This is a genomic window from Metabacillus hrfriensis, from assembly GCF_030127205.1.
Taxonomy (GTDB): Bacteria; Bacillota; Bacilli; order Bacillales; family Bacillaceae; genus Bacillus_P; species Bacillus_P dongyingensis.
Genome location: NZ_CP126116.1, coordinates 330,001 through 387,671 on the forward strand (window position 1 = coordinate 330,001; position 57,671 = coordinate 387,671).

At 43.6% G+C, this 57,671-nt stretch carries 48 protein-coding genes and 1 riboswitch (2 of these 49 only partly in view); of the genes, 40 read left to right on the forward strand and 8 right to left on the reverse strand.

From position 1 onward, the window contains the following. The 13 genes from QLQ22_RS01785 to purD form a co-directional block, all read left to right on the forward strand. Window positions 1-28, forward strand: the 3' portion of a protein-coding gene (locus QLQ22_RS01785; RefSeq protein WP_223439066.1) for an NETI motif-containing protein. 176 nt of this gene lie to the left of the window's left edge; only the last 28 of its 204 coding nucleotides appear in the window; the start codon falls outside the window, past its left edge; its stop codon occupies window positions 26-28. An 87-nt stretch (window positions 29-115) separates the two neighbouring features. Further along, window positions 116-217: riboswitch (purine riboswitch) on the forward strand. Between the two features lie 117 nt (window positions 218-334). Further along, complete coding sequence (purE, locus tag QLQ22_RS01790; RefSeq protein ID WP_223439067.1) at window positions 335-823, forward strand: 5-(carboxyamino)imidazole ribonucleotide mutase; 489 nt, start codon at window positions 335-337, stop codon at window positions 821-823. Then, on the forward strand, window positions 810-1,940 hold the full coding sequence (gene purK, locus QLQ22_RS01795; protein ID WP_240549808.1) for a 5-(carboxyamino)imidazole ribonucleotide synthase: 1,131 nt from the start codon (window positions 810-812) through the stop codon (window positions 1,938-1,940). The genes purE and purK overlap by 14 nt, the downstream gene beginning before the upstream one ends. Before the next feature lie 16 nt (window positions 1,941-1,956). Further along, window positions 1,957-3,249: an adenylosuccinate lyase gene (purB, locus tag QLQ22_RS01800; RefSeq protein WP_284015890.1), complete on the forward strand. Its 1,293-nt coding sequence runs from the start codon at window positions 1,957-1,959 to the stop codon at window positions 3,247-3,249. Window positions 3,250-3,493: 244 nt separating this feature from the next. Beyond that, window positions 3,494-4,219: a phosphoribosylaminoimidazolesuccinocarboxamide synthase gene (purC, locus tag QLQ22_RS01805; protein ID WP_284016728.1), complete on the forward strand. Its 726-nt coding sequence runs from the start codon at window positions 3,494-3,496 to the stop codon at window positions 4,217-4,219. Further along, the gene (purS, locus tag QLQ22_RS01810; protein WP_284015891.1) at window positions 4,207-4,461 is read left to right on the forward strand and encodes a phosphoribosylformylglycinamidine synthase subunit PurS; all 255 of its coding nucleotides are present in this window, start codon (window positions 4,207-4,209) and stop codon (window positions 4,459-4,461) included. The genes purC and purS overlap by 13 nt, the downstream gene beginning before the upstream one ends. Next, window positions 4,458-5,141 (forward strand): phosphoribosylformylglycinamidine synthase subunit PurQ, encoded by a 684-nt coding sequence (purQ, locus tag QLQ22_RS01815; RefSeq protein ID WP_223439070.1) that lies wholly within the window; start codon window positions 4,458-4,460, stop codon window positions 5,139-5,141. Before purS ends, purQ begins: the two co-directional genes overlap by 4 nt. After that, window positions 5,125-7,353 carry a phosphoribosylformylglycinamidine synthase subunit PurL gene (purL, locus tag QLQ22_RS01820; protein WP_223439071.1) on the forward strand — a complete coding sequence of 743 codons (2,229 nt, stop codon included), beginning with the start codon at window positions 5,125-5,127 and terminating at the stop codon, window positions 7,351-7,353. Before purQ ends, purL begins: the two co-directional genes overlap by 17 nt. Next, window positions 7,329-8,756, forward strand: a complete 1,428-nt coding sequence (gene purF / locus QLQ22_RS01825) for an amidophosphoribosyltransferase (RefSeq protein ID WP_223439072.1) — start codon at window positions 7,329-7,331, stop codon at window positions 8,754-8,756. Before purL ends, purF begins: the two co-directional genes overlap by 25 nt. An 18-nt stretch (window positions 8,757-8,774) precedes the next feature. Further along, on the forward strand, window positions 8,775-9,815 hold the full coding sequence (purM, locus tag QLQ22_RS01830) for a phosphoribosylformylglycinamidine cyclo-ligase (RefSeq protein ID WP_223439073.1): 1,041 nt from the start codon (window positions 8,775-8,777) through the stop codon (window positions 9,813-9,815). After that, the gene (gene purN / locus QLQ22_RS01835) at window positions 9,812-10,393 is read left to right on the forward strand and encodes a phosphoribosylglycinamide formyltransferase (protein WP_223439074.1); all 582 of its coding nucleotides are present in this window, start codon (window positions 9,812-9,814) and stop codon (window positions 10,391-10,393) included. The genes purM and purN overlap by 4 nt, the downstream gene beginning before the upstream one ends. 3 nt (window positions 10,394-10,396) lie before the next feature. Then, window positions 10,397-11,935, forward strand: coding sequence for a bifunctional phosphoribosylaminoimidazolecarboxamide formyltransferase/IMP cyclohydrolase (purH, locus tag QLQ22_RS01840; protein WP_252207922.1), 1,539 nt, complete (start codon window positions 10,397-10,399; stop codon window positions 11,933-11,935). A gap of 21 nt (window positions 11,936-11,956) precedes the next feature. Continuing rightward, entirely contained in the window at window positions 11,957-13,225 is a 1,269-nt protein-coding gene (purD, locus tag QLQ22_RS01845; protein ID WP_223439076.1) for a phosphoribosylamine--glycine ligase, read from the forward strand. On the opposite strand, the gene QLQ22_RS25000 is transcribed toward purD, so the two are convergent. Both QLQ22_RS25000 and QLQ22_RS01850 read right to left on the reverse strand, forming a co-directional pair. Further along, a complete protein-coding gene (locus tag QLQ22_RS25000; protein WP_338037007.1) occupies window positions 13,206-13,307 on the reverse strand; it encodes an EYxxD motif small membrane protein in 102 nt (33 codons plus the stop codon). The two genes, purD and QLQ22_RS25000, sit on opposite strands and share 20 nt — an antisense overlap. A gap of 415 nt (window positions 13,308-13,722) precedes the next feature. After that, entirely contained in the window at window positions 13,723-13,965 is a 243-nt protein-coding gene (locus QLQ22_RS01850) for a YgaP family membrane protein (protein WP_223439077.1), read from the reverse strand. Window positions 13,966-14,066: 101 nt separating this feature from the next. On the opposite strand from QLQ22_RS01850, the gene QLQ22_RS01855 reads away from it, so the two are divergent. From QLQ22_RS01855 to QLQ22_RS01865, 3 genes are read left to right on the forward strand one after another with little or no spacing between them, the layout of a single operon-like run. After that, entirely contained in the window at window positions 14,067-15,806 is a 1,740-nt protein-coding gene (locus QLQ22_RS01855) for an adenine deaminase C-terminal domain-containing protein (protein ID WP_223439078.1), read from the forward strand. Window positions 15,807-15,835: 29 nt separating this feature from the next. Next, window positions 15,836-16,870 carry a DUF3048 domain-containing protein gene (locus QLQ22_RS01860; protein ID WP_223439079.1) on the forward strand — a complete coding sequence of 345 codons (1,035 nt, stop codon included), beginning with the start codon at window positions 15,836-15,838 and terminating at the stop codon, window positions 16,868-16,870. A 23-nt stretch (window positions 16,871-16,893) separates the two neighbouring features. Continuing rightward, window positions 16,894-17,202, forward strand: a complete 309-nt coding sequence (locus QLQ22_RS01865) for a YerC/YecD family TrpR-related protein (RefSeq protein WP_070879478.1) — start codon at window positions 16,894-16,896, stop codon at window positions 17,200-17,202. Between the two features lie 371 nt (window positions 17,203-17,573). Here the strand turns inward: QLQ22_RS01865 and QLQ22_RS01870 are convergent, their stop codons facing one another. Then, a complete protein-coding gene (locus tag QLQ22_RS01870; protein ID WP_223439080.1) occupies window positions 17,574-18,563 on the reverse strand; it encodes a DUF3231 family protein in 990 nt (329 codons plus the stop codon). Window positions 18,564-18,745: 182 nt separating this feature from the next. On the opposite strand from QLQ22_RS01870, the gene pcrB reads away from it, so the two are divergent. The 5 genes from pcrB to pruA all read left to right on the forward strand — a co-directional run bounded on the left by pcrB (window position 18,746) and on the right by pruA (window position 28,216). After that, on the forward strand, window positions 18,746-19,432 hold the full coding sequence (gene pcrB / locus QLQ22_RS01875; protein ID WP_252207926.1) for a heptaprenylglyceryl phosphate synthase: 687 nt from the start codon (window positions 18,746-18,748) through the stop codon (window positions 19,430-19,432). A 256-nt stretch (window positions 19,433-19,688) separates the two neighbouring features. Further along, a complete protein-coding gene (pcrA, locus tag QLQ22_RS01880) occupies window positions 19,689-21,857 on the forward strand; it encodes a DNA helicase PcrA (protein WP_423246250.1) in 2,169 nt (722 codons plus the stop codon). 27 nt (window positions 21,858-21,884) lie between these two features. After that, the gene (gene ligA / locus QLQ22_RS01885) at window positions 21,885-23,894 is read left to right on the forward strand and encodes an NAD-dependent DNA ligase LigA (protein ID WP_284015894.1); all 2,010 of its coding nucleotides are present in this window, start codon (window positions 21,885-21,887) and stop codon (window positions 23,892-23,894) included. A 15-nt stretch (window positions 23,895-23,909) separates the two neighbouring features. Then, window positions 23,910-25,100 carry a CamS family sex pheromone protein gene (locus QLQ22_RS01890; protein WP_423246221.1) on the forward strand — a complete coding sequence of 397 codons (1,191 nt, stop codon included), beginning with the start codon at window positions 23,910-23,912 and terminating at the stop codon, window positions 25,098-25,100. Between the two features lie 1,568 nt (window positions 25,101-26,668). Continuing rightward, on the forward strand, window positions 26,669-28,216 hold the full coding sequence (gene pruA, locus QLQ22_RS01895; RefSeq protein WP_284016730.1) for an L-glutamate gamma-semialdehyde dehydrogenase: 1,548 nt from the start codon (window positions 26,669-26,671) through the stop codon (window positions 28,214-28,216). Window positions 28,217-28,455: 239 nt separating this feature from the next. Here pruA and putP read toward each other — a convergent pair whose 3' ends face one another. Continuing rightward, window positions 28,456-29,937 carry a sodium/proline symporter PutP gene (putP, locus tag QLQ22_RS01900; RefSeq protein WP_223439084.1) on the reverse strand — a complete coding sequence of 494 codons (1,482 nt, stop codon included), beginning with the start codon at window positions 29,935-29,937 and terminating at the stop codon, window positions 28,456-28,458. Window positions 29,938-30,289: 352 nt separating this feature from the next. On the opposite strand from putP, the gene QLQ22_RS01905 reads away from it, so the two are divergent. The 18 genes from QLQ22_RS01905 (at window position 30,290) to rlmD (ending at window position 52,869) form a co-directional block, all read left to right on the forward strand. Then, the gene (locus QLQ22_RS01905; protein WP_284015895.1) at window positions 30,290-30,673 is read left to right on the forward strand and encodes an Hsp20/alpha crystallin family protein; all 384 of its coding nucleotides are present in this window, start codon (window positions 30,290-30,292) and stop codon (window positions 30,671-30,673) included. Window positions 30,674-30,965: 292 nt separating this feature from the next. Next, window positions 30,966-32,237 (forward strand): ABC transporter substrate-binding protein, encoded by a 1,272-nt coding sequence (locus QLQ22_RS01910; RefSeq protein ID WP_223439086.1) that lies wholly within the window; start codon window positions 30,966-30,968, stop codon window positions 32,235-32,237. 67 nt (window positions 32,238-32,304) lie between these two features. Continuing rightward, on the forward strand, window positions 32,305-33,156 hold the full coding sequence (locus QLQ22_RS01915) for a carbohydrate ABC transporter permease (RefSeq protein WP_223439087.1): 852 nt from the start codon (window positions 32,305-32,307) through the stop codon (window positions 33,154-33,156). Between the two features lie 89 nt (window positions 33,157-33,245). Continuing rightward, complete coding sequence (locus QLQ22_RS01920; protein WP_223443076.1) at window positions 33,246-34,037, forward strand: carbohydrate ABC transporter permease; 792 nt, start codon at window positions 33,246-33,248, stop codon at window positions 34,035-34,037. An 11-nt stretch (window positions 34,038-34,048) separates the two neighbouring features. Next, window positions 34,049-35,770 (forward strand): glycoside hydrolase family 35 protein, encoded by a 1,722-nt coding sequence (locus QLQ22_RS01925; protein ID WP_284015897.1) that lies wholly within the window; start codon window positions 34,049-34,051, stop codon window positions 35,768-35,770. Between the two features lie 14 nt (window positions 35,771-35,784). Continuing rightward, entirely contained in the window at window positions 35,785-38,016 is a 2,232-nt protein-coding gene (locus QLQ22_RS01930) for an alpha-galactosidase (RefSeq protein ID WP_252207931.1), read from the forward strand. Between the two features lie 3 nt (window positions 38,017-38,019). Continuing rightward, a complete protein-coding gene (locus QLQ22_RS01935) occupies window positions 38,020-39,966 on the forward strand; it encodes a beta-galactosidase (RefSeq protein ID WP_284015898.1) in 1,947 nt (648 codons plus the stop codon). Beyond that, window positions 39,963-41,144: a galactokinase gene (locus QLQ22_RS01940; protein WP_223439091.1), complete on the forward strand. Its 1,182-nt coding sequence runs from the start codon at window positions 39,963-39,965 to the stop codon at window positions 41,142-41,144. Before QLQ22_RS01935 ends, QLQ22_RS01940 begins: the two co-directional genes overlap by 4 nt. Then, window positions 41,141-42,139, forward strand: a complete 999-nt coding sequence (galE, locus tag QLQ22_RS01945; RefSeq protein WP_223439092.1) for a UDP-glucose 4-epimerase GalE — start codon at window positions 41,141-41,143, stop codon at window positions 42,137-42,139. Before QLQ22_RS01940 ends, galE begins: the two co-directional genes overlap by 4 nt. Then, the gene (gene galT, locus QLQ22_RS01950) at window positions 42,136-43,689 is read left to right on the forward strand and encodes a UDP-glucose--hexose-1-phosphate uridylyltransferase (protein ID WP_223439093.1); all 1,554 of its coding nucleotides are present in this window, start codon (window positions 42,136-42,138) and stop codon (window positions 43,687-43,689) included. Before galE ends, galT begins: the two co-directional genes overlap by 4 nt. Then, window positions 43,634-44,677, forward strand: a complete 1,044-nt coding sequence (locus QLQ22_RS01955; RefSeq protein ID WP_284015899.1) for an aldose epimerase family protein — start codon at window positions 43,634-43,636, stop codon at window positions 44,675-44,677. The genes galT and QLQ22_RS01955 overlap by 56 nt, the downstream gene beginning before the upstream one ends. 117 nt (window positions 44,678-44,794) lie before the next feature. Then, window positions 44,795-45,787, forward strand: coding sequence for a LacI family DNA-binding transcriptional regulator (locus QLQ22_RS01960; RefSeq protein WP_284015900.1), 993 nt, complete (start codon window positions 44,795-44,797; stop codon window positions 45,785-45,787). A gap of 304 nt (window positions 45,788-46,091) precedes the next feature. Further along, window positions 46,092-47,027: a glycerophosphodiester phosphodiesterase family protein gene (locus QLQ22_RS01965; protein WP_284015901.1), complete on the forward strand. Its 936-nt coding sequence runs from the start codon at window positions 46,092-46,094 to the stop codon at window positions 47,025-47,027. Between the two features lie 83 nt (window positions 47,028-47,110). After that, entirely contained in the window at window positions 47,111-47,401 is a 291-nt protein-coding gene (gene gatC / locus QLQ22_RS01970) for an Asp-tRNA(Asn)/Glu-tRNA(Gln) amidotransferase subunit GatC (RefSeq protein ID WP_029285534.1), read from the forward strand. A 16-nt stretch (window positions 47,402-47,417) separates the two neighbouring features. Next, window positions 47,418-48,875, forward strand: a complete 1,458-nt coding sequence (gene gatA, locus QLQ22_RS01975) for an Asp-tRNA(Asn)/Glu-tRNA(Gln) amidotransferase subunit GatA (RefSeq protein ID WP_284015903.1) — start codon at window positions 47,418-47,420, stop codon at window positions 48,873-48,875. Between the two features lie 11 nt (window positions 48,876-48,886). Further along, window positions 48,887-50,317: an Asp-tRNA(Asn)/Glu-tRNA(Gln) amidotransferase subunit GatB gene (gene gatB / locus QLQ22_RS01980; protein ID WP_284015904.1), complete on the forward strand. Its 1,431-nt coding sequence runs from the start codon at window positions 48,887-48,889 to the stop codon at window positions 50,315-50,317. Window positions 50,318-50,489: 172 nt separating this feature from the next. Then, window positions 50,490-51,401: a diacylglycerol kinase gene (locus tag QLQ22_RS01985; protein WP_223439106.1), complete on the forward strand. Its 912-nt coding sequence runs from the start codon at window positions 50,490-50,492 to the stop codon at window positions 51,399-51,401. An 82-nt stretch (window positions 51,402-51,483) separates the two neighbouring features. Then, a complete protein-coding gene (gene rlmD / locus QLQ22_RS01990; protein ID WP_252207937.1) occupies window positions 51,484-52,869 on the forward strand; it encodes a 23S rRNA (uracil(1939)-C(5))-methyltransferase RlmD in 1,386 nt (461 codons plus the stop codon). Window positions 52,870-53,612: 743 nt separating this feature from the next. On the opposite strand, the gene QLQ22_RS01995 is transcribed toward rlmD, so the two are convergent. The 3 genes from QLQ22_RS01995 to QLQ22_RS02005 form a co-directional block, all read right to left on the reverse strand. Continuing rightward, a complete protein-coding gene (locus tag QLQ22_RS01995; RefSeq protein ID WP_223439110.1) occupies window positions 53,613-54,503 on the reverse strand; it encodes a manganese catalase family protein in 891 nt (296 codons plus the stop codon). 24 nt (window positions 54,504-54,527) lie between these two features. Beyond that, window positions 54,528-54,737, reverse strand: a complete 210-nt coding sequence (locus QLQ22_RS02000) for a YuzF family protein (protein ID WP_144927813.1) — start codon at window positions 54,735-54,737, stop codon at window positions 54,528-54,530. 996 nt (window positions 54,738-55,733) lie between these two features. Next, the gene (locus QLQ22_RS02005) at window positions 55,734-56,537 is read right to left on the reverse strand and encodes a cupin domain-containing protein (protein ID WP_252207938.1); all 804 of its coding nucleotides are present in this window, start codon (window positions 56,535-56,537) and stop codon (window positions 55,734-55,736) included. Between the two features lie 309 nt (window positions 56,538-56,846). Here QLQ22_RS02005 and QLQ22_RS02010 point away from each other — a divergent pair, with 309 nt between their 5' ends. After that, entirely contained in the window at window positions 56,847-57,344 is a 498-nt protein-coding gene (locus QLQ22_RS02010; RefSeq protein ID WP_423246222.1) for a hypothetical protein, read from the forward strand. A 314-nt stretch (window positions 57,345-57,658) separates the two neighbouring features. On the opposite strand, the gene QLQ22_RS02015 is transcribed toward QLQ22_RS02010, so the two are convergent. After that, window positions 57,659-57,671, reverse strand: the end of a protein-coding gene (locus tag QLQ22_RS02015; protein ID WP_284015905.1) for a DUF5661 family protein. The gene runs 410 nt beyond the window's last position; the window shows 13 of its 423 coding nt (coding positions 411-423); the start codon falls outside the window, past its right edge; its stop codon occupies window positions 57,659-57,661.

Genomic DNA, 57,671 nt, shown 5'->3' on the forward strand with positions numbered 1-57,671 from the left:
GATTGTTTTTGAAGGGAAATTGATCTAAATACGAACATTTTTATCGTGATAGGGATTATTGTTCGATTTTGCGTTGACAACTTCTCAAGTGTGCTGTTATGATAAACATGGATATAAAAACGAATGTATTTTACCTCATATAAAGTCGGGAATATGGCCCGAAAGTTTCTACCCGATAACCGTAAATTATTGGACTATGAGGGAAAGTAATTTTCAGCCTGTCATGGAACGGCTTGATTTTAACATGTTCTGATGCCCGGTTTGTATTGCTTTCTCTTATAGAGAAGCGATGCATGCTGGGCTTTTTTTATGGATAAAAAAGGTGGGATATAGAATGGAAGCAGCGGTTGGGATTATAATGGGAAGCACGTCTGATTGGGAAACAATGAAGCATGCGTGCGGTATTTTAGATGAGCTGCAGGTGTCTTACGAGAAAAAAGTCGTCTCGGCGCATCGTACACCTGATTATATGTTTGAATACGCAGAAGATGCTAGAAATAGAGGGTTAAAGGTCATTATTGCAGGAGCCGGCGGTGCCGCGCATTTGCCTGGCATGGTAGCAGCGAAGACAACGCTCCCTGTTATCGGAGTGCCTGTTCAGTCAAAAGCGCTGAATGGCATGGACTCCCTGCTTTCGATTGTTCAAATGCCTGGAGGCGTTCCGGTTGCAACAGTTGCGATCGGAAAAGCTGGTGCGGTAAACGCGGGGCTGCTTGCTGCACAAATTTTATCGATTACAAACCAAGAGATCGCAGAAGCACTGGAAACAAGACGCGAACAAACGAGAAAAAACGTTCTGGAAAGCAGTGATGAGCTTGTCTAACAAAACAATATTGCCAGGATCCACGATTGGGATTATCGGCGGCGGACAGCTTGGCAGAATGATGACGGTGGCTGCGAAAAGCATGGGATATGATGTGGCAGTTTTAGATCCTGCACCGAACTCACCATGCGGACAGCTTGCAGACTATGAAATTACCGCTTCTTATAATGATTTATCAGCGATAAAGAAGCTTGCTGAACTTAGTGATGTGATAACCTACGAGTTTGAAAACATAGATTACGAGGCTTTGAAGTGGATTGAAGAGAATGCCTTCCTTCCTCAAGGTTCTGTGCTTCTCTCTTTAACTCAAGATCGTGAGACAGAGAAAAAGGCGATTACAGACGCGGGCTGCAAAGTTGCAGACTACAGGATTGTTAAAACGGAAGAAGAGCTTTCCTCTGCTGTAAGCGAACTTCAGTATCCATGTGTTTTGAAAACATGCAGAGGTGGCTACGATGGTAAAGGGCAGGCTGTGGTCAGGCAGGAAAGCGATATACCTGCTGCCCGAGACCTATTAAAAAACGGTACATGTATTCTGGAAAAATGGGTGTCTTTTGAAAAAGAGATCTCGGTGATTGCTGCCAGAAACTCTGATGGAGAGATCAGCTTCTTCCCTATTGCAGAAAATATTCACGTAAACAATATTCTTCATCAAAGCATTGTGCCTGCAAGGATACAGGAAGAGGTTGCCGAAGAAGCAAGAAGACAGGCAGATAAGCTTGCAAAAGCGTTTAGCCTGGTCGGTACCCTGGCCGTTGAAATGTTTGTGACGATAGATGGAGAAGTATTTATAAATGAGCTTGCTCCAAGGCCGCACAATTCCGGTCATTACACAATTGATCTTTGCGAGACGGATCAGTTTGAGCAGCACGTCAGAGCCGTATGCAATCTGCCGCTCGGGAAACCAGCGCTGCTGCATCCTGGACTGATGGTCAACGTTTTAGGCGAACATATGCCGCTTGTTTTAAATAATCTTTCGTTATTCCGCGAAGGTAAGATATACTTGTACGGTAAAAAAGAGGCGAAGCACAAACGGAAAATGGGGCACGTCACTTTTTTAACAGAAGCAATCGAACAGACAGTAACACAGATCAACAAACTATGGGGTCAACAATAGAACGGAGGATTTAACGATGATTGAACGCTACACAAGACCTGAAATGGGTGCTATTTGGACAGAAGAAAACCGTTTTAAAGCTTGGCTTGAGGTTGAAATTCTTGCATGTGAGGCATGGGCTGAGCTAGGGCATATCCCAAAGGAAGACGTAAAGCTGCTTCGCCAAAACGCATCATTTGATATTAACCGCATCAAGGAAATTGAAGAAGAAACACGCCACGACGTTGTTGCTTTTACTAGAGCTGTTTCTGAAACGCTTGGAGAAGAAAGAAAATGGGTGCATTACGGCTTAACTTCAACGGATGTAGTTGACACAGCCCTTTCTTATCTTTTGAAGCAGGCTAACGATATTCTTTTAAAAGACATCGAAAACTTTGTTGAAATCTTAAAAAACAAGGCGATGGAACACAAATACACCGTTATGATGGGCCGTACACATGGTGTACATGCTGAGCCTACGACGTTTGGACTTAAGCTTGGATTATGGTACGAAGAAATGAAACGCAACTTAGAGCGCTTCAAGCGTTCAGCAGAAGGCATTGAATTTGGAAAAATGTCCGGCGCAGTGGGTACTTATGCAAACATCGATCCTTTTGTTGAAGCATATGTGTGTGAAAAGTTAGGCTTGCAGGCAGCTCCAATCTCTACACAGACATTGCAGCGTGACCGTCACGCAGATTATATGAGCACACTTGCATTAATCGCAACTTCAATTGAAAAATTCGCAACAGAGGTTCGCGGTCTTCAAAAGAGTGAAACACGCGAGGTTGAGGAATTCTTCGCAAAAGGTCAAAAAGGATCTTCTGCTATGCCTCACAAACGCAACCCGATCGGTTCTGAAAACATGACAGGTCTTGCAAGAGTCATCCGCGGCTATATGATGACAGCTTACGAAAATGTGCCGCTGTGGCATGAGCGCGACATCTCACACTCATCTGCAGAAAGGATTATTCTGCCGGATGCAACTATTGCTTTGAACTACATGCTGAACCGCTTCAGCAACATCGTGAAGAACTTGACGGTTTTCCCTGAAAACATGAAGCGCAACATGGACCGCACTCTTGGACTTATCTACTCACAGCGCGTTCTTCTTGCACTGATTGATTCAGGTATGACACGCGAGCAGGCTTACGATATCGTGCAGCCAAAAGCAATGGAAGCATGGGAAAAACAAGTGCCATTCCGCAGCCTTGTAGAAGCGGATGGAACGATCACAGACCGTCTATCAAGTGAACTCATTGATGACTGCTTTGATTACAACTACCACTTAAAAGGTGTAGATACAATATTTGAACGCTTAGGTCTTTAAGCGGAATCTTAAAAAACAAAGAGGTAAATATATTATTTGCCTCTTTTTTAAGAAGCGAAGCAGGGTCTTGCACTTCGGTGTCCGGCTCCATCGCCCAGCTCCTCGGCCAGAATGGCTTCGCCAGTAAAGGCAAAAAAAGCGCCTTTTCTGTCGGATCCTTATCTGTCATGCATGAGCTAACCGGGCGATTCCGCACTTCTAAAGTTCCCAATATTCTGTCGTTACTAGGAGGATTTTCATGACTATTCAAAAGTTGAACCTGCTTTATGAAGGCAAGGCGAAGCAAATTTACCGCACGAATGAAGATGCTGTTTTGCTGGTTTCATATAAAAACTCTGCAACAGCGTTTAATGGTGAGAAGAAAGCCGAAATCGAAGGAAAAGGCCGTTTAAATAATGAAATCTCGACGCTGCTGTTTGAAAAACTCGCCGAGAACGGCATTGAGAGTCATTTCATTAAAAGACTTTCCCAAACGGAGCAGCTTGTAAAAGAGGTTTCGATTGTGCCGCTTGAGGTCGTTGTCCGGAACATCATGGCAGGAAGTCTTTCAAAGCGACTTGGAATAGAGGAAGGAACACCGCTTAAAACTCCAATTGTAGAATTCTATTATAAAAATGATGATTTAGGTGATCCTCTGATTACAGAAGATCACATTGAACTCCTTGAAGCTGCAACGAAAGAGCAGGTGCAGCAGCTGAAGGAAGCGGCTTTAAAAGTGAATCAAGTCTTGATCAGCCACTTTAAAAACTGCGGCATCCGTTTGGTCGACTTCAAATTGGAATTTGGTTTAACAAAGAATGGCACACTGCTTTTAGCGGATGAGATTTCGCCTGATACGTGCCGGTTATGGGATGAAAAAACGAATGAGAAGTTTGATAAAGATGTTTTCCGCCGTGATATCGGCAGCTTAACAGATGCATACTCAGAAATTTTAAATCGTTTAGGAGGAGAAACAGCATGTACAAAGTAAAGGTATTCGTTACACTCAGAGAAAGCGTTCTTGATCCACAGGGAAGCGCGGTACAGCACGCATTGCACAGCATGAACTACAAAGAGGTTAACGATGTTCGAATCGGAAAGTACATGGAGCTTACGATTGCAAAGACTGAGCGTGACCTGGACACGACGGTTCGTGAAATGTGCGAAAAGCTGCTTGCAAACACGGTCATTGAAGATTACCGCTATGAGGTGGAGGAGGTTGTCGCACAGTGAAATTCGCCGTCATCGTTTTTCCGGGATCAAACTGTGATATCGATATGTTCCACGCTATCAAGGATGAGCTTGGGGAAGAAGCAGAGTACGTTTGGCATGATGAAACAGATCTAAGCCGTTTTGACGGCATTCTTCTTCCGGGAGGATTTTCATACGGGGACTATCTTCGCTCTGGCGCCATCGCGCGTTTTGCAAATGTTATGAAGGAAGTTGTCAAAGCTGCTGAAGAAGGCAAGCCGGTTCTTGGTGTATGCAACGGGTTTCAAATTTTACTTGAAGCAGGCTTATTGCCGGGTGCAATGAAGCGCAATGAAAACTTGAAATTCATGTGCCGTCCGACAAATCTTATTGTTCAAAATGAGAAAACAATGTTCACTTCTGCCTATGAAAAAGAGCAGGTCATCTCTGTTCCGATCGCGCATGGTGAAGGAAACTACTATTGTGATGAGCTGACTTTAGAAAGATTAAGAGAAAACAATCAAATCGTCTTCACATATGAAAACAATCCAAATGGAAGTTTGGAAGATATCGCAGGAATCGTAAATGAGCGCGGAAATGTTCTTGGAATGATGCCTCATCCTGAACGTGCAGTTGATGCACTGCTTGGAAGCGCGGATGGACTGAACCTATTTAAATCGATCGTGAAAAACTGGAGGGAATCTCATGTCACTACTGCTTGAACCAACACAGCAAATGATTAAAGAAGAGAAAATCTACCGTCAAATGGGCGTTAGTGATGATGAGTTTTCAATGATTGAAAAGATTATGGGACGCTTGCCGAATTATACAGAGCTAGGTATTTTCTCTGTCATGTGGTCGGAGCATTGCAGCTATAAAAATTCCAAGCCTGTTTTAAAGAAGTTCCCGACTACCGGCGAGCATGTTCTTCAAGGACCTGGTGAAGGTGCTGGGATCGTTGATATTGGAGACGAGCAGGCAGTTGTGTTTAAAATCGAAAGCCACAATCACCCTTCTGCGATAGAACCTTATCAAGGTGCAGCAACAGGCGTAGGCGGAATCATCCGTGATGTCTTTTCAATGGGAGCGCGTCCTATCGCTCTATTAAACTCTTTGCGCTTCGGGGAATTAACATCTCCACGCGTCCGTTATTTGTTTGAAGAAGTTGTTGCAGGTATTGCCGGCTACGGAAACTGCATCGGTATTCCAACTGTTGGAGGAGAGATCCAGTTTGATCCTTCTTATGATGGAAATCCGCTTGTAAATGCGATGTGTGTCGGGTTAATCAACCATGAAGATATTAAAAAAGGTGTGGCAAAAGGAATTGGCAATACCGTGATGTATGTTGGCGCTAAAACAGGCCGCGACGGCATTCACGGCGCTACATTTGCATCAGAGGAACTGACAGATGCATCAGATGAAAAACGCCCTGCTGTACAAGTAGGAGATCCGTTTATGGAAAAGCTTTTGCTTGAAGCTTGTCTAGAGGTTATAAAATGCGATGCTCTTGTTGGCATTCAGGACATGGGAGCAGCAGGACTTACAAGCTCGACTGCTGAAATGGCGAGCAAAGCGGGTTCAGGCATCGAGATGAATTTAGATTTAGTACCTCAGCGAGAAGCAGGAATGACACCTTATGAAATGATGCTCTCTGAATCACAGGAGCGTATGGTATTAGTCGTTGAACGAGGCCGTGAAAAAGAAATCACCGACATTTTTGACAAATATGAGCTTGAAGCAAAAGCAATCGGGGTTGTAACAGATGATAAAATGCTCCGACTTCTCCATAATGGCGAGGTAGTTGTAGAAATTCCGGTAGATGCACTTGCTGAAGAAGCACCGGTCTACCATAAGCCTTCTGCAGAGCCGGCTTATTATAAAGAGTTTCAGGAGATGGAAGCGAGCACGCCTGAAGCAAGTGACTTGAAGGAAACTCTAGTAAACCTTTTAAAACAGCCTACAATTGCCAGCAAAGAATGGGTTTATGATCAATATGACTACATGGTCCGCACAAATACGGTTGTAGCACCTGGCTCAGACGCAGCTGTTCTCCGTATTCGCGATACAAATAAAGCACTTGCGATGACAACAGACTGCAACTCAAGATATCTTTACCTCGATCCTGAGGTTGGCGGAATGATTGCCGTTGCAGAGGCAGCACGCAATATCGTCTGTTCAGGCGGAAGACCGCTGGCTGTGACAGACTGCCTGAACTTTGGAAATCCTGAGAAGCCAGAGATTTTCTGGCAAATCGAAAAAGCAGCCGATGGAATGAGTGAAGCGTGCCGTGTGCTGAATTCACCGGTTATTGGCGGAAACGTATCGCTTTATAATGAAACAAACGGTACAGCTGTTTATCCGACACCTGTAATTGGGATGGTTGGTTTAATTGAAGATACAAAATACATCACAACACAATCCTTCAAAGCTGCAGGCGACCTGATCTACTTGATCGGCGAAACGAAAAATGAATTTGGCGGCAGTGAGCTGCAAAAAATGGTTCACGGCAAGATATTCGGCAAAGCACCTGAAATGGATCTTGGAGTTGAAGCAGAGCGTCAGGCACAATTATCTGCAGCCATCCGCGCAGGATTAGTATCCTCTGCACATGACGTAGCTGAAGGCGGCTTGGCAGTAGCAGCTGCAGAAAGCACATTCGGTACAAACGGACTTGGCGCAAGTATCACAGTAAATGGCGAAGCAGTTGCTGCGCTGTTCAGTGAAACGCAGTCCCGTTTTATCGTGACAGTAAAGCCTGAACACCAAACAGCTTTTGAAGAATTGACAGATGGTGCGTTAATCGGAAGCGTAACAGAAGATGCAGCATTCACTGTGAAAAACGAAACAGGCGAAATTTTAATTAAATCGAAGGTCAACGAGCTTGAAACAGCTTGGAGAGGAGCGATTCCATGCTTGCTGAAATCAGAGGATTAAATGAAGAGTGCGGAGTGTTTGGTATTTGGGGACACTCCGAATCTCCGCAAATCACATATTACGGCTTGCATAGTCTGCAGCACCGCGGGCAAGAGGGTGCTGGAATTGTCTCGACTGACGGGAAGAAGCTGACTTGTGTAAAAGGCCAGGGCCTGATCACAGAAGTATTCAGCGGAGGCCGTTTGAATGATATTAAAGGAAAAGGAGCCATCGGCCACGTTCGCTATGCGACGGCTGGGGGAGGCGGATTTGAAAATGTTCAGCCGCTTCTTTTCCGTTCTGAAAGCGGCGGCCTGGCTCTTGCTCATAATGGTAACTTAGTAAATGCAAATGGCCTTAAGCATCAGCTTGAAAATCAGGGAAGTATTTTTCAGTCAACATCAGATACAGAAGTACTTGCTCACTTAATTAAGAGAAGCGGATACTCCTCAATGAAGGATAAAATTAAAAATGCGCTGACGATGATCAAAGGAGCTTATGCCTTTTTAATCATGACGGAAACGGAAATGATGGTGGCGCTTGATCCGAACGGTCTTCGCCCATTATCTATCGGCATGCTTGGAGACTCTTATGTTGTCGCATCTGAAACATGTGCTTTTGACATTATCGGTGCCGAATATCTGCGTGAGGTTGAGCCCGGAGAGCTTTTAATCATCAATGATGAAGGACTTCAATCAGAGCGCTTTTCAATGAACGTTAACCGAGCGATCTGCAGCATGGAATACATTTATTTTTCAAGACCTGACAGCAACATCGACGGCATCAATGTTCATACAGCACGCAAAAACCTCGGAAAACGCATGGCAATTGAAGCGCCATTTGAAGCAGATGTTGTCACAGGTGTGCCGGATTCAAGTATTTCAGCAGCGATTGGGTATGCAGAAGCATCAGGTATTCCTTATGAACTTGGATTAATCAAAAACCGTTATGTCGGCAGAACGTTCATCCAGCCTTCTCAGTCTCTCAGAGAGCAAGGTGTAAAAATGAAGCTGTCTGCAGTAAGAGGCGTTGTTGAAGGTAAACGCGTTGTCATGGTTGATGACTCCATCGTGCGCGGTACTACGAGCCGCAGAATCGTCAACATGCTGAGAGATGCGGGAGCAACGGAAGTGCATGTCTGCATTACGTCACCTCCGATCAGCAATCCGTGCTTCTACGGAATTGATACATCATCAACAGAAGAGTTGATTGCAGCAAGCCATTCAGTGGAAGAAATCCGCGAAATTATTGGTGCTGACACGCTGACTTTCTTAAGTGTGGAAGGGCTGCTTGAAGGAATTGGACGCCCTTATGAAGGAGAGCGCCGCGGACAATGTTTAGCTTGTTTTACTGGTAAATATCCGACAGAAATTTATCCGGATACAGAATTGCCGCATGAAAAGGAAGAAGTGCTGACGAAATAAGACCGGGGGGAATGTGTGATGTCAAACGCATACAAGCAGGCAGGCGTTGATATAGAAGCAGGCTATGAAGCCGTTTCGCGAATGAAAAAGCATGTAGCTAAAACAATGAGAAAAGGCGTCATGGGAAGCCTCGGCGGATTTGGCGGCATGTTCGATCTTTCAGAGCTGAATTACAAACAGCCGGTCCTCGTATCAGGTACAGATGGTGTAGGCACAAAGCTTAAGCTTGCATTCCTGATGGATCAGCATGATACGATCGGGATAGATGCAGTTGCGATGTGTGTAAATGATATTCTTGCACAGGGAGCAGAGCCATTATTCTTCCTCGACTATTTGGCGCTTGGAAAAGCAGAGCCTGTTAAGATCGAGCAGATCGTCAAAGGTGTCGCAGACGGCTGTGAGCAGTCAGGCTGTGCTTTGGTTGGCGGAGAAACAGCCGAAATGCCTGGTTTATATGACGGGGACGAATATGATATCGCAGGCTTTGCTGTTGGCGCTGTTGAAAAAGAAGAGATTGTCACAGGAGAGAATATCCGTGCAGGTCATGTATTAATCGGACTTTCCTCAAGCGGTTTGCACAGCAATGGCTTCTCATTGGTACGCAAAATTTTGCTTGAAGATAACGGTCTTTCATTAAAAGAGAAAGTTGAACCGCTTCAGCACTCGCTTGGAGAGGAATTGCTCCGTCCGACAAAGATTTATGTGAAGCCTGTATTAGAAGTTTTGAAAAAGTATAAGGTAGATGGCATGGCCCACATTACGGGCGGCGGATTTATAGAAAACATCCCGAGAATGCTCCCTGAAGGATTAGGGGCTGAAATCGATTACGGCTCATGGCCGATTCCTCCTGTCTTTGATTTGCTTCAGGAAAAAGGGACGCTCAGCCAGGAAGAAATGTTTAACATCTTTAACATGGGCATCGGATTTGTATTAGCGGTTGATTATAAGCAGATGCACAATGTCATCAATGAGATTGAAAAGCATGGAGAGAAGGCTTATATTATCGGACGCGTGAAGGATGGCCAGGGCGTCACATTTGGCGGAGGCTCTCTCACATGATGAAAATAGCGGTATTTGCTTCTGGAACGGGCTCAAATTTTCAGGCTATCATAGATGAAGTGAAGAGCGGAAGACTGGCAGCGGAAATTGCGCTTCTTGTTTGCGACAGACCGGGAGCAAAAGTCGCTGAACGCGCTGAAAAAGAAAACATCCCTGTCTTTCAGTTTTCACCGAAGGAATTTAAAAATAAGGAAGCATTTGAAACCATCATCCTAAATCAATTGAAGCAGTATAACGTTTCTTATGTAGTGCTCGCAGGATATATGAGGCTGATTGGAGATACCCTGCTCACTGCTTTTCCTGAGAATATCATCAATCTGCATCCTTCTTTGCTGCCGTCGTTTCCAGGCAAGGATGCGATCGGCCAGGCTTTTGACGCAGGAGTGAAAGTAACAGGGATTACGATTCACTTTGTAGATGCAGGCATGGATACTGGCCCGATTATTGCTCAAAAGGCGCTTGAAGTAGAAGAGTCTGACACTTTAGAAACGTTATCTGCAAAGATTCATAAGCTCGAGCACACATACTATCCGCACGTACTAAATACCCTTTTCCAAAAAAGAGAGCTAGAGGTGTAAAGAATGACAATCAAACGCGCACTTGTAAGTGTTTCAAATAAAGATGGCATCATTCCATTTGTAACAGAGCTTGTGGAACAAGGAATCGAAGTCATTTCAACAGGCGGAACGAAAAGCCTGCTTCAGCAAAACGGCGTCAAAGTAACAGGGATCTCAGAAGTAACTGGATTTCCTGAAATCATGGACGGCAGAGTGAAAACCCTGCATCCGAATATTCACGGCGGTCTGCTTGCTGTCCGCAGCAATCCGGATCACATGAAACAGCTTGAAGAAAACAGCATTTTGCCGATCGATCTTGTTGTCGTAAATCTTTACCCATTTAAAGAAACGATCTCAAAGCAGGACGTCACGTTTGATGATGCGATCGAAAACATCGATATCGGCGGACCGACCATGCTTCGTTCAGCGGCAAAAAATCACCAGGATGTTGCGGTTGTCGTTGATCCTGCTGACTACGCTGAAGTTCTGGAGCAGATCAAGAGCGGGAAGGAAGTTACGATTGCAACGAAGCAAAAGCTTGCTGCAAAAGTGTTCCGCCATACGGCTTCATATGACGCGCTTATCGCAGAATATTTAACGAATGCTGTAGGCGAAGAAGACCCTGAGACAGTGACTTATACATTTGAGAAAAAACAATCGCTTCGCTACGGGGAAAACCCTCACCAAAAAGCTACTTTTTACAAAAAGCCATTAGCAAGCAATGTTTCGATTGCAGAAGCGGAGCAGGTTCACGGCAAAGAGCTTTCTTACAACAACATTAAAGATGCAGATGCAGCTCTTCAAATCGTAAGAGAATTTAAGCAGCCTGCAGCTGTGGCTGTAAAACACATGAATCCATGCGGAGTCGGAACAGGCGAAACGATTTTTGAAGCATTCACGCGTGCATATGAAGCAGATCCAACTTCGATTTTCGGCGGAATCATCGCTTTAAATCATGAAGTGGATAAAGAAACAGCTCATAAATTACATGAAATCTTCCTGGAGATTGTCATTGCTCCTTCTTTCGATAAAGAAGCATTAGAGATTTTGACTTCTAAGAAAAACTTAAGACTTCTTACATTAGATGTGTTAGGTGCTGAAAAACAGGATCAGCAAATCACTTCGATTCACGGAGGTCTGCTTGTTCAGGATGAAGATACGCTTTCTTTTGATGATGCGAAAATCACAATCCCTACAAAGCGTGAACCAACTGAACAGGAGTGGGAAGACTTAAAGCTTGCATGGAAAGTCGTAAAACATGTGAAATCAAATGCAATCGTTCTTACGAAAAATCAGATGACAGTCGGTGTTGGTGCGGGTCAGATGAACCGTGTCGGTGCGGCGAAGATTGCGATTGAACAGGCAGGAGCTCATGCTGAAGGAAGTGCAATGGGATCTGATGCATTTTTCCCAATGAACGACACAGTTGAAGCAGCTGCAAAAGCAGGCGTAACAGCCATTATTCAGCCTGGCGGATCCATTAAGGATGAGGATTCCATCCAAAAAGCAGATGAATACGGCATTACGATGGTATTTACAGGAGTTAGACACTTTAAACATTAAACTAGTGAGGAGCTGGTAACGATGAACATTCTAATCATTGGCCGCGGAGGCCGTGAACATGCAATCGCCTGGAAGGCATCACAGAGTAAGCTTGCTGAGAAAGTGTTTGTTGCTCCAGGAAACGATGGAATGAGCAGCGTTGCCGAGCTTATTGCAATCGATGAGCAGAATACAGAGGAGCTTGTTGCTTTTGCAAAAGAAAATAAGGTAGGGCTAACAATCGTAGGACCTGAGGTTCCGCTCCTGAATGGCGTTGTCAATGCGTTTCAAGAAGCGGGACTGAAGGTTTTCGGGCCAACAAAGGAAGCTGCCCTGATTGAAGGCAGCAAGAAGTTCGCCAAGGAATTAATGATGAAAAATAACATTCCGACAGGAGCGTATCAATCGTTTACTTCTTTTGAAGAAGCGGAGAAATACGTCCTTGAACAAGGAGCTCCAATCGTCATAAAAGCGGATGGACTTGCTGCAGGAAAAGGGGTAACCGTCGCTATGACAGTAGAGGAAGCAATCGACTGTCTGCGTGATTTTCTTGAAGATGCCAAATTCGGCGAGGCAAGCAGCTCGGTTGTCATTGAAGAATTTTTAGATGGCGAGGAATTTTCATTAATGGCCTTTGTTCACGGTGATGCTGTCTATCCAATGGTGATCGCGCAGGATCATAAACGGGCATACGATCATGATGAAGGTCCTAATACCGGCGGAATGGGTGCTTACTCTCCGGTTCCTCAAATTTCAGATGCAGTTGTGCAGGAAGCTGTTGAAACAGTGTTAAAGCCGGCAGCTGAAGGCATGATTGCAAATGGAACTCCATTTACGGGGATTTTATATGCAGGATTGATCTTAACGAAGCAAGGTCCAAAAGTGATTGAATTTAATGCGCGCTTTGGCGATCCTGAAACACAGGTTGTTCTGCCGCGCTTAGAATCAGACTTGATTGAAACATTGCTTGCTATTTTAGATGGCAAAAAAGCAGAGCTTAAATGGCGCAAGGAAGCTGTAATGGGAGTTGTCCTTGCTTCAAACGGCTACCCGAATGAGTATAAAAAAGGCGAAGCGATCGGTACGCTTCGTTCAAGCTTTGAACAAGGTGCCCTTTTCCACGCAGGGACGAAGAAAAGCGGGGAAGAATTTGTAACGGATGGCGGACGGGTTTTAGCTGTTATTGCATACGGCAGCGATTTGCTCGAAGCACAGACTCAAGTGTATGAATATGTATCTGAAGTAGCATCGCCTGCTCTATTTTACCGCAAGGACATCGGCGCCAAAGCGACTAAACACGTTTTTTCTTAACATAGACAAACATTAAGGCAACAATACTGCCGATAAGCAAAGCAAGCAGGAATGTCATATCGGTTAAATATTCCATGATCATGATGTTCACCCCTTAGCAGACTCTCCTGATGGCAGGAGAGTCTTTTTTTATGGCGGCCGGGCACGTGGCTTCGGCTAAAAAAGCGTTTGTTTTAGCTAATAAAATCGATATTTCGTTATTAGACAAAACAATTGCTTAAGATTCTAAAATACGGCTCAAATCCAAAAATGGACTTGGCTAAATAAATCTCTAAAGCGGCTAGAAAAATCCGCAAACCGGCTAAATAAAGGTGGATTTTCGCTAGTTATAGGAAGATTTCGGCTAAATGATGACTACCTTCTTGATTCGGGTATGGCATTAAGTACCTTAAACAACGCTGTCAGAACGGATCAAGACAGTAAAGGCAAATAGCGCCTTTTCTGTCGGATCCTTTTCTGCCATGCCCCGAGCTAAACGGGCGATTCCGCTTTTCTGGTCATGACGGATTATAAGTCTTATCCTCAAACTCTAAATCCTCTTTCCTGCATTCCTTATACATATACACCATCGGGCAGAATCTTAGAATGCCCTCTCCAACTTTCATTGCACCAAGCAGCATCATGAGCAGAAGAGAATCCTTCCACGGTTTTTTCGAATATTTTGCAGAAGCCCATGATAGTAAAAACAGTCCAATTGTAATTCGGATCAGTCCGTTTATAATGCCGATGTTCGGTTTCACTAATAAGTTCCTCCTCATTTTTGAAAATACAGTAAATCTTTACTGCGTTAAACGGTTACATATGTTAACATATAAGGTATGAAATATAGGGAGGGTCTGAAATGCCCAAGTTGCATGCACAATGGAAAGTCCGGCAGATCAGGCATCACATACAAGCGGCCTCAGGGCATAAGCCTCCAGCTCTTGTATTAAAAAATGGGATGTACTTGAATTCTTATCTGAAACGATGGATCAAAGCCAACATCTGGATTTCAGATGACCGGATTGTTTATATTGGAGATAAGCTTCCTGCCGGCGGGCAATCGGAAATCGCCGATTGCGAAGATCGTTTTATTGTACCGGGTTATATTGAACCTCATGCTCACCCATTTCAACTTTATAATCCCCATTCTTTTGGGAAGTATGTGTCACAGTACGGTACAACGACACTTATATGCGACAATTTATTTTTGCTTTTTCAGTCCGATAAAAAGAAAGCGCTTACTTTAATTCATGAATTAAATCAGCTTCCTTTGCAGTATTATTGGTGGAGCCGTTTTGATCTTCAGACTGAAGTTCCCAATGAACATGAATATTTATCTCTCGATTTTATGAAAAAATGGATGGAAAATGAATATGTTATTCAAGGCGGAGAATTAACAGGGTGGCCTAAGCTGCTTTCGGATGATGATTTGATGCTGTCCTGGATGGTTGAGATGAAAATGAAAGGAAAGCGGATCGAAGGACATTTTCCCGGAGCATCGGCAAACACTCTGAATAAAATGAAATTATTCGGGGCCGACTGCGATCACGAAGCGATGACAGGAGATGATGTTTTAGAGCGGTTAATGCTCGGCTATACTGTTTCACTCAGACATTCCTCGATCCGGCCTGATTTGCCGCAGCTGCTTGATGGCATCCGTGAAAAAGAGATTCGCCACTACGAACATTTCTTTTTCACTACCGACGGGGCAACGCCGCATTTTTATAAAAACGGAATGATGGATTCCATGATCAAAATGGCCATTGAGCGGGATATTCCGGCAATTGATGCTTATCATATGGCAAGCTTTAATCCTGCCAAATATTACCGCATGGAAGATGTAACAGGCGTTGTAGCTTCAGGGCGTTTGGCTAACCTGAATATTTTGGAATCAGCCGAAAATCCATCCCCTGTTGCTGTGCTTTCAAAGGGAAAGTGGCTGAGAAAAGACGGCTTGCCGACTGAATGCTTTGGAGATCTAAATTGGCAAAAAGCCGGGTTCGGAAAACTGAAGATCGAATGGTCCTTGTCCTATGATGACCTTCAGTTTTCAATGCCGCTAGGCCTTCAAATGAAGAATGATGTGATTATGGAACCGTACAGCATCACCATCGACAATTCATTTGACGAGCTGGGCAGCCATCATGATGAGTGCTTTCTTGCTTTGATTGATAAGAAAGGCAAATGGCGCATCAGCACAATGCTCAAGGGCTTTGCCGCATCGCTCGGCGGTCTGGCAAGTTCTTATTCAACAACAGGCGATATTATTTTGATTGGGAAAAGCAAGCATGATATGATCACAGCATTTAATAGGATGAAGGAGCTTGGAGGCGGAATTGTCCTTGCAGAAAAGGGGAAAGTTGTGCATGAAATACCCCTTGAACTTTGCGGCGGAGCATCAGCTGAAGAGTTTAGTTTAGTTGTTCAACAAGAGGAAAGATTTAAGCACCTGCTGAAAGAGAGAGGATATACACAAGGGGATCCGGTTTATTCCCTTTTTTTCCTATCATCCACCCATTTGCCGTATATAAGGATTACTCCAGTCGGCATCTATGATGTGCTTAAAAAAATAATACTCTTTCCATCGATAATGCGTTAAAATATAAAAGTAAGCAGAAGGTGTCAATCATGAAAAACAACATGAAGAATATACAACGGCTGTTCATGGCCTTGCTCCTGCTCGCCATGTGTACGGCTTGTAACAAAGAAGAAGAGAGCAGCCCCCAAAAAACGGATGATGTAAAAGAGGAAGAAACATCTGCTCCTAGTGAAGAGCGAAACATCTATCCATTAACAGGTCTGCGCTCTGATGAAAAAGAAGGACAGCGTGCCTTTGCAGTGATGATCAACAATCATCCGGCAGCCCGTCCGCAGTCTGGACTTCAACAGGCTGATATTGTATACGAGGTTTTATCGGAAGGGAACATTACCAGGTTCCTGGCTATTTATCAAAGCAATCAGCCAGCAGCAATCGGTCCTGTCAGAAGCGCAAGAGAATATTATGTTGACTTAAGCACCGGCTATGATGCCGTCTTTATTAGCCACGGCTGGAGTCCGCAGGCTAAAGAAACTCTTGAAAATGGAAAACTTGACTATTTGAATGGCTTGTTTTATGACGGCACACTCTTTTGGAGAGCTGACTTCAGAAAAGCGCCGCACAATTCTTATATTTCAGCTGAAAATATTAAAGAAGGTGCAGAGCTTAACAGAATTGACCTGCAGAAGCAGCCAAAACCGCTGCCATTTGCTGACACAAAAGAAACTCCTAAAGGTGATTCAGGTTTAGAAGCTATTGTCCGCTACGATCAGTCAGATGTGTGGAATTCAGAATATAAATACGACAAACAAACAGAGAAATACTTACGATATAGCAACAACGAACAAACGAAAGACCTGGAAACAGGAGAAGCCATTGCAGTTAATAATTTATTTATCGCTGAAATGAAGCATCAAACGATTGACGACTATGGAAGAAGAGCGATTGACTTAACATCCGGAGGCAAAGGAATCCTGCTGCAAAAAGGCGTCAGCCGCCAGGTGGAATGGCGCAATATTGACGGAAGAATCCTCCCTTACTTAAACGGAAAACCGATCGGATTTGTACCGGGAAAGACCTGGATTAACATAGTGCCTGCTCTAGAAAATCACGTTTCACTCCACTAATTTTCATAAAAGGAGAATTTAAGATGCAAATTGAAAAATTACGGGGAAAAGAACTCGACCAACTATTTGAATCTGTTTTATCACTAAAAAACCTTGAAGAATGCTATCGGTTCTTCGATGATCTGTGCACAGTGAACGAAATCCAGTCACTTGCCCAGCGTTTAGAAGTGGCACGCATGCTGCGCGAAGGTTTTACCTATCACAAAATTGAAACAGAAACAGGTGCCAGCACGGCAACCATTTCACGCGTAAAACGCTGCCTGAACTATGGCAACGACGCCTACACAATGGCGCTTGAACGCATTCAAACGCAGGAAACAAAGGAGTCTTGATTTGACGGGATTCGATTAGAAATGAATACGAAATAATAAAAGGATAAAATCACAATGATTTTATCCTTTTATTATTTCGTTAAGGCACTTCACCGTTTTTGTTGCCAATGTGAAATTGAGAATATTCCGCGCTTATGTTAAAGATGGCATTCTGAAAAATGAATTGAATCTAGAAGAAGTCTCATTAACCAGAAATGCTGTCCGAATAACGATTTCAAGGAAAATTGAGAGTAAGCTTACAAGAATATTCAAAATGAATCCCTCCACATTGCAGGATCGTGTTAAATGAACGAACACATTGCATATTATTTATCTGATGATAAAACTTATTCTTCATATATGATGAGATGCGGTGCCTGCTTATTCGTCATTCAAGTCCTGTTTCCCATTTGAGGCGGTTCTTCCATCCAGCCATTTTTAATCATAATTTTTATTCCTTCATTGGCGTAGACGTAAATATCTTTTCCTATCAATGCTGTTTTCATGGATATATCATTTCTTAAACTGAAAATGGAACCAAAACTGCTTCCTACAAGCCCAAACCCATTAAGAAGATAAATACAGAACATCATTAGCTTTTCAGAAAATGGAGGGATTGTCGAATCAGTTACTGTACTCCCTGAAGAAGCTGAGAACTGAACATTGCTTTCTAGGAGAATTTCTTCGAAAGTTTTTATTTGTTTCTTGGCAAGTTCTTTTCCTTTTACAAAATATTGTCTAACTTCTTTGTTTTTAGCACATTGTGCAAAACCGGTTACAAGCTGCATGCCAATATGATTTGTTTCGATTCCGTGATGGAGATTGCCTATTTCAATGTCGTTTAAAGCCCGATTTTCACCAAAGAAACGAAATCCGTTCAAATAGTTTTTACTTTTTATAAATTCCGTTGATTTCGGCATGGTCACTTTTGGCGGCAGAGTAAGAATGCCATTATTAAGTAAATAATGGGTAGCCAGTTTATAAACCTTTTGCGTAGTAGTCGTTAATCCTTCATAAATGGTCATTACATCTTCACGGTATGCCATATTCATGTTAAGGGTGTACATACCCATGCTGATTTCTTTTAAAATACGAAGAAACATAATATCAAATCCATTGTCGTAAAGCTTTGGAGCTTCTAAGTTTACATCTTCTTTAGTAAATCCATTAGGAATGACTACACCTTCCTGTTCAAAAATGTCTTCGATTTTGATTACATAATGATTGAGTTCCTGCCATAAACCTCCCATAATATTTAAGGCTTGCTGATCATCAGCTTTTTCCATGAAATATTCTAATATTCTAAGAATCAGTGTTTTTTCCTGGTAGGTTAGCCACAGTGTACCGAGCTCAGATGAGCAAATAGGATTTTTTCCATTCAATGTTTTTTCCTCCGTTTTTTTAAATTATTATCTTCAAAATAGTTTTGAATTATGAATTAAGCCACTTTTAAAACGAACTCGTGAACAGATTGTCAAAACCTTCATAGCACCTGTGCGTTTTTTGCAGGACGTTAATTTGATATAATGTTTCAGGTGGAACCCGATTGTTAGGAGGAAAGACCATGTATGAAGTTGCCGAGTGGAAACATGTGTTCAAACTCGATCCAGATAAAGAAATAAGCGATGAAAATCTAGAAATAATATGCGAATCAGGAACAGATGCGATCATTGTCGGCGGAAGCGACAATGTGACGATGGATAATGTGTTAAACTTAATGTCCCGAATCAGAAGATATCTTGTTCCATGTGTGCTTGAGGTTTCAGAAATTGAGTCGATCATACCGGGATTTGACTTGTATTTTATCCCGTCCGTTATGAACAGCATGAATACGAAGTGGGTAATGGGACTGCATCACGAGGCTGTGAAAGAATACGGTGAGATCATGAGCTGGGATGAGCTGATTGTTGAAGGCTATTGTATTTTAAATGGTGACTGCAAAGCGGCAAAACTGACAGAGGCGAATACGGAGTTATCAGCAGATGATGTCATGGCGTATGCACGCATGGCAGAAAAAATGTTCCATATGCCAATCTTTTATCTAGAATACAGCGGAACTTACGGAGACGTAAATGTAGTACAGGCTGCAAGCTCTGTCTTATCCTCTACCAAACTATTTTACGGCGGAGGCATTGAAACGCCAGAACAGGCAGCTGAAATGGCTGAATTTGCAGATGTTGTGGTTGTCGGCAATGTTATCTATGATGATTTTCAATCCGCTTTGAAAACAGTAAAAGCAGTAAAACCTTGAGAAGAAGAAATAAAGTTTAGCGCATTTATGTCTAGCTCCATCGCCCAGCTCCTCGGCCAGAACAAATCCGCAGGAAAAGTCAAACCCGGACTTTTCTGCCGGATTCTTATCTGCCTTTCGGAGCTAAACGGGCGCTTCCGCTTTTCGTAATTGCATTTAACTCAGGATATGAGATAAAATAAGAACATACGTTTGATAAGGTGGTGCCCGGAACGTGCAATTTTTAACAGATCAATTATTGAATGGTTTAAACGATATGCAGAAAGAAGCGGTCAAGGCAACAGATGGACCGCTCTTAATAATGGCCGGAGCAGGAAGCGGCAAGACGAGTGTGCTCACAAGAAGAATTGCTTACTTAATGGTTGAAAAAGGCGTAGCGCCATGGAACATCCTTGCGATTACGTTTACAAATAAAGCGGCGCGTGAAATGAAAGAAAGAATCGGAAAACTGCTTGGACCAGGTGCAGATGATATTTGGATCTCGACCTTTCACTCCATGTGTGTCCGTATCTTAAGAAGAGATATCGACCGGATCGGAATCAGCAGAAACTTCTCGATTCTTGATACGACAGACCAGCTTTCTGTCATAAAATCCATTCTGAAAGAACGCAATATCGATCCGAAGAAGTTTGACCCGCGAAGCATTTTAGGCAGCATCAGCGGAGCGAAAAATGAACTGATCACTCCTGATGAGTTCGAAAAGACAGCAGGCGGCATGTACGAGCAGGTCGCAAGCGATGTTTACAAGGATTATCAAAAGAAGCTGCTGAAAAACCAGTCGCTTGATTTTGATGATTTGATCATGACAACGATTCAGCTTTTTCAGCGTGTTCCTGAAGTGCTTGAGTTTTACCAGCGCAAATTTCAATTTATCCACGTGGATGAGTATCAGGATACGAATAAAGCGCAGTACTTATTGGTTAAAATGCTTGCATCACGTTTCCAAAATCTATGTGTTGTCGGTGATTCCGATCAGTCTATTTATCGCTGGCGCGGTGCGGATATCGCGAACATTCTCTCCTTTGAGAAGGATTACCCGACTGCGAGCGTGATTTTGCTTGAGCAGAATTACCGTTCCACACAGCGTATCCTGGAAGCGGCAAACGGAGTTATTAAAAACAACATGAACCGCAAAGCGAAAAATCTCTGGACGCAAAATGATGAAGGACAGAAAATCAACTATTACCGCGCTGACAGTGAATCAGCCGAAGGGCAGTTCGTAGCGGGAAAAATCAATCAGCTTGTTTCTTCAGAAGGTAGAAAGCTATCTGATTTTGCGATTCTCTACCGCACCAATGCACAGTCCCGTGTTATTGAGGAAATTCTGCTCAAATCAAATATCAATTACACCATTGTCGGCGGGATTAAGTTCTACGACAGAAAAGAAATTAAAGATATCCTTGCATACTTAAGATTGATTGCCAATCCAGATGATGATATCAGCTTGGCGCGTGTTATTAACACACCTAAGCGCGGTGTAGGCGCCACATCAGTCGATAAGATTGCTCAGTATGCGCTTGATAATGACTTATCTCTGTTCGGTGCAATTGAGCAAATCGAATTTGCAGGCGTAAGCGGGCGTGTAGTCAGTGCGATGGTGGATTTCCGAGAGCTTGTCCGCAACCTTGCGAACATGCAGGATTACTTGTCTGTCACTGAGCTTGCTGAAGAAGTGATTGAAAAGACAGGATATCGCGAAATGCTGAAAACCGAAAAAACAATTGAAGCACAAAGCCGTCTTGAGAATATTGATGAGTTCTTATCTGTTACGCAAAACTTCGAGAAAAATAGTGAAGATAAAAGCCTGGTAGCCTTTTTAACCGATTTGGCTTTAGTTGCGGATATTGATAAATTAGATGAAGATGAGGAAGCCTCTAAAGAAGCCGTCGTGCTAATGACTCTTCACTCTGCAAAAGGACTAGAGTTTCCGGTTGTCTTCTTAATGGGTGTCGAGGAAGGGGTATTCCCCCACAGCCGTTCACTTATGGAAGAAGCGGAAATGGAAGAGGAGAGACGTCTTGCTTATGTCGGTATTACCCGCGCTGAAAAAGAGCTGTACATTACGAATGCTAAAATGAGAACTCTTTTCGGACGAACAAGCATGAATCCTGAATCCCGTTTCATATCAGAGATTCCGTCTGAACTGCTGGAGAATTTAAATGAAGTGAAAAAGAGCGCTGCTCCATTTGCTGCGAAAACCCGTCCTGACAGACGGCCACAGGTCAACAGACCGATTGCGGCTTCAACAGGCGGAGACGAAATTGCCTGGTCTGTCGGCAATAAAGCGGAGCATAAAAAATGGGGAATCGGCACAGTTGTCAGTGTAAAAGGCGAAGGAGAAGGCAAAGAACTTGATATTGCATTCCCGAGCCCGGTAGGCATTAAACGACTGCTTGCCAAGTTTGCTCCGATTCAAAAAGTGTAGACGTTACAAGAAAGGAATGGACCCCGGATGGATATGACTGCAGCCAAACAACGCGCAGAAACTCTGCATGAATTATTAAATAAATACAACTATGAATATCACGTTCTTGATAAACCGACTGTGGCTGACTCTGAATATGATCAGCTTCTTCATGAATTAATCGAGATTGAAGAATCGTTTCCTGAATTGAAGACACCTGATTCCCCGACGCAGCGTGTCGGGGGCAATATCCTTGAAGGATTTAAAAAGGTGCAGCATAAGAAACCGATGCTAAGCCTTGGAAATGCCTTCAACGAACAGGATATCAGAGATTTTGACCGCCGTGTGAGACAGGCAGTCGGCGATGATGTTCAGTATATGGTTGAACTGAAAATTGATGGACTTGCTGTGTCTCTCCGCTACGAAAACGGTGCATTCATACAAGGTGCAACCCGCGGCGACGGCACAACAGGCGAAGACATTACCGAAAACTTAAAAACAATCCGGTCCATTCCGCTTAAATTAAAGAAAAACCTTTCAATTGAAGTCCGCGGCGAAGCCTACATGCCAAAAGCATCTTTTGAAAAATTAAATGAAACAAGAATTAGGCTTGAAGAAGAGCCGTTTGCCAACCCTCGCAACGCGGCGGCTGGGTCTCTTCGCCAGCTTGACCCTAAAATTGCGGCGAAACGAAATCTGAATATTTTCGTCTATAGTATTGCAGACCTTGGTGAAGAAACAGGAGCGGCTACTCAAAGTGCCGGACTTGATGCTCTTTGTGAGCTTGGTTTTAAAACGAACACAGAGCGCCGCAGATGCGAATCAATTGACGAAGTGATTACTTTGATTGAATCATTTCAGGAAAAAAGAGCAAATCTGCCTTATGAAATTGACGGCATCGTGATAAAAGTTGATTCGATTGAGCAGCAGGAAGCGCTTGGTTTTACGGCTAAAAGTCCTCGCTGGGCAATTGCCTACAAGTTTCCTGCAGAAGAAGTGATGACGAAGCTTCTTGACATCGAATTAACAGTTGGACGCACTGGTGTCATCACTCCAACTGCCCTTTTGGAGCCTGTACGTGTAGCTGGTACAACGGTGAAACGCGCTTCGCTTCATAATGAAGATTTAATACGTGAAAAAGACATTCGTCTAGGAGACTATGTCGTTATCAAAAAAGCTGGAGACATTATTCCCGAGGTTGTCAATGTCCTGCTTGAGCACCGCACAGGCGATGAGGAAGAGTTCAATATGCCGACCCACTGTCCTGAATGTGAAAGCGAGCTTGTCCGGATCGAAGGCGAGGTTGCGCTCAGATGCATCAATCCGAAGTGCCCGGCTCAGATTCGCGAGGGATTAATTCATTTTGTTTCAAGAAATGCGATGAACATTGATGGACTTGGCGAGCGTGTCATTGCGCAGCTTTTCAAAGAAAACCTGATTAAGGATGTTGCCGATCTATACAAATTGACCCGTGAGCAGCTGCTTGAGCTTGAGCGGATGGGCGAGAAATCAGTGGACAACCTCCTTCAGGCGATCGAAAACTCAAAAGCAAGCTCACTTGAGAGATTGCTGTTCGGACTTGGCATCCGTTTCATCGGAGCGAAGGCGGCCAAGACACTTGCTCAGCATTTTGAGACAATGGAACGATTGCAAACAGCATCAAGAGATGAGATTATTGCGGTTAATGAAATTGGCGATAAGATGGCGGATGCCGTTGTGACGTATTTTGAACAGCCTGAGATGAATGAGCTGATTTCCGAGCTGAAATCATGCGGAGTCAATATGGCATACTTAGGACCGAAGCTTGTTAGAGCAGAGGAATCAGATTCCTTCTTTGCAGGCAAAACGGTTGTTTTGACTGGAAAACTAGAAGAGCTCTCCCGAAATGAAGCAAAAGACCAAATCGAAGCTCTTGGCGGCAAAGTAGCCGGAAGTGTCAGCAAAAAAACAGATTTAGTCGTTGCCGGGGAAGATGCAGGAAGCAAGCTTTCAAAGGCTCAAGAGTTAAACATCGAAATTTGGGATGAGAAGAAACTGCTTGAGGAATTAAAAAAATAAGAGGTGTATTCCGACTTGAAAAAAGTAATGGTAATGCTGCTCGCAGGCTGTCTATTCCTTTCAGCCTGCGCACCCAGCTTTGGTGATCAAGAGGAAATCGTGCGGGAAACAGAAGATGAATCAACCGAAAAAGCGATTATTCCGAAATACAACATTTCAGACTCCTACTATAAAATGATCCTGCCTTTTAAAGAAGGAAAAGCAAGAGGACTTGTCGCTGAAAACATCAATACCCGCTTAGACATCGACGAATTTGAAACGGGACTGATGAGAGTTGCGCAGGACGAATTTTCTCCTGACAATCATCTTTATCAGGAGGGACAGTATCTTGATGAGAAGACCGTTCGGGAGTGGCTTGGCCGCAAACTTGAAGGGGACAAATTGAAAGAAGCGCAAGAGAAAGCAAAAGCGAATGATGAAACCTTCAAAAACGAGGGCCTTAACCCAATTGCAAGCACTGAAGGCGACTATATTCAGCAAAATGAAAATAGCCCAATCTACTTAGCACACATGCTTGAACACAATTACTTAGTCCGCAAAGGCGAAAATACAGTCGAGCTTGGCGGAGTTGTCATTGGCCTTGCTTTAAACTCGGTTCATTACTACCGTGAAGCGGTCGGTGAACCGCAGCGTGAATATGTAATTGATCCGCAGATGCTTGAAGCAGAGGGGAAAAAGATGGCTGAGGAAGTCATTAAACGCGTCCGAAGCCAAAAAGGCCTAGAAAATGTACCAGTTGTCATTGCATTATACAAGCAAGCGCCGAAGTCATCCATTGTACCTGGAAGCTTTATCGCAAGCACAGTAGTAGACGGAGGCAGCAATCAAATCGGCAAATGGGACAGCATTGATGAGGAATACGTCTTTTTCCCATCGCCTCAAGGGACGGAAGACTATCGTGAGGATGCCAATCTTTTTGAACGATTCAAACAGGACATCGACGAGTTTTTCCCTAACTACACAGGCGTTATCGGCAAAGCCTTTTACAAAGGGGAAGAAATGCAAGAATTGAAGATTGATATACCCATGCAATTCTACGGAAAATCAGAAGTCATTGCCTTTACCCAGTTTGTCACAGGTAAAGTGGTCGACTATTTCCCTGATTACGTTTCAGTTGAAGTAAACATCAATTCAACAAGCGGCCAAGAGGCGCTGATCGTGCGTAAACCAGGACAGGAAAAACCGACCGTTCATATTTATCAATAATTTATTAGCCATCTCACATGTGTGGGGTGGCTTTTTTAGAGTTTGTGCTTCCAAAAAATCATAAAGCAAACAAGAATGGCCCCTTTTCTAGCTGCACTAGGGACCCGGCAGATAGAGTGCGAATGATTCCTTTTTACAGGCTTAATCCTGGGTTTGGGTACTCAATGGGTGCGAATGATTCCTATTTACAGTCTCAATCCTGGATTTGGATACTCAATGAGAGCGAATGATTCCCTTTTACAGGCTAAATCTCGGAATTGGATACTCATAGAGAGTGTATGATTCCACTATACAGGCTTAATCCTGGATTTGGATACTCATAGAGAGCGAATGATTCCACTTTACAGGCTTAATCCTGGATTTGGATACTCATAGAGAGCGAATGATTCCTCTATACTAGCTCAATCCTGGATTTGGATACTCATAGAGAGCGAATGATTCCACTTTACAGGCTTAATCCTAGATTTGGATACTCATAGAGAGCGAATGATTCCACTTTACAGGCTTAATCGTGGATTTGGATACTCATAGAAAGCGAATGATTCCCTTTTACAGGCTAAATCTCGGATTTGGATACTCAATGAGAGCGAATGATTCCACTTTACAGTCTCAATCCTGGATTTGGATACTCAATGAGAGCGAATGATTCCCTTTTACAGGCTAAATCTCGGAATTGGATACTCATAGAGAGTGTATGATTCCACTATACAGGCACAATCCTGGTTTTGGATACTCAATGAGAGTGAATGATTCCCTTTTACAGGATAAATCTCGAATTTGGATGCTCATAGAGGGCGTATGATTCCTCTATACAGGCCCAATCCTAGATTTGGATACTCAATGAGAGCGAATGATTCCCCTAAACAGTCTCAATCCTGGATTTGGATACTCAATGAGAGCGAATGATTCCCTTTTACAGGTTAAATCTCGGATTTGGATACTCAATGAGAGTGAATGATTCTCCTAAACAGTCTCAATCCTGGATTTGAATACTCATATAGAGCGAATGATTCCCCTAAACAGTCTCAATCCTGGATTTGAATACTCATAGAGAGCGAATGATTCCCCTAAACAGTCTCAATCCTGGATTTGGATACTCAATGAGATCGAATGATTCCCCCTAAACAGGCACAATCCTGGTTTTGGATACTCAATGAGAGCGAATGATCCACTTTACAGGCTTAATCCTGGTTTTGGATACTCAATGAGAGCGAATGATTCCTCTTTACAGGCACAATCCTGGATTTGGATACTCATAGAGTACGTATAATAACCCGATAATTCAATCCCAATTATATTGGTAAAAGCATTCATTCTAATAAGAAGTTATCTCCCAATTCAGTCCAGGGACCGAGAATAGGTTCTAACTTTCTGGCTGCCCAAACCAATCTATCGCTTCAATCTAACTATCCGGCAACGCTTCCAATAAAATAAAAAAATAGTAAACTCTATGAAACAGAGAATTTAATAAACTTAATATTGTGACTATTTATCATAGTTTGAAAGTTTCCGCTTCTTTCGTTAGAATGGGGGGGAAACGTTTCATACTTGCAGGGAGGCGAATTAGAATCATGATACCGTACAAACACGAACCATTTACTGATTTTTCATCAGAAGAGAATAAGAAAGCCTATCTAGAAGGCTTGAAGCTTGTCGAGTCATATTTAGGACAGGATTATAACTTGGTTATTGGCGGAGAGTGCATTTCCACAGAGGATAAAATTGTTTCTGTGAATCCTTCAAATAAAGAAGAGGTGATTGGCCGCGTTTCGAAGGCAAACCAGGAGTTAGCCGAAAAAGCGATGCAAGTGGCAGATGAGACATTTAACACGTGGCGCAAAGTAAAGCCGGAAATTCGTGCTGACATTCTTTTCAGAGCAGCTGCGATCATTCGCCGCCGCAAGCATGAGTTTTCAGCGCTTTTAACGAAAGAAGCAGGCAAGCCTTGGAATGAAGCGGATGCTGATACTGCAGAAGCGATAGATTTCATTGAGTACTATGCCCGTCAAATGCTGAAATTAAAGGATGGCATGCCGGTTGAGAGCCGTCCTGGTGAATATAACCGTTACAGCTACATTCCTCTGGGTGTAGGGATTATTATTTCCCCGTGGAACTTCCCGTTTGCGATTATGGCAGGTACGACAATTGCCGCAATCGTAACAGGAAACACTGTGTTACTAAAACCGGCTTCAACTACTCCAGTTGTAGCGGCTAAGTTTGCAGAAGTTATGGAGCAAGCGGGACTTCCGAAAGGTGTTTTAAATTTCGTGCCTGGAAGCGGCTCTGAGGTTGGCGATTATTTAGTTGATCACCCACGCACCCGTTTTATCAGCTTCACGGGTTCACGTGATGTCGGAACTCGCATTTATGAACGTGCTTCTAAAGTGAATGAAGGGCAAATCTGGCTGAAGCGCGTGATTGCTGAAATGGGCGGCAAAGATACAATAGTCGTTGATAAAGACGCAGATTTAGAATTAGCTGCACAATCAATCGTGAAATCAGCATTTGGATTCTCTGGACAAAAATGCTCGGCTTGTTCACGAGCAGTTATCGTTGAGGATGTGTATGATCAGGTTCTAAATCGCGCAATCGAGTTAACAAAAGAATTGACAGTCGGTGATACAGCAGACGGATCTTATTTCATGGGTCCTGTCATCGACCAGGCTGCATTTGATAAAATTATGAGCTATGTCGAAATAGGCAAGGAAGAAGGAAGACTCGTTGCAGGCGGGGAAGGAGACAGCTCGAAAGGCTTCTTCATTCAGCCTACAATCATTGCGGATCTTGATCCGAAAGCACGCTTGATGCAGGAGGAAATCTTCGGGCCGGTTGTCGGCTTTGCGAAAGCAAAAGATTTTGACCATGCAATTGAAATTGCCAACAACACAGACTACGGTTTAACAGGGGCAGTCCTTACCAACAACCGCGATCACATTGAGAAGGCGCGCGAAGACTTCCATGTCGGAAATCTGTATTTCAATCGCGGCTGCACAGGGGCAATCGTTGGATACCAGCCATTTGGCGGCTTCAACATGTCCGGTACTGATTCAAAAGGCGGCGGACCGGATTATTTATTGCTTCATCTACAGGCAAAAACAACATCAGAAACGCTTTAATAGAAGGGAAAAGAGCTTAAACAAACGTTTGTTTAAGCTCTTTTTTATGAGGTAAGTCTGTGGCAATTGCATATTTACTTTTAACCTGCATCATGTTTGTATTGAGTCTAGCATCAATGATCTTTTCCTTCCAGGACTTATAATTCGATCGGTTTTTGATTGCGATTATCATAAACATTTACTTCAGGATAAAAAAGAAAAACGCTTAGGATGCAATCTCCTAAGCGTCTTATCGTTTATTACTTTGTTTCTTTCTCTAAAACTTCTTCCATTTCAGTAAATGTATTCTGAACACTCTTAGAAGGTCTGCTTGTGATTAAGCTGACAACGTAAACCGCAAGTAAACTTAAGAAGAATCCAGGAATCATTTCGTACATAAATTCTTTCAATGCAGGGACGTTTACCCAAATAAGTACGGTAACAGCACCGACTACCATACCGGCAAGCGCGCCCCACTTCGTCATGCGTTTCCAGTATAAGCTTAGAAGGACTGCTGGTCCAAATGCAGAACCGAATCCGGCCCACGCATATCCGACTAGAGAAAGGATAGTGTCGCTTGGTTCCAAAGATAGCAGAACACCTACGATTGCAACAAGCAGGACGGAGAGTCTTCCAATGAGAACAAGCTCTTTATCCGAAGCATTTCGCTTAAAGAACGTTTTATAAAAGTCCTCTGTCAGGGCACTCGCAGTAACAAGCAGCTGTGACGAAATGGTACTCATGATCGCTGCAAGGATTGCTGCAAGCAGAAATCCTGTAATGAACGGATGGAAAAGTACTTGGGAAAATTTGATGAAGATCGTTTCAGGGTCTGCAAGTGAAGCCCCTGTTTGATTAATATAGGCAATACCGACAAATCCTGTCAGCATCGCACCGATAATCGAGATAATCATCCAGCCCATGCCAATTCTTCGTGCAGGCTTTAGTTCCTTAATTGATGAAATCGCCATAAAACGAACGATAATGTGAGGCTGTCCAAAATATCCAAGTCCCCAAGCTAAAAACCCAAGGATGCCAATAACAGACGTTCCTTTAAAAATATTCATGTACGTCGGATCTATTTCACGGACAACGTCAAATGCAGGCCCCACTCCTCCAAGTTCCATAAATGCGACAATCGGTACAAGGACCAGCGCAAGGAACATGATGATGCCCTGTACAAAATCGGTTAAGCTGACGGCAAGAAATCCGCCAAAAAGAGTGTATACCATTACAACACCGGCTGTAAGAAGCATACCAAACAGGTAATCCGTTTTAAAGGCTGACTCAAACAAAAGTCCTCCTGATACTAATCCTGCAGAAGTATAAAGTGTGAAGAATATAACAATAACGATTGCAGAAACAAAACGTAGCATACGTGACGTGTCTTTAAAGCGGTTTTCGAAGTAATCCGGGATCGTAATGGAGTCGTTTGCTACCTCTGTATAGGTACGCAGTCGAGGAGCTACAAGAATATAATTAAAATAAGCCCCGATGGATAAACCTACTGCAATCCACATACTTGATAATCCGGTTGTATACATCGCCCCAGGAAGCCCCATCAGCATCCAGCCGCTCATATCAGATGCACCTGCTGACAAAGCAGTAACTGCAGGTCCAAGCCCGCGTCCTCCCAGCATGTAGCCAGATACATCATTTGTTGATTTTTTGAAGGCATAGAAACCAATCAGAAGCATGCCGACAAAATAAATTCCAAGTGATAAAATTGTTCCGATTTCCACCAAATCTCTCCTTTGACATAAGTGATAGTGTGATAAGAACCAAATATCGCAATCCGTTCAGCCCTATGGTTTACTAACCTAACAAACTATTCACCGTGTTTCAAGGAAATGAAACAGGCATGGCGGGGTTTTGAGCGCTTGTGATCTATGGGGCATGTATAAGTAAGCGCTTTCTGAAAAGAATTAAAGTAAAACTATTTAGAATTTTCTGATGTTACCTTTTCTGCCATTAACGCGTATTATGTCCGGTCGGATTTAATACAAAAACAACTTTATTCAGCGGATAGGCAAACTGTCATGATGCTACATATGATAATGAGATAAAAATGCACGTATGTCAGGAGGATTGAACATGGATTCAAATCGAAAAGATCCAATGAAAATGATCAATGATTTTTTTGTCTCGCGCCCAAAGCATACCCTGCTCGGAAGCATCGATGACTATTTTAAACATTCATTTGCTCCAAGGGGATTTCCGGTTGTGACCGAAGAATCAGACGCAGCATTTATTGTGAAAGCGGAACTGCCGGGAATCGAAAAAGAGAATATAAAGCTTGAGATTCTGGGAGAAGAACTGATTATTACAGTAAAATCAGAGAATGAGAAGAAAAACGGCAAACAATCAATACTGATTCCCCCGTCAGCTGTAAAAAGAAATTTAAAAGCGAACTACCGGAACGGTGTGCTGAAAATTACGATTCCTAAGAAGCCTTCAACTAAAATCGAGATTGATTGAAGTAAAACACCTATCTCTCATAACCAGAATTTAAGTAAAAAGAATATAGTAAAATAGTTCAGCTTTTAAAATAATAAATTAGAAGAATACGATAATAGAAAGGCGCGGATGCAAACTCGGCGCTTTTTTCTTTGTATGGGAACTATTTAAGTAAAATTAAAGGTAAAAAATAAAAAACTTTTAGTTAAATTTTACTTGAAGTTTTCTGACTATTATTCTATTATTGTTTATGTAAACGATTTCAATTTTTTTACGGTCAGTATCTTTTGATTAAGATTATAGGGGGTAAAACATGAAAAAGGTAATGGGTTTGATTAGTCTGGTTCTAATCATCGGCATGCTCTCTGCTTGTTCGGGAGGATCTTCTGAAAAGACAAGTAAAGAAGACAAAAAATTGACGGCCTGGGCTTGGAACATCAACGTTCCTGTACTTGAGGCAGCGGCCGAGCGCTATAAGAAAGATAATCCTGATTTTGAGCTTGAAATTGTAGAAATCGGGAGAGAAGATGTTTATTCGAAATTAACAACAGGCTTGCAGGCGGGCGGACAAGGTCTTCCTGACATCGTCCTTGTTGAAGATGACCGCATTCAGGGATATGCAGAATCTTATCCTAAAGCATTCTTAGATCTATCTAAGTACGGTTTTGAGGAGCATAAAGATAAATTTCCATCAAGTAAAACAGCCCTTTTAACTGTGAATGACAAAGTGGTAGGCTTCCCGTTTGACGGCGGACCGACAGGCGTCTTTTACCGCACAGATATTTTTGAAGAAGCTGGCGTAAAAGCAGAAGACATTCAAACATGGGAGCAATTTGTTGAAGCGGGAAAAGTCATTAAAGAAAAAACAGGCAAACCAATGCTTGGCCTTGATTTAAACGGTGACGACGGACTCTACCGCATGATGATGAATCAGCAGGGTTCCCTTTATTTTGATGATAAAGGAAAGCTTGCTTTAACGTCAGAAGAATCAATGAATGCTGCAAAAGTGATCAAGAAGCTTAAAGATGAAGGCTTAGTGAAAAATACAGTCGGCTGGGATGCATGGATCAGTGCCATGGTAAGCGGCGAGGTTGCAGCAGCACCATCCGGCGCATGGCTCTCAGGATCAATCACAGGACAAGGTAAAGATACATCAGGCAAGTGGGGCGTTATTGCTCTTCCGGCATTTGAAGAAGGCGGCAACCGTGCTTCTAACCTTGGAGGAAGCAACTACGTCATCATGGAATCTACGGACAAAAAACAAGAGGCATATGACTTCATGGAATACTTCTCAACAGATGAAGAAACACAGCTTGAAGCAATGAAAGGCGGCTTATTCCCGACACTTAACACGATTTATGATGAGCCGATCTTCACTGAAGAGCAGGAGTTCTTCTCTGGACAGCCGATCTGGAGCACGTTCACAGAGCAAATGGAGAGCATTCCATCTGTTAACTATACAGGCAACTATTCACTGGCAATGGATGAATCAATCAAAGCCCAGTCTGAATCAGTCAGCGGCAAAGTATCGATGGAAGAAGCATACGAAGCCGCGCAAAAACGATTAGAGAACAGAATTAAATAACATTGAAAAATGAACAGAAAGGGCCGAATTTAATTCAGCCCTTTCCTAATTTAAGGTGGGATCTTGCATGAGTCAAACACGTTTATTTCCTTATATGTTTATCGCCCCTGCAGTTATACTCTTTATAGTTTTTACTGTCTATCCGATTTTTTCTTCTCTTTTATTAAGCTTTCAAACCTTTGAGGCAGGGGAATACATCTTTACTGGATTGGATAATTACGTCACGTTATTCCAGGATGAAATTTTCCATAAAGCCCTTATGAACACGTTTATTATCTTTATCGTTCAGGTTCCGATCATGCTGACTCTGGCTCTTGTGCTTTCAAGTGTGCTGAACAGCGGACTGCTGCGCTTAAAAGGATTTTTCAGAGTTTCATTTTTCCTTCCTGCAGTCACATCACTTGTGGCATACTCTATCCTTTTCTCGATCATGCTTCAGGAGGAAGGAATTATTAATACAGTTATTGAATTTTTAGGTATGGAAGCGATCCCGTGGCTGTCAGACAGCTTCTGGGCAAAAGCATCCATCATCCTTGCGATGACATGGAGATGGACGGGATATAACATGGTTATCTTTCTTGCAGCTCTTCAAAACATTCCAAACGATATGTACGAGGCTGCTTCTTTAGACGGTGCAGGAAAGATCAGACAGTTTTTCTACATTACCATTCCGCAGCTGAAGCCGGTTATTCTGTTTGCTGGAACATTATCAACTATCGGTACGCTGCAACTATTCGATGAGCCATTCAACTTAACAAAAGGCGGACCGGCTGATTCCACGATGACACTTGGCTTGTACATCTACCAAAACGGATTCGAATTCTTCCAGTTCGGCTACGCATCAGCCATTGCATACATTGTTGTGGTATTAGTAGGCATCCTAACGTTCATTCAATTCAAAGTGGCAGGTGATAGATAATGAATGCAGAAACGAGCAACCGAATTCAATCGAACTTCCTAACCGAAACAAAGAAGAAGCGAAGCAAAAAAATACCGCAGAAGCTTGGCATGTACAGTTTATTAATGCTTTTCCTGATCATCTCGATTTTCCCGTTTTACTGGATGTTCATCGGCGCTACAAATGATTCTGGAAAGATGTTTACAAATCCGCCGACACTGACGCCTGGCGATCAGCTGATGACGAATTTCCAAAACCTGAATGCATCGATTAATATCCCGCAGGTTATGTTTAACTCGCTGTTTGTATCCCTTCTATATGTAGTCGCAGCGCTCGCAGTATGTTCGCTAGCTGCATATGCTCTTGCAAAATTTGAATTCAAAGGAAGAAACTTTATCTTTACGGCGTTTTTGCTGTCCATGATGATTCCATATCAGGCAACACTGATTCCGCTTTTCCGCATGATGTCTGAGCTGAATTTGCTGAATACGTACTTTGCGGTTATTGCTCCGCAGCTATGCTATCCATTTGCCATTTTCTTGTTAAGACAGAACTTCCTGGCATTCCCGACAGAGCTGATTGAAGCAGCACGACTTGACGGAGCAGGGGAACTGAAAATCTTCTTTAAAGTAGTAGCGCCATCTATGCGGCCTGCACTCGCCGCAGCATCGATTTTCCTGTTCATGACACAGTGGAACAGCTTTATGTGGCCGCTTGTAGTGTTGAACGATGCAAGTATGTACACGTTCCCAGTTGCTCTTTCAAGCTTAATGGGTCTTTCATACATTGATTACGGTCAAGTCATGATGGGTGTTTCCATCGCAACCATTCCAATCATAATCTTCTTCTTAGTACTGCAGAAGCAATTTATCTCAGGCATGCTCGGAAGTGCCGTGAAATAGGGGGAAAAAAGATGCTGACAACAAAGGGAAACCAGTTTTATTTAAATAATGAGCCGTTTCAAATTTTATCAGGCAGCATTCATTACTTCAGGGTTGTACCGGAGTTCTGGGAAGACCGGCTGCTCAAATTGAAGCAGCTCGGGATGAATACGGTAGAAACGTATATTCCGTGGAATGTCCATGAACCGAAAAAGGGAGAATTTCACTTTGAAGGTTTGGCAGATCTGGAAAGCTTTATTAAAAAAGCAGAAGAATTGAAGCTGTATGTCATTCTGAGACCGGCTCCCTACATCTGTGCAGAGTGGGAGTTCGGCGGATTTCCAGGGTGGCTGCTGAAGGAGCCGGGAATGGCGCTCCGCAGTTCGGATCCTGTCTTTTTTGAGCACCTGCGCTCTTATTTTAACGTCCTGCTTCCAAAAATCGTGCCGCATTTAACATCAAACGGCGGGCCTGTTATCGCCGTTCAGGTGGAGAATGAATATGGCGCTTACGGCAATGACCTAAAGTATTTGAATGATTCTGCAGAGCTTTTTAAACAGGCAGGAATAAACGTCCTGCTATTCACCTCAGACGGACCAGAGTTCATTCAGCATGGCTCCATGCAAGATGCAGTGACAACCTTGAACTTCGGCTCCCGCTCGGAGGAAGCCTTTGCTTCACTCGAAACGTTTCGACCGAATTCTCCAAAGATGTGTGCAGAATTCTGGATCGGCTGGTTCGATCATTGGGGAGGAAAGCATCATACCCGCGAGGCTGCCGATGTTGCGGCAGAGTATGAAAAAATGGTGGCACGGGGGGCTTCCGTTAACTTTTATATGTTCCACGGGGGAACGAATTTTGGGTATATGAACGGGGCAAATCATTACGAGTTCTACACTCCGACGATTACAAGCTATGATTACGACGCGCTTTTGACAGAATGGGGTGACCCGATGGAAAAATACCATGCTGTTAAGCAGGTGCTGTCTAAATATACGGATGTTCCAAAAGAAAACCCGGTCCCATCTGAAAAGAAACACTATGGAACTGTGGAGCTTGCAGAACAGATGAGTGTGTTCGATTTTCTGAAACAAAAAACACCGAAAACGCTTATTGCTCCAAAATCAATGGAAGAGCTGGATCAGAACTACGGCTATGTCCTTTACAAAACAACGATCACAAAGCAAGGCGAGCTTGAAATGGATATCACGCCAATCCGCGACAGAGCGTTTATTTACATTAACGGCAGGTTGGAACGCACAGTTTACCGCAATGATGCGGAAAAAACAATTACACTGCCATTCAGCGAGAAGAAAAACATCCTTGAGATCTTTGTTGAAAATATGGGCCGCGTCAATTACGGCAAGCATTTAAAGGATAAAAAGGGCATCATTGATAACCTCTGGATCGGCAATCAGTACTGGTTTCATTGGGACGTATATTCGCTAAATCCAGATGAAGAAGCTGTTTCATTCATTAAAGGAAATGATGAACGCTTCCCGCGCTTTTACAAAGGTGAACTTTCGATTGAAGCTCCTGCCGATACATTTATTGATCTTGAAGGATGGATGAAAGGAAATGTGTGGGTGAACGGCTTTAACCTTGGCCGCTACTGGGTAACAGAAGGACCTCAAAAACGTCTTTACTTGCCGGGTCCTCTTTTGAAAAAAGGAAAGAATAAGATTTTACTTATCGAGCTTGAAGGAACAGATGCCCATTCCATCAATCTTGTGGATAAACCAAATCTTGGGTAAAGGAGCTTGCTACGATGCCTATATTCATAAATGAAGAACGCAATCAATTCCATCTTACGAACAAAACGGTCAGCTATCTTTTTCATGTCATGAAAAACGGGGAGCTTGGCCAGCTGTATTACGGAAAAAAACTGAACCATCAGCCTGATTTCTCTCATTTTGCAGCTTATCATATTCCGACTGCGGCAAGCTGTCATCCTGAAAAGAATGATCCTGCCTTTTCACTTGAAACGGTTTGTCAGGAATATCCGCTATACGGAACGAGCGATTTCAGAGAGCCGGCAATTTCCCTACGGCATCCAAATGGAAGCTCTGTCAGCAAATTTGAGTATTCATCCTATGAAGTGATAGATGGGAAAGAGCGCATCCCCGGCATGCCGGCTACGTTTGCCAATGCTGGAGCAGCATGCACTCTCGTCATTACCTTACTTGATAAAGTGAGAGATTTAAAGCTCAAACTCTCCTATACAATTTTTGAAAACACCTCTTCAATTACACGTCATGCAAGCCTGGAAAACGAGGGAGAGCAGCCGATCGACATCGAAAGAATGATGAGCATGTCACTCGATCTCTGCGATCATGATTTTACAATGGTTCATCTTGCCGGAACATGGTCAAGAGAGAGACATGTAAAAGAACGAAAGCTTCAAACCGGCATTCAATCGATCTCAAGCATTCGCGGAGCAAGCTCGCATCATCATAATCCGTTTATGGCGCTGAAACGTTCAAATGCTACAGAAACAAGCGGAGAGGCTTACAGCTTTCACTTCGTGTACAGCGGCAATTTTTTAGCTCAGGCTGAGGTTGATCATTATGATACAACGAGAATTCAAATGGGTATACATCCATTTCAGTTTAACTGGCGCCTGAATCCTGGGGAAGCGTTCCATACGCCAGAGGTAGTCATGACCTACTCTGATAAGGGCCTGAATGGTCTTACACAGTCTGCTCATAACCTTTTCAGAGAGCATCTCATTGCACCTGTCTGGCAAAAAAGAGAGCGTCCTGTGCTCATCAACAACTGGGAAGCCACTTATTTTGACTTCAATGCAGAAAAAATCGTTGCGATTGCAAAGCAGGCCAAAGAGCTCGGTGTTGAATTATTCGTTTTGGATGATGGCTGGTTTGGAAAGCGGAACGATGATACGACGTCACTCGGCGACTGGTTTGTGGACAAAAACAAATTGCCGGAGGGAATCGACGCTTTGTCACAGTCGGTCCGAAACGAAGGGCTGAAGTTCGGCCTATGGTTTGAGCCTGAAATGATTTCAGAGGAAAGTGATCTTTATTCAAAGCATCCGGACTGGGTCATTCATGATCCTGAGCGGCCGGTTTCATATGGACGCAATCAGTGGGTGCTCGACTATACAAGAGAAGAAGTGGTGGATTATCTGTTTGAGAGAATCTCCTCTATTATCCAATCAGCAAAACTCAGCTATATCAAATGGGATATGAACCGCAACATCACGGAAGCGTATTCCGCAGCACTCGGACAGGATCGCCAGGGAGAATTTTTCCACCGATACATTCTTGGGGTTTACAGCCTGTATGAAAGACTGACTTTTAAATTCCCTGACGTGCTGTTTGAATCATGTGCAGGAGGCGGAGGCCGCTTTGATGCCGGAATGCTCTTTTATGCTCCTCAGGCTTGGGCCAGTGACGATACGGATGCGGTGGAGCGATTGAAAATTCAATATGGATCTTCCTTTATCTATCCGATCTACAGCATCGGCTCTCATGTTTCCGATATTCCAAATCATCAGACGCTGCGCAGAACGTCCTTAAAGGCGCGCGGTGATGCCGCATACTTCGGAACGTTTGGCTATGAGCTGGATCCGAACAAAATGACCGATGAAGAAAAAGCAGAGGTAAAAAGTCAGATCGAAACATATAAATCACATCGCACACTAATTAGAAACGGCGATTTTTACAGATTGATCAGCCCATTTGAATCGAACGAAACAGCGTGGATGATCGTCTCTAAAGATCAGACCGAAGCATTCATCGGATGGTATCAAGTACTGGCTACGCCAAATCCAAAGAAAATCCAGACGCTGAAGCTAGCGGGGCTTGATGCAAACAGCACCTACCATGTGAACGGGTCAGATCAGGCGTATGGAGGAGATGAACTAATGCAAAGAGGACTGCAGCTTCCGGTTGAATACAACGGTGTGAACAAGAATCATGCAGAACGCGGCGGAGATTTTCAATCAAGCGTATTCCACTTAACGAAAAATGGGGGATGAGACATGTATTTAGGCGTTGATTACTATCCAGAGCATTGGGATCCATCCCTGTTCGGCGAAGATATTGAAAAGATGAAGGAAATGGGCGTCAACATGGTGCGCATCGGCGAATTTGCCTGGCACTTAATGGAGCCTTCAGAAGGGCAGTATGATTTCTCTTTTTTTGACGAAGTCATAAACCGGTTTAAGAAAGAAGGCATTGCGGTCATGTTCGGAACACCGACCGCAACGTTTCCTGCCTGGCTCGTAAAAAAACATCCGGATATTCTGCTCGAAGACGAAAACGGCCATCCCAAATCGTTCGGCGGCAGGAGACAGTACTGCTATAACTCTAAAAACTATCAAACTTATTCTTTAGCAATCGTTGAAAAGCTGGTCACTCACTATCAAAACGAGAGCGGCATCGTCTCATGGCAGATCGACAACGAGCTTGGCCATGAAGGCAGCGATATGTGCTACTGCGGTCAATGCAGAGAAGCTTTTCACACATTCCTTGCAAAAAAATATGAATCGGTTGATGAACTGAACAAGCGCTGGGGAACGATTTTCTGGGGACAAACGTATAACTCTTTCCATGAAGTTCCTGTTCCAAAGCCGACAATCACGGTTCATAACCCGGCGATGATGCTCGACTGGGCAAGATTCAGAAGCAAGTCTCTAAGCGAGTTCGCGAAGACGCATCTGAATCTAGTAAAAAAGCTGAAGGGAGCTCATCAGGAGGTTACAACAAATCTACCGGGCGGCTTCTTCGGAAAATGGTTCGACCATAACGAGTTTTCAAGAGACCTGGATTTCGTGTCCTACGACAATTACCCGGTTTGGGGCGGACTGACAGAGCCAGTCACACCAGCCTTTCTATCATTCACGCTCGGATTTATCCGCGGCATCAAACGCGAGAACTTCTGGATTGTTGAACAGTTGATGGGGGCACAGGGTCATGACATTATCGGCTATCTTCCAAGACCTGGTCAGGCGCAATTATGGTCGTACCACGCATTTGCGCACGGATGCAGCAACATGCTGTACTTCCGCTTCAGAGGCATGAACAGAGGGGCAGAGCAGTATTGCCTTGGCATTATCGATGCTGATAATACACGTTCAAGAAAATTTTACGAAGTTCAGGAAGTGTTTAAAGAAGTCCGCAAGTATGAAGAAGTGTTCAAGGCACCATTCAAGTCAGATGTAGCCGTGCTGTATGATTTTAATAACATCTGGTCGATGCGCATTCAGCAGCAAAGCTCACAGCTTGAATTTACAAACGAATTAATGCGCCTGTACCAGCCGTTCCATGATGTGAATGTACCCGTGGACGTGCTCAAATACGACCATGATTTCTCGGTTTATAAAGTTGTTATTGTGCCTGTGCTGACACTCGTAGATGAAGAGCTTGCTGCAAGATTAAAAGCCTTCACAGAAAAGGGCGGCACCGTGATCTTCTCATTCCGTGCCGGCATGAAAAACAAAGACAACAATATTCCATTCGGCGACAAATCGCCTTATTTATTAAAAGAACTGCTCGGCATTGAAATCGATGAAGCCGAATCGCTTCATGAGGGCCAGCATGTTTCAATCCTTTCAAAAGACGGCCAGAAAGAGGCGCAGGGACAGGTGTGGAGAGATCTCATCCGCACAACAACCGCAGATGTTCTCTATTCCTACAGCGACCGTTTTTATAAAAACTATGCAGCCTTAACAGTCAATGAGTATGGAAACGGAAAAGCATATTACGTCGGAACAGGTGCTGAAGCAGGCGTTCTTTCTGATTTAACATTAACCGTCTTAAATGAAACAGGCATCTCGTTCATCAAGAGCGAGCCTGGTGTTGAAGTAGTCGAACGCGCGGGGCATGTGATTGTCATGAACCACAACCACGGGGAAGCAGCTTTCGAAGGGGAAGTGCTGCAGCCGTTTGAAACGAAAATCATGGAGCGAGGGGGACACTCATCATGAATGCGGGGGAATTAGAAGGCTTATTCAGAGAAAAGTTCGGCAAAGGGGACTATCGCAGCTTCTTTGCGCCGGGGCGCATTAACCTGATCGGGGAACACACAGATTACAACGGCGGGCACGTTTTTCCATGTGCGATTACGTACGGAACCTACGCGCTTGCTGCAAAGCGTTCAGACCGGATGCTGCGCATGTACTCGGTGAATTTTCCTGATAAGGGGATTATTGAGTGCTCCCTTGATGACTTGGACTATCAAACTGAACACGACTGGGCGAATTATCCAAAAGGGATGAGCGCAGCTTTAAAGCAGCACGGATATGAGATTGAAGAGGGGTTTGATCTCTTAATCTATGGAAACATTCCGAATGGCGCAGGCTTATCATCGTCTGCCTCCATTGAATTGGTTACTGGCGTGATGCTTGAATCTCTCTTTGATCTGAAAATAGACCGGATTGAGCTCGTCAAGCTTGGTCAGATCGTTGAAAATCAATACATCGGCGTCAACAGCGGGATCATGGATCAGTTCGCCATTGGCATGGGGAAAAAAGCGTGCGGCATGCTGCTGGATTGCAATACGCTCCAATACCGCTACGCACCGATCCATTTAGAGCATCATGTCATCGTGATCATGAACACAAACAAACGCAGAGAGCTTGCCGCTTCAAAATATAACGAACGCCGTCAGGAATGTGAAGATGCCTTGAAGATCCTGCAGGAAAAGGCACCCGTGCAGTCGTTGGGCGAACTCTCGCTGGAAACATTCGAAAAATACGCAGATTCCATTGCGGATGAAACGGTGAGAAAGCGCGCGCGTCACGCTGTCAGTGAAAATGAACGGACCATTCATGCACTTGAAGCCCTTGAAAAGAACGACTTATCTACATTCGGCGAATTAATGAATGCTTCCCACCGCTCACTGCGGGACGATTATGAAGTAACAGGTACAGAGCTCGATGCACTTGTCGAGGCTGCTTGGAAGCAAAACGGCGTTATCGGTGCGCGTATGACAGGTGCTGGCTTTGGGGGATGCGCAATCGCGATTGTTGAACGCGGAAGTGTAGGTGATTTTCTTGAAGAAGTCGGCCAATCTTATTTAAAGGCAGTCGGCTACGAGGCATCCTTCTACATCGCAGACATCGGGGACGGAGCATGCGAAATTGAATTGGGGGTTCATATATGAGCGTTTTAGTTCTTGGCGGAGCCGGCTACATCGGCTCCCATGCAGTCTATCAATTAGCAGATCAGGGATTGGACGTTGTCGTGGTCGATAACCTCCAGACCGGCCACAAAGAAGCGATCCATCCGGGAGCAAGTTTTTACGAAGGCGACCTGAGAGATCAGGCATTTTTAAACAGCGTGTTTGAAAAAGAAGAAATCACCCAGGTGCTGCACTTCGCAGCCAACTCCTTAGTAGGAGAATCCGTCCTGCAGCCGCTCAAGTATTTTCACAATAATGTCTACGGATTACAGGTTCTGCTTGAAGTGATGCAGAAGCACGGTGTGAAAGAAATCGTCTTTTCATCGACAGCCGCTGTATACGGTGAGCCGAAGAACATTCCGATTACAGAAAGCGAACACACCAATCCTACTAATCCATACGGCGAATCAAAGCTGATGATGGAAAAAATGATGCGCTGGTGCGAGCAAGCATACGGCATCCGCTATGTATCCCTGCGCTATTTCAATGTTGCCGGTGCAAGAGCCACGACTGAAATCGGAGAGGATCATACACCTGAAACCCATTTAGTGCCGATCATTCTCCAGGTTGCATTAGGACAAAGAGAGCACATCTCTGTTTTTGGTGATGATTATGCAACGCCTGATGGCACATGCATCCGTGATTACGTTCACGTGGAAGATTTAATTGACGCCCATCTCCTTGCCCTGAACTATTTAAGCAGACAAGGCGAAAGCATCATTTTGAACCTCGGCAGCAGCCAGGGCTTCTCGGTGAATGAAATGATTAAGGAAGCAAGAGAAGTGACGGGACACCCGATTCCTGCAAAAGCTGCACCTAGACGTCCAGGTGACCCGAGCACACTTGTCGCTTCATCCGAAAAAGCAAGAGTGATTCTCGGCTGGGAGCCATCCCGTACGAATATCAAAACGATCCTGCAGGATGCATGGAACTGGCACCAAACAAAACCAAACGGATATGGAGAGGATTCCAGATGAACAATTCTTCATTCGTCAATCAATTAGTTGAGCAAGCCATCCAGAAAAAATTCATCACTGACAGAGACCGGATGTATGCCCGAAATCAGATTCTCGGTCTGCTTGGGATTGATGCCTATGAAGAATGCGATCTGCCGAACATGCTGCTTTCCATACCGGATCTGCTTGATATGATAGTCGAGCAGACAGCAGAACGCGGCATCATTGAAGGAACCTTTGATGAAAAAGAAAAGCTGTCTGCCAATCTTATGAATGTGTTTCTTGATAAGCCGTCCGCGATTCAGCAAACGTTTGAAGAGTATTACAGCCTGTCACCTGAAATCGCGACAGATTACTTTTACAAGCTGAGTCAGAACAGCAATTACATTCAGACAAAACGAATCGCGAAAAACATTCATTATAAAACGCCGACTGAATACGGGGAGATTGATATTACAATTAATCTCTCAAAGCCTGAAAAAGACCCCCGGGATATCGCACGGGAGCGGGCAGTCAAACCGGCAAGCAAGTATCCGAATTGCCTGCTTTGCGCGGAAAACGAAGGCTACACAGGCCGCATCGGACACCCTGCGCGATCCAATCACCGTGTGATTGAGCTGAACCTTGAGAATGAACAGTGGTATTTTCAATATTCGCCTTACATTTATTACAATGAGCATTCCATTGTGTTATCCGGAGAGCACAGAGACATGAAAATCAATGGGAGCGCCTTCCGAAGACTGCTTGCTTTCGTTGAGCAGTTTCCGCACTATTTTATCGGCTCAAATGCTGACCTTCCAATTGTCGGCGGATCGATTCTCTCCCATGATCACTATCAGGCAGGCAAGTATACGTTTGCGATGGCGGAAGCTCCTGATGAAGAGAAGTTTGAGATTGAGAGCTTTCCTGAGGTAGCCTTCTCAAAGGTGAAATGGCCAATGTCGGTGCTGAGACTGCGATCATCAGATAAAGCGGCGCTCGTTACAGCGGCAGAACACGTGCTGAATACATGGAAAACCTATTCAAATGAAGAAGCAGAGATTATTGCTTTTACAGGAGACGAATCTCATCAAACGGTGACGCCGATTGCAAGAATGAGAGACGGCCGCTTTGAGCTTGACCTTGTCCTTCGCAACAACCGAACGAGCGAAGAGCATCCGATGGGAATTTTCCATCCCCATGCAGATTTGCATCATATTAAAAAAGAAAACATCGGCCTGATTGAAGTCATGGGCTTGGCGGTCCTTCCAGAGCGTCTTAAACATGAGCTTCAGCAAATAGAAGCCTTCCTTCTCGGTGAGGAGGCTGAAGTCCCGAAGCATCATGAGGAATGGGTTCAGCACTTAATCTCGAAATATCAATCGTTTGAAAAAGAAACGGCTGATGGAATCCTGAAAAAAGAAGTGGGATTAAAGTTCAGCAGAGTATTAGAGGATGCGGGAGTTTTTAAAAGAACGAATGAAGGGAATAATCATTTTAATCATTTTATCCAGAGTTTAAAAAGAGAGAGGAACGATGAAAATGAAAATCCTTCACGAAACGATTCTCACACACCCGCAGCAAAACATTGAAAAATATACGCTTGAAAACGATCAGGGCTTTTCGGTCAGCTTCTTAAACCTTGGCGGAACAATCACGTCGATCATGGCGCCTGATAAAAACGGAAACTTTGAAAATGTTGTTTTAGCTTATGAAAATGCTGAGCAGTATATCGAAAATCCATATTATTTAGGAGCACTGATCGGCCGCGTTGCAGGACGGGTTCCAAATGCAGAGCTTGGTCCGTACAAACTAGAGGCAAACGAAGGAGAGCACCATTTGCACGGTGGTCCTCATGGCTTTCATCAGGTTTTCTGGAACGTAAAAACCGTTGAACATGAGGATTCAGCAGAAGTGATCCTCACGCATTTCAGCAGGGATGGGGAAGGCGGCTATCCTGGAAATCTTGAGGCACAGGTAACATACCGTCTGGACTGTGACAATACCTTTACCATTGATTACGAAGCACGTTCGGACAAAAATACATGGCTCAACCTGACAAACCACGCTTATTTTAATTTATCAGCAGACAGCGGAAGGGACGTACTGAATCACTCTCTTACAATGAAAAGTGATGCCATTGCTGAATTCGATGACGATTCGATTCCAACAGGCAGATGGATTCCTGCAAAAGAAACCCCGTTTGACCTGAAAACTGGTAAACTATTAAGAGAAGCAGCAGAGTCTGACCACGAGCAGATCAACAAGGTCGGAAACGGTTTTGACCACCTTTTTCTATTTGAACAAAGTGAGCTCAACCAAGTGTCAGTAGAGGAGCAGGAAAGCGGACGGAAGATGGTAGTGCAGACAACAGATCCAGCAGCTGTCATCTACATGGCGAATAAAATGGATACCGATCATCCATTAAAACCGGGTCAGGCAACCGGGCCATATGCGGCAATCTGCATTGAGACACAGCGCATTCCGGAATCGCTGCTGATCCCAGGCCTGCCGACACATAAGCTTGCGGCACATGAGGCATACAGATCCAGAACATCATTTACATTCGGACTAATATAGAAAAGCGGAACCGCCTGGTTAGCTCCGACAGGCAGATCCGTACTGACCGAGGAGTTAGGCGGTGGAGCTGGACAAGGATATGAAAACTTTCTGATTTTAACAAAGGGGTTACGGTATATGGCGGCTACGATAAAAGATATAGCTGAAAAAGCGGGTGTATCCATTGCGACGGTTTCGAGGGTCCTGAACTTTGACGAAACGCTATCCGTTGGAGACGAAACGAAAAAGCGAATTTTCGAAGTGGCTGAGGAGCTGTCTTATCAAAAAAGAAAAACAAAGAAAAACCTCGTTCCAAAGATCGCTATCGTGCACTGGTACACAGAGCAGGAGGAGCTGAACGATCTTTACTACATGTCGATCAGGCTCGGCATCGAGGAGCGGGCGAAGAGTCACAACCTTCAGCTTGCGACCTATTTTTACGACGATTTTGAAGCGATCAACCAGGATCAGCTTCAGGGCATCGTCGCAGTGGGCAAATTCAGCAACCAGCAGGCAGAGGAATTCAAAAAAGCAGCGCGAAACGTCGTCTTCGTCGACTCAAGTCCGGATCCGGAAAAATTCGATTCCGTCATCGTCGACTTCGAACGGGCAACAGAGCGCGTCCTCGACCATTTCATCGCAAAAGGGCACACGCAAATCGGCTACATCGGCGGACGCGAAGCCTACCGCGAGCACAGCACAACACTTGACGATCAGCGCGAGCAGACATTCATCAAGTACTTGTCTGGAAGAGGCATGCTGCGCGAGGACGCCATGTTCATCGGATCATTCACCGTAAAGGACGGCCATCGCTTGATGTCCCAAGCCATTGCAGAGCTCGGTGATTCCCTGCCAAGCGCCTTCTTTGCAGGCAACGACTCCATCGCCATCGGCAGCCTCCAGGCCCTGCACGAGCACGGCATCCGTGTCCCGGAGCAGGTCAGCATCATCGGGGTAAATGACATCAGCGTCTCAAAGTACATTTTCCCGGCGCTCAGCACGGTGAAGGTCTACACAGAGGTCATGGGTGAGACGGCTGTTGATCTCCTGGTTGAACGCATCACCGAACGCAAAATTGCGAAGCAAGTAGTGATCGCAACCAAGCTGAAACTGCGCCAGAGCAGCAAATAGAGCTTAATCAAACGTTTGTTTAAATGAAGAACACCGCATGGATGCTGGTGTTTTTTGTTTTTTAGGAGACAATTGGGAAAAAGAAAGTATTTGTTGGAGTTTGGCAAGTAAAGGAGGGATTCCGGATAGTATTTGGGGCGGAATGGAAAGTATTTTGCTGAGATTGGAAAGTAAGTGAGGGTTTTGCTAGAAAGGGAGGGTAGCTTATTATTAAACTTGTTGAATAAATTTGACAAAATTCCTGCATCACCATTACACGATCCATGATATAAAGAAACTACCAACCAAAAAAGGGGACCAAACCATGGAAATCGTGCCGCAGCCCGTCAGAAAGAAGAGGACCAAGATAAAAATCACCTCTGCGATTCTCATCGCGCTGATCCTGTACATCGCCATCATTCAATACATCCCTGTTCAACCCCTAGAAAATCAAGCTTTCCTCAAAAAAGGCAAGCGACCGCTCATAATTGCCCACCAAGGCGGAGACGGAATGGCGCCCGGCAACACACTGGCAGCCTTCTCCCTTTCTGAAAAACTCGAAGTCGACATGCTCGAAATGGACGTTCACCTCTCAAAAGACAAAGAAGTCGTCGTGATACATGACGCTACTGTAGACCGCACAACAAATGGAACAGGTGCTGTAAAAGATATGACACTCCAACAACTGAAACAGCTGGACGCAGGCTATCACTTCGTCGGTCCGGACGGAACCCATCCTTACCGAAACAAAGGCGTCACCATCCCAACCATGGAGGAAATCTTCACCGCTTTCCCAGGCTATCCAATGACTATTGAGCTGAAAACCGAAGACCCCTTACTGACAGACAAAATGGCCGACTTGATCCAAAAACACAACATGACCGACAACGTCATCATCGCCTCATTCTACGACGAATCGCTGAATGACTTCATCGAAGCAACCGGCGGCAAAGTTCCTGTCAGCTCACCATCCGAAGCAACACGCAACTTCGTCCTTGCCCACAAGCTGTTCCTGGACCGGCTGATTCCAATGAACAAATACACAGCGGTTCAAATCCCAATGAGCGCAAGTGGTCTTAATCTGACAACCGAGCGAATCATCAAATCCCTGCATAAACGAAACATCGCTGTGCAATACTGGACGATCAACGATGAAGACAGTGTCCGGAAGCTCGTTGAAATCGGTGCGGATGGCATCATGACGGATCACCCGAACATTGTGAAAAAAGTACTCGATCAGGAATACGGTAAGGCGCAATAATCACGAGCTTTTGTTGCTTTAATGCACTGACTTTTGTTATCATCAGAGTATTGTTTACACGAGATTTAATGGAGGTGGAGCACATGTCACGCATTTCAAAAGAAGAAGTGAAGCACGTTGCGAATTTAGCGCGTTTAGCGATCACGGAAGAAGAAACGGAAATGTTCACAACTCAATTGGACGCGATCATCACATTCGCAGAGCAATTGAATGAGCTTGATACAACAGGCGTTGAGCCGACAACACACGTATTAGAGATGAAAAACATTCTGCGCGAAGACAAAGCAGAAAAAGGATTGCCAGTAGAGGATGTCGTGAAAAACGCTCCTGACCATAAAGACGGATACATTCGCGTGCCGTCCATTTTAGAATAAGGAGGGAGCAGCCAGCATGTCATTATTTGACCACAAACTGTCAGAACTAAAAACACTTTTACATAAAAAAGAAATCACCGTAACAGACCTTGTTGACGAATCGTACAAACGAATTCATGCCGTCGACGATCAAGTGAATGCCTTCCTTACATTAGATGAAGAAAAAGCACGTTCCTATGCAAAAGAACTGGACGAAGCGATCGGAACGCGTGATGAATTAGGCCTATTGTTTGGAATGCCGATTGGAGTAAAGGACAACATCGTTACGAAAAACCTGCGTACTACAGCGGCAAGTAAAATCCTTGAAAACTTCGACCCGATTTATGACGCAACGGTTGTTCAGCATTTGAAAAAAGCGGAAGCTGTTACAATCGGAAAACTAAACATGGATGAATTCGCAATGGGATCTTCAACAGAGAACTCTGGCTACAAAGTAACGAAAAATCCATGGAATCTTGAAACCGTACCAGGCGGATCAAGCGGCGGTTCAGCTGCAGCAGTTGCAGCGGGCGAGGTACCATTTGCCCTTGGATCAGATACAGGCGGATCGATTCGCCAGCCGGCAGCTTTCACAGGTGTCGTTGGGTTAAAACCTACATATGGACGTGTATCACGTTTCGGACTGATTGCATTTGCATCATCTCTTGATCAAATCGGACCGTTAACGACAAATGTTGAAGACAATGCCTTTTTGCTCCAAGCGATTTCAGGAGTAGATAAAATGGACTCAACATCAGCAAACGTTGACGTTCCAGATTTTCTTTCTGCACTGACAGGAGATGTAAAAGGCCTTAAAATCGCCGTACCAAAAGAATACTTAGGCGAAGGCGTCAGCGAAGAAGTGAAGCAGTCTGTTCTTGATGCTTTAAAAGTATTAGAAGCACAGGGTGCAACATGGGAAGAGGTATCTCTGCCTCATTCAAAATACGCGCTTGCTACGTACTACCTGCTGTCTTCATCAGAAGCATCAGCGAATCTTGCACGTTTTGACGGCGTCCGCTATGGCTACCGATCAGACAATGCGAAGAACCTGATCGAATTGTACAAGCAGTCCCGTTCAGAGGGCTTCGGTGATGAGGTGAAACGCCGCATCATGCTTGGAACATTCGCACTCAGCTCAGGCTACTATGATGCTTACTACAAAAAAGCACAGCAAGTCCGCACACTCATCAAAAAAGACTTTGAAGATGTGTTTGAAAAGTATGACGTCATCGTTGGCCCGACAACTCCTACACCAGCCTTTAAAGTAGGCGAAAAAACAGAGGATCCGATGACCATGTATGCGAACGATATTTTAACAATCCCTGTGAACCTTGCAGGTGTACCTGGCATCTCTGTGCCTTGCGGATTCTCAAACGGATTGCCGCTCGGTCTTCAAATCATCGGAAAGCATTTCGACGAAAGCACAGTTTACCGCGTTGCGCATGCATTTGAGCAGGCAACCGACCATCATAAAGCAAAACCTGAATTGTAAGGGGTGAAATCATGAACTTTGAAACGGTCATTGGACTTGAAGTCCACGTTGAATTAAAAACAAATTCGAAAATTTTCTCAAGCGCACCGAACCATTTTGGCGCTGATCCAAATACAAACACAAGCGTGATCGAACTCGGCTACCCAGGGGTTCTCCCGGTACTAAACAAAGAAGCTGTTGATTTCGCCATGAAAGCTGCAATGGCGCTCAACTGTGAAGTTGCGACAGATACAAAGTTCGACCGCAAAAACTATTTTTACCCGGATAACCCGAAAGCTTACCAAATTTCCCAATTTGACAAGCCAATCGGCGAGCACGGCTGGATTGATATTGAAGTGAGCGGCTACAAGAAACGAATCGGCATTACCCGTCTTCATTTAGAAGAAGATGCAGGCAAGCTGACACATACAGGCGACGGTTATTCTCTTTGTGATTACAACCGCCAGGGCACACCGCTGATCGAAATCGTCTCAGAGCCGGACATCCGCACACCTGAAGAAGCGTACGCTTATCTTGAAAAGCTGAAAGCGATTATTCAATACACAGGTGTATCAGACTGCAAGATGGAGGAAGGCTCACTCCGCTGTGACGCCAACATTTCCCTTCGTCCAGTAGGCCAAGAGAAATTCGGTACAAAAGCAGAGCTGAAAAACCTGAACTCCTTTAACTTTGTCCGAAGAGGACTTGAGCATGAAGTAAAGCGCCAGGAGGAAGTTCTTTTATCAGGCGGCATCATCGAGCAGGAAACACGCCGCTTTGACGAAGCAACGGGAAAAACAATCCTGATGCGCGTGAAAGAAGGATCTGACGACTACCGCTACTTCCCGGAGCCGGACCTTGTGTCCCTCTACATTGATGACGAGTGGAAGGAACGCATTCGTTCAACGATTCCTGAGCTTCCTGATCAGCGTCAAAAGCGCTATGTGGAAGAACTTGGCCTTCCATCTTATGATGCACAGGTACTTACTCTGACAAAAGAAATGTCTGATTTCTTTGAAGCAACGGTTGCAAAAGAAGCAGACGCTAAGCAAGCATCTAACTGGCTGATGGGTGAAGTGAGCGGATACTTGAACGCTGAAGGCAAAGAACTTCAGGATGCAGCCCTTACACCAGAAGGACTTGCGGGCATGATCAAGCTGATTGAAAACGGCACGATTTCAACGAAAATCGCGAAAAAAGTATTCAAAGAGCTGATCGAAAAAGGCGGCGATGCCGAGCAAATCGTTAAGGAGCAGGGACTTGTCCAAATCTCTGACGAAGGCACGCTCCGCAAAATCGTGAACGAATCACTTGATGCGAATCCGCAATCCATCGAGGACTTCAAAAGCGGTAAACAAAAAGCGATCGGCTTCCTGGTCGGTCAAATTATGAAAGCAACAAAAGGCCAGGCAAACCCGCCAATGGTCAACAAGCTTTTGCTTGAAGAAATTCAGAAACGATAAAACAAAGAGACGGCGCCGCGTGAACATCATGGAGGGCGCCGTTGTTTTTATCCGGCTTTGGCTATACTAGTTCTATGGATTGCGTATCTAACAAAAAAGGTGTAGTATAATTGATGGCTTGTTAGATACAACAAATCATGGAAATACATTCTAACTTAGGATGATGGGGAAAATGAAAAGAGCAAGAATAATCTATAATCCAACATCAGGGCGCGAAGCCTTTAAAAAACAATTACCTGAAGTTCTTCAGAAATTTGAAATAGCCGGTTATGAAACATCATGCCACGCGACAACCTGCGAAGGCGATGCCATCCAGGCAGCAAGAGTCGCAGGCGAACGCGGCTTTGACCTTGTCATTGCAGCAGGCGGAGACGGCACCGTAAACGAAGTAGTAAATGGACTTGCAGAGCTGGATGTTAGACCGCAGCTTGGCGTGATACCTGTCGGGACGACAAACGACTTTGCCCGCGCCATCAGCATCCCGCGGGATAATATCTTAACAGCGGTAGACGCCCTGCTTGCAGGCGAAGCAAGAGCGATCGACATCGGACGCGTCAACGGCCACTACTTCGTCAACATCGCAGGCGGCGGACGTCTGACTGAACTCACATATGAAGTGCCAAGCAAGCTGAAAACGGTATTGGGTCAGCTCGCTTATTATTTAAAAGGCATGGAAATGCTGCCTTCCATCCGTCCGGCTGAAGTAGAAATCGAATACGATGGAAAGCTGTTCAAAGGCGAAATCATGCTCTTCCTCGTATCGCTCACAAACTCTGTCGGCGGCTTTGAAAAACTTGCGCCAGACTCCAAACTGAATGACGGCATGTTCGACCTTCTTATCTTGAAAAAAACAAACCTTGCCGAGTTCATCAGAGTCGCAAGTCTCGCCCTGCGCGGTGAGCATATAAGTGATGGCAACATCATCTATACAACCGCAAACCGAGTGAAAGTAACATCCGCTCAAAAAATGCAATTAAACCTAGACGGTGAATACGGCGGAGACCTCCCGGGAGAATTCGTCAACCTGTACCGTCACATTGACGTCCTCATGCCGCTTTCAAAAGCCCAGTCTATGGACGAATAAAAACTTGGCCCTGCGCCAAGTTTTTCTTATGTCTGGACTGTGATAAAATGAGACAATCAGCAAACTGAAAAGGAAGATAATCATGACAAAGGCAATAGCGCCTGTACAAAAAAATGAATATTACGACGTGACCTTTGAAGACCTGACACACGACGGATCAGGCGTTGCCAAGATCGAAGGCTACCCAATTTTCGTTCCTAACGCCCTTCCAAACGAAAAAGGCCAAATCAAAGTCACGAAAATAAATAAAGGCTACGCATTCGGACGACTAGTCGAGCTGCACGAAGAAAGCTCAGAACGCATCGATGCCCCGTGCCCGATCTATAAACAATGCGGCGGCTGCCAGCTTCAGCACCTAAGCTACCAGGGCCAGCTTGACTTCAAACAAAAGCAAGTTAAAGAAGTGCTCACAAGAATCGGCAAGCTCAACCTGGACAAAGTTACCGTTCACCCGGCACTAGGCATGGAAGACCCATGGAACTACCGTAACAAAGCCCAGGTTCCAGTCGGAGAACGTGAAGGCGGACTAGTAGCCGGCTTCTACCAGCAGCGCTCCCACGAAATCATCGACATGGAGCAATGCCTCATCCAGCAAAGCGAAAACGATGAAGTCGTCGCAGCCATCAAAGCCATCGCTAACCGTCACGGCATCCGTGCCTACGACGAAAAGAAAAACAAAGGCTGGCTTCGCCACATCATGGTCCGCTACGGCATCGTCACAAAGGAAATGATGGTCGTCTTCATCACCCGAACACCCGATTTCCCAAACAAAAAAGCCATCATCGACGACATCACATCCCAATTCCCAGCCATCAAGTCCATTGTCCAAAACATCAACCCAAAACGCACCAACGTCATCTTCGGCGATCAAACAACCGTGCTCTGGGGCGAAGAATATATTTACGATTACATCGGGGACATCAAGTTTGCGATATCAGCGAGATCTTTCTATCAGGTGAATCCTGAGCAGACTAAGGTTCTTTATGATAAAGCGTTGGAGTATGCAGATTTAAGTGGTGAGGAATCAGTTATCGATGCATATTGTGGTATCGGAACGATTTCATTGTTCTTAGCACAGAAGGCTAAGAAAGTTTTCGGTGTGGAAATTGTTCCTGAGGCAATTGAAGATGCCAAACGCAATGCAGCATTAAACGGAATTGAAAATGCTGAGTTTGCAGTAGGTGAAGCTGAAGTAGTCATTCCAAAGTGGTATGAAGAAGGGAATACAGCAGATGTTATTGTAGTCGATCCGCCTCGAAAAGGATGCGACGAAGCCTTGCTGCAGACGATTTTGGATATGAAGCCAAAGAAAGTTGTATATGTGAGCTGTAATCCAGCGACGCTAGCAAGAGATTTGCGTGTGTTGGAGGATGGCGGATACGCTACGGTGGAAGTTCAGCCTGTTGATATGTTTCCCCATACTACTCATGTGGAGTGCTGTTCACTACTTGTAAGTAAAGAAAAATAAAGATGTAACAGTGAGTAGGGGGCCTTTCCTGAGTGGGGAGGCTCCTATTTATTGTCATGAACTACGGAGACTAATATAACTGACCTCTTCGCTGCCAGCGTGGAAAGTAAAATTTTCTATAGTTTTCTAGTGTGTCCTAAAATGGCTTTATATCTAGGTTTTAAGGGGTATATAAGATTTGAGATTACGAATAATAAAAAACTTAGGGAAGCCAGAGTATGATCAGCTGCAACAAACCGGAAAAGCGATCTTCTCCAATGCCGCAACGCGGCATGAGTGTCTATCATAAAAACCGAAAGAGGCAAGATAACGGTTCTCTTGCTTTTTTCTGTTTTTGTTGAGATAGGGCCATGAGATGCACGTGCTTCACCTGTGCTTCATGTGCTGAATTCATTTGCTTACTATTTCACAAAAATGTTCACAAACTCTCGATATTTTAGTGACTTAAATCACAAGGGAGTTTCAGCAAAAGTTAAAATAAGAGTTTAATCATTAATTAACAAACACAAATTAGGAGTTTAAGTTGTTAAGAGGTTAATTAATCATCCGCATGTACAAGAGAAATTCCTTAAGTTTCTAAGAACAATAAAAAAACAAGGAAAATTTTCATAAGACGACTTCAAACTGATTCTATTTAAGTGTCAACTTGGATTGTTGAAGTATGAATGAAAATACCGAACAGTGGCTGTTGCCGTTCGCTGAACAAATCAAAATTTTATTAATATTTTTCCTGAAAAAAACCATTATAAATTATCCATTAGACGTTTTTTGATTAATTCATAATCATCCCTAGTAATACCAGGAGCAAATTCTTCAGGTAATTCCTCTAAGTCTGGAATTGGTCCGCCTTCAGGAGTACCAATTTTCACTTCAAGCGGTTGCCCATTTTCCGGATTTGTTCCTTTCCAAATCATTCCGATATCCCTGTATTCTGTTTCGCTCCATGTGAATAGCACATTGCTTAAGCCTTTTTCTATGAACGGTCTGGCATAATCAAATTTTGAGTTATCAAGATTTGGAACTGGAAGCATTTTCGTCAAGTCTACCCCTGTAGCAATTTCGATTGCTTTCGCATAGGCGAGGATATGTGTTCCTCCACGAACAAGTAAATACCCAATCATGGTTCTAGCAACTGGGTTATCAGTCATCTCATAAACTCTCATTTTATGTGTACGTGCACCAATCTCTAGAAAAAAGTTATGTGTTAAATCTAAAACCAGATTTCCGCTATTAAAAACATTATCACCAGTCCAAGGTCTTCCCATTGAATCACCTGGTATAGCCGTTTGAGCTGTAGAAATAAAATGGTGGGTGTTTCTCGCATCCTTCCCATTTTGAAGTGGAGTGATATCCGGATTCCCTGGAAAAGTATTACCTACCGATAACAAATTAATCGTATTAGAAACAAGTTCTACATGACCAAATTCTTCTGCCGTAATGCTTGCCACTAACTCATAGAATGGTTTTAGCTTTTTTTTATTTCTGAAGTTAAAAGACTGAAACATATAGTTATTTAAGGTAGACATCTCCCCAAACTTGCCACCCAAGAGCTCTTGTACTGCTGCTGCAGCATTCATATCGCCGTGTGCGGGTATAGGAAGTTCAATTGCCAATTTATTTATTCTTTTAAACATTATTTCCCCTCCACTTCCTTTTTGTTAACCAGGAAAAACCCAAATAATTTGCTGGGTACGAATAAAAAAGGGAGTTCCGTTAGATTCGACAACAATGTGATCTGGCAATACATTTTTCAAGGAGCCACGAACGCTACCTCTTATGGTTTGAACAGTAACCATTTTACCAACAATGGTTGTTAATGTCTGATAAACATAGGGATCATAAAAGCTTAACAGGTTGTTGTTTGTCATTTAGATCCTCCTATTCTAAAGTCATTCTTACTGAGTATATGTTTCTCGATATGAAAAAAGACTGAAAAATAACAGTTCAATTTGACTCTTTTTGTTAAATACTATCCTGAAAATAATAAACGGCAATAGCACATTTTTGGCAATACGAAACTAGACCTAGCAATACCCAATTTTAAAAAATGGACCTAGGCATGTCTAATCTAATCCTTTTATGTACGAATTTACGCTCGATATGGGATTGGACAATCCCCCCAGTGCAAACTCAATCGGTCTTCTGGTTGATTTTTATTATTTGCAAGATGAGCCTGGCTTTGAGCATGAATGTTTAAGAAATTGATCACCAATAAATTTTTCTGCCCATATTGCAGCTCTCATGATAAAGGAAAAGGTATCCTTTCCCTTTTCAAGCCCCATGTTAACCAAACCTATAGGAATATTGTCATCATTCATGATATCCGGATCAAAGCCTGCTCCCGCCAACGCATCGCGCATTTGTTTATTTACACTCTGGTCAGCCGTGCTGATAATAATTATAGAACTGTTAAAAGGATTGCCGGCTGTTCCTCCTTGAGTATTTTCAGTCCAGATATTGAAATTATTTAATTGATCACCGAGGCTTGCAAAAATAGCGTGATAAAACCTTTTTCGGCATCTCCTGCCGTTACAGTCCTTTCCAGCTTTATTTTCAACAAACCCAAGGTAGCTCCGAAAACCGAAGTAAGCAGCTGGTGGAGGTGTCTGTCCGATTAATACAACAGCCTCAAATAACAGATTCCGTTTTGGAGTGCAAAACTTAAAACAGGAGTCTATTTAGCATTACAACACAGAAAAACTCGTCAAATTTGACGAGTTTTTTGAATTTGATTTGATTGGCTTATTGTTATTTAACTCTTCAACAAAAGCCCACGATTGTTGAATACATCCCTTAAATGTGTTGCTCCAGTTACAAAAAATTATTATAAAAGAATAGCAACCGATTGGTGAAATCTGAATGCTCTACATTTTTTTGCTTTGCTGTAGAAGTTTGGATTCTCCTGTACGTTCCCATTCTTCTACTGTTTCATATGCTTTTTCAGGAAAATATCCTTTTCCAACAAGAACTCCCATTAGAATAAATTCTTGAAGAATGTGTGTCATATTAATTCCTCTTTTAACGTCTTCCAAGCCTTCTTTTACCAAAAATTCCGTATATCTTATCCATTCATCTGGAGTCCTTCCAAAAACTACTGTATTTCCATTTCCGTTACTATAGCCTTCTTCTGCAGCCATTGCATCTGCTTTAGTCCTATGAACAGTACCAAATGGATGGTTTGGTGGGGCATATATCGAGTATAGTTTTAAAGGGACATTTCCTGTATTTGTGACATTGTGCCACATTCCAGCCGGGATAATAATGGCAGAGTCATCAAAAATTCTCCTTTGAAAACTTAAATTATCTCTACCTTTGCCCATTTGTACAATTCCCTGACCTTGTTCAACTCTTAAGAATTGATCAACGTTAGGATGCATTTCCAAACCAATATCTTCACCAATATTGAGACTCATTAGTGTAACTTGCAAATGATTACCGGTCCATATTGCTGTACGATACGTATTGTTTTGCTTGGTGGCTTCATTGATATTTATAACAAATGGGTTTGCTCCATAATCTTTTACCATAATCCTATTATGACCATAAGATGACCGATACGAACCAAATGTCTTATTAGGATCAGCCCAATAATCTGTAGGGTTCCTGTAAGTATGCATTGGTACATTCACATAATAAGGATATGGATACAGATAGGCTGCACAGTACATTTTCCTCAATCCCTTCACATTAATTAATTATTATTTACAAATTATCCTATGTACTGTAAGAGAGGAGTGTACTTGACCGAATGTATCTTTAAATTAAAGAAACATCTTCTTTATCGATTTTAACCTATTTTAAAGTTCTTACATCCATTGTGTTTTTACTTCTGAATGACATCTTTGTGTATCCAAGGTACATTTTGATTCCTTTTTTATACACTATTAAGAGAATAATTTGGAGTTTAGAGCTCCACAACCATAACATCTGTTCAGCAGCAGGAAAGGAAAAGAATTTAGGAGGTGGAAATACAATCAATGTATGTAAAAAATTTTTTCTTCCATAATCAAGCCCCTTATCATAAATCATTGGTAAGACAAAATGCTAATGACTATGGAGCCAAAGGTGCTTTAAATGCCCCAACATTAACTTTACCTCAGATGTTAAACTATGCTTTACAAGACGAATTTCTTGCTCAAGCTAGATATAATAATATTCTTTTAAACTTTGGATATTTACGTACATTTGCCCAAATCCAAGAAGCTGAATTAAGGCATATTAGTGCTTTACTTCCTCTTTTTGAACGATATCAAGTACTTAAGCCTGAAGACATTTCAAGAATGTTTGTTACTACCCCAGAAACAATAAAAAACGCTTTTGCTTCTGGAGTACAAGGTGAGAAAGAGAATATAAGTATGTATAATAAATTTCTTTCTTTAAATCTTCCAACGGATGTAAGAACTGTATTTACACAGTTAAGAAATGCATCAATGAATCATTTGAATGCATTCGAAAGAGGCTTATCCCGAAATTAGGTCATTTTTGCAAAAAATATACCCTTTGTGTTTTCGATGGAATTCATATGGATAACCTTCCTTTGAAGGTTATCTATAATTATTCTTATGATATTTCCAATTGATTACTCATTACCTATTCCATAATATGTCCCAATTGTTGAACACAAGTTAAATACTAATCTTCAACTAACTGCCACTATAGTTGAATAAGAAAAACGCTTTACCTCTTATTGAAGTAAAGCTACCCGTTTGTTTAATTGTAATTCTTCACATTCAACCCCTATTGTATTGATGTCATTAATAATGCACGATACACATTTCTAATGGGGTAATCATTTGTTCCAA

Coding starts and splice junctions, on each gene's coding strand:
- purE (WP_223439067.1), top strand. CDS start 335: ATGGAAGCAGCGGTTGGGATTATAATGGGAAGCACGTCTGATTGGGAA.
- purK (WP_240549808.1), top strand. CDS start 810: ATGAGCTTGTCTAACAAAACAATATTGCCAGGATCCACGATTGGGATT.
- purB (WP_284015890.1), top strand. CDS start 1,957: ATGATTGAACGCTACACAAGACCTGAAATGGGTGCTATTTGGACAGAA.
- purS (WP_284015891.1), top strand. CDS start 4,207: ATGTACAAAGTAAAGGTATTCGTTACACTCAGAGAAAGCGTTCTTGAT.
- purL (WP_223439071.1), top strand. CDS start 5,125: ATGTCACTACTGCTTGAACCAACACAGCAAATGATTAAAGAAGAGAAA.
- purF (WP_223439072.1), top strand. CDS start 7,329: ATGCTTGCTGAAATCAGAGGATTAAATGAAGAGTGCGGAGTGTTTGGT.
- purM (WP_223439073.1), top strand. CDS start 8,775: ATGTCAAACGCATACAAGCAGGCAGGCGTTGATATAGAAGCAGGCTAT.
- purN (WP_223439074.1), top strand. CDS start 9,812: ATGATGAAAATAGCGGTATTTGCTTCTGGAACGGGCTCAAATTTTCAG.
- purH (WP_252207922.1), top strand. CDS start 10,397: ATGACAATCAAACGCGCACTTGTAAGTGTTTCAAATAAAGATGGCATC.
- purD (WP_223439076.1), top strand. CDS start 11,957: ATGAACATTCTAATCATTGGCCGCGGAGGCCGTGAACATGCAATCGCC.
- QLQ22_RS25000 (WP_338037007.1), bottom strand. CDS start 13,307: ATGATCATGGAATATTTAACCGATATGACATTCCTGCTTGCTTTGCTT.
- QLQ22_RS01855 (WP_223439078.1), top strand. CDS start 14,067: ATGCCCAAGTTGCATGCACAATGGAAAGTCCGGCAGATCAGGCATCAC.
- QLQ22_RS01860 (WP_223439079.1), top strand. CDS start 15,836: ATGAAAAACAACATGAAGAATATACAACGGCTGTTCATGGCCTTGCTC.
- QLQ22_RS01865 (WP_070879478.1), top strand. CDS start 16,894: ATGCAAATTGAAAAATTACGGGGAAAAGAACTCGACCAACTATTTGAA.
- pcrB (WP_252207926.1), top strand. CDS start 18,746: ATGTATGAAGTTGCCGAGTGGAAACATGTGTTCAAACTCGATCCAGAT.
- pcrA (WP_423246250.1), top strand. CDS start 19,689: ATGCAGAAAGAAGCGGTCAAGGCAACAGATGGACCGCTCTTAATAATG.
- ligA (WP_284015894.1), top strand. CDS start 21,885: ATGGATATGACTGCAGCCAAACAACGCGCAGAAACTCTGCATGAATTA.
- QLQ22_RS01905 (WP_284015895.1), top strand. CDS start 30,290: ATGGATTCAAATCGAAAAGATCCAATGAAAATGATCAATGATTTTTTT.
- QLQ22_RS01910 (WP_223439086.1), top strand. CDS start 30,966: ATGAAAAAGGTAATGGGTTTGATTAGTCTGGTTCTAATCATCGGCATG.
- QLQ22_RS01915 (WP_223439087.1), top strand. CDS start 32,305: ATGAGTCAAACACGTTTATTTCCTTATATGTTTATCGCCCCTGCAGTT.
- QLQ22_RS01920 (WP_223443076.1), top strand. CDS start 33,246: ATGTACAGTTTATTAATGCTTTTCCTGATCATCTCGATTTTCCCGTTT.
- QLQ22_RS01925 (WP_284015897.1), top strand. CDS start 34,049: ATGCTGACAACAAAGGGAAACCAGTTTTATTTAAATAATGAGCCGTTT.
- QLQ22_RS01930 (WP_252207931.1), top strand. CDS start 35,785: ATGCCTATATTCATAAATGAAGAACGCAATCAATTCCATCTTACGAAC.
- QLQ22_RS01935 (WP_284015898.1), top strand. CDS start 38,020: ATGTATTTAGGCGTTGATTACTATCCAGAGCATTGGGATCCATCCCTG.
- QLQ22_RS01940 (WP_223439091.1), top strand. CDS start 39,963: ATGAATGCGGGGGAATTAGAAGGCTTATTCAGAGAAAAGTTCGGCAAA.
- galE (WP_223439092.1), top strand. CDS start 41,141: ATGAGCGTTTTAGTTCTTGGCGGAGCCGGCTACATCGGCTCCCATGCA.
- galT (WP_223439093.1), top strand. CDS start 42,136: ATGAACAATTCTTCATTCGTCAATCAATTAGTTGAGCAAGCCATCCAG.
- QLQ22_RS01955 (WP_284015899.1), top strand. CDS start 43,634: ATGAAAATGAAAATCCTTCACGAAACGATTCTCACACACCCGCAGCAA.
- QLQ22_RS01960 (WP_284015900.1), top strand. CDS start 44,795: ATGGCGGCTACGATAAAAGATATAGCTGAAAAAGCGGGTGTATCCATT.
- QLQ22_RS01965 (WP_284015901.1), top strand. CDS start 46,092: ATGGAAATCGTGCCGCAGCCCGTCAGAAAGAAGAGGACCAAGATAAAA.
- gatC (WP_029285534.1), top strand. CDS start 47,111: ATGTCACGCATTTCAAAAGAAGAAGTGAAGCACGTTGCGAATTTAGCG.
- gatA (WP_284015903.1), top strand. CDS start 47,418: ATGTCATTATTTGACCACAAACTGTCAGAACTAAAAACACTTTTACAT.
- gatB (WP_284015904.1), top strand. CDS start 48,887: ATGAACTTTGAAACGGTCATTGGACTTGAAGTCCACGTTGAATTAAAA.
- QLQ22_RS01985 (WP_223439106.1), top strand. CDS start 50,490: ATGAAAAGAGCAAGAATAATCTATAATCCAACATCAGGGCGCGAAGCC.
- rlmD (WP_252207937.1), top strand. CDS start 51,484: ATGACAAAGGCAATAGCGCCTGTACAAAAAAATGAATATTACGACGTG.
- QLQ22_RS01995 (WP_223439110.1), bottom strand. CDS start 54,503: ATGTTTAAAAGAATAAATAAATTGGCAATTGAACTTCCTATACCCGCA.
- QLQ22_RS02000 (WP_144927813.1), bottom strand. CDS start 54,737: ATGACAAACAACAACCTGTTAAGCTTTTATGATCCCTATGTTTATCAG.
- QLQ22_RS02005 (WP_252207938.1), bottom strand. CDS start 56,537: ATGTACTGTGCAGCCTATCTGTATCCATATCCTTATTATGTGAATGTA.
- QLQ22_RS02010 (WP_423246222.1), top strand. CDS start 56,847: ATGTATGTAAAAAATTTTTTCTTCCATAATCAAGCCCCTTATCATAAA.